The following is a 57,671-nucleotide window of genomic DNA, read 5'->3' on the forward strand; positions in this document are numbered from 1 at the left end:
GAACCAAACAGCCTTGCGACCGTCCCGTCCGCCCCAACCGCGCCTCAGCGCCGCCGGTGAGGGGTCTTCTACGGATAGGCGAGAAGAGTCGCAAGACCTAAATCAAAGAAAATACACCGCAAACGCAGAAAAATCGTAAGTAACTGATTTTAAATATAAATATCCCATCCAAGCCGAGAATGCGCAAAAAACTGATCCACATTCACGGGTTCTTAAGGGGTCTTCCGCCATCTTTAGAGCATCACGTGCAAACACCGTAGTGACTTGCCTACAGAAAGGATTGCGGCCACCTTACGACCAACCAAAGCGACATATTATGAAGATCATCCATACAGCCGATATTCACCTGGATTCTCCTCTGCGGTCTCTGGCTTTCAAAGACCCGCGCCTGAGCGATCTTGTACAGAATGCAACCCGACAAGCTTTAAAGCAGATCGTGGATGTAGCGATTGAGCTAGAAGTAATCGCTCTGCTCATCGCCGGTGACCTCTACGACGGCGCCGAGCGAAGCGCCAAGACCGCAGCATTCCTGCTAAGCCAACTGGGCCGGCTGCAAGAAGCGAATATCCATGTCTTCTATATTAAAGGAAACCATGACGCTGAGAACCCGATCACCGGTGAACTGACGCTCCCGTCAAACGTTCATGTGTTTGATGGGCGGGGTGACAAGGTCCAGATACCCGACACCGATATTTGGATTCACGGCGTTAGCTTTTCCGGCAAACATGCGCCAGACAGTCTTTTGCCCCGTTTCAATCCACCAGTTCCAGGCGCGATCAATATAGGGATGCTGCACACCTCACTTGCAGGGGCCGCAGGGCATGATCCTTATGCGCCCTGCACTGTGGCGGATCTCAGCAATCATGGCTTTGACTATTGGGCACTGGGGCATGTTCACAAGCGGCAGGTGCACAGTTCCCAGCCTTGGATCGTGATGCCCGGAATGCCTCAGGGGCGCGATATCGGCGAGGCCGGAGCAAAAACAGCCAGCTTGCTGACGATCAGCGACGGTGCCATCTCGGTGTCAGAGATCGCGACTTCGCAGGTCATGTTTCAGGATTGCGCACTTCAGGTCGACGATCTTCGGTCAACAGATGAACTACGGATCAAAATGCGCAATGCTCTGAGCGAGACTGCATCTACGATAACGTCAGACCAAGCGATCCTGCGAATGACGATCACGGGCCAGACCGAATTACGGTGGGAATTGTTGCGCGACGCAGATGCATGGCAGGAAACCGCTGTGGCGCTTGCAGAAGACGCGGGCAACCTCTGGATCGAAAAGCTCATCTTTGACCTCAGCCCCCCTTCAGCCAAAACCGATCATTCAGGTGCCTTGGACACCCTTGAAGAAATGATGGGCCAGATCACTTTCGAAGACAGCTTCGCCGCCGAGGCGACCCGCGAGGTTGAGGCCATGATTGCCGATCTTCCCCCCGCCGTGCGTAAAACGTTGGCGCCCGACGAAGACCGCATGAAGAATCTTCTGCAGGACAGTGCGGAAGAAGGCACTGATACAATCCTCGCCATGATGCGGGGGGCAAGCGTATGATGCGGCTGCGCCAGTTGAAACTGGATGTATTCGGTCACTTCAGCGGTCATCAATATGACTTCGGCAACCGATCGGAGTGCGACTTCCACATTCTCTATGGCCCGAATGAGGCTGGCAAAACCACCACGATGGAGGGGTACCTCCGATTGCTCTACGGCTTTCCCCTGCGGGAACGCTACGCATTCCAGCATCAACGCAAGAACCTACAGGTTTCTGGACTTCTAGAGATCGACGGCGAAGTCCGTCAGATCACCCGCCTGCCCTCATCGAACGGCGCCTTGGTTGACGCACATGGCAACCCGCTACCCGAGGCGACATTTTCGGGGCACCTTGGCGGCATGTCGGAACGGGACTACCGCGCCTTGCTATGCCTTGATGACCACACGATCGAACAAGGCGGCGAAGAGATCGCCAGTAGCAAGGGCGACATCGGGCATCTACTATTTTCGGCCGCTGCCGGTGTGGCTGACCTGTCCCAAGTGTTGGACGCCGCGCGATCCAAAGCGGATGAACTCTACAAGAAACGGTCAAGCAAAACCCAGATGGCAGCGCTGAAAAAAGAACTGGGGGACCTGAAGAAAGAAATCGACGCGCTGGATGTGCCTGCCGCTGCATATAAGAAATTGAAACAGGATCGGGACACGGCCACCGCATCCGAACAAGAGGCACGTACAGCGCGACAGGTGATTGCAGCAAGACTTGCGCAAGCCACCGCCCAGGCAGAAGCCTTGCCGATGCTTGCTCAGTTGGATCGGTTGACCACAGACTTTGCACCGATTGCCCACTACCCCAATGATCTTCCGGTCGAGCCCGAGGCGCTACTCGAGCGGATGAGCGCACATGACCGCGCCAGCGCAACCGCAGAGCGCCTAGGCCAAGAGATCACCGCATTAGAGGCGCGACTGGAAGAGTTGAAACGGTCTCCCGAAGATCTGTCACTGGCCGACGTTCTGGAAGCGCTGGATATGAAGCGCACCCGCTTTAGAGGGGCCGAAGCCGATCTGGAACGCAGGCAGACGTCTTTAAGCCATGTGCTTCAAGACATGAAGGGCTTGGCCGCCGATCTGGCAGCATCGACACTTCCGCTTGAGCAATTGGTTCTGTCTGACGGGCAGTTGGGTCAGCTTGAAGCTGCCTTGGATCAGTTGAGCAAAGCGCAGGCTTTGACGACCGAGCGCAAAGCAGCGTTAAGCGAACAAGCCCTACGCTTGACCGAGGCGCAGGCCGCACTGGACGCCGTGCCACTGTTTAACCCGCAACAATCGGCTGTACAAAACATCATCGAACGCGCTGAGGTGGAAACGCTGGGGCCCACATATGCCCGCGCGACTGAAGCGATCCGTCAGGCCGAATTTGCGGCCAATACGGCGATGGATGCGCTAACACATCTCGGGCAAAGCTTTGATACGCTGCCGGCATTGCCAATTACCAGCACCGACGCAGAGCACCTCGCTGAACGCCACGCAGACCTGATGCGCCAGCATGATGAGTTGGAGGCAACACGTGAAGGTTTGGAAACGGACCGGCGCCAGCGGCTGCAAGAAGCTGAAGCCCTTCGGAAAAGCAGCGGCTTGATGGGGGATGAGGCAGCCCAATCCCTGCTAAATGCGCGCAATTCGGCATGGGATGCCCACCGCGCAGCGCTTTCCGGCGAAAGTGCTGACGGCTTTTGGTCCACGCAGCAAACCCTTGACCAAGCCAGCGCCAAACGGCTGCAGCAGGCCCGCGATCTGGCACGCCTGCGCGAAGCCGAAGCGGCCGCTGATGCATTGGCGATCCGTCTTGAAGCTGCACAGCGGACGGATGAAAAATGCCAAGGCAAGTTGCGCGAAGTCGGCGTACAGATCGCAGGACACTGCGATCACGCCGGACTGACCGCGCCCATGGGACCGCGCGCCTTTGCAGGCTGGATTGCCAAACTAGAGGCGGCCCACAGCGCCTCGCACCATTTGCGACGGGTTCGAGAGCAACACGCAGACATTCTGACCAAGGCAAAGATGATCGCTGCAGACCTCGGGGCGGCGATGAAAATCGCGGAAAATGACTTTGAAACGGTCATAACCAAGGCGCGCGCCGTCGCGACCGAGGCGACGCGCATCAAAGCCGCCCATGAAAAAGCTGCGCAAGCCGCGATGATCGCAAAGCAGACCCATCAACAAGCAAAGCTACGGCTGTCAGATGCCGAAGAAGCCGCCCATGGCAGCCAAGAGCGGTGGAATGCGCTGATCGCCGAAATCGCAGGCGGGGCACTTTCGGCTGAAACGCTGATGCACTCGCTCAAGCCCCTGCGCGATTTGCGTGTACATGACAGCAAACGCAAAGACCTGAGCCGTCAAATCGACGCCATGACGGCGGATAAATCCGCCTTTCTGGATGCGATGCAGAAATTGGCACAACAATACGATCTGCCCGAAACATCCCCGCTAGAAATTTTCGCCGGATTGCAGCAGCGGTTGGCACAGGCTGAGAAAACCGAAGAGAACTTCGCCGCAATGACGCAGACTTTGGCCCATGCCAGAGAGGGGCTTGATACGGCGCAAAAAACCCTTGTCCGTCTGAATGAAGAAACCCAGCGCGAAGCCCGCCTATTCAACCTGCAAGAGCCGCCAAATGATCTTGCCAGCCTGCGACAGGCCGCCCTTGCCTGCCAGCAAGCTATCGCCTTGCGCCGCGCAATTACCGACCTTGAGGCAGGCATTCTGAAGCGGCTTGGCTGCGCGGACATCGCGGCGGCACGTCGGGACCTAGCAAGCGCCACCCTGCCCGAACTTGAGGCGCAGGCCGGAACCTTACAACAAGACCTGAACGCAGCAGAGGAACGTTGGCAGGCCGCGCTTTCAGCCCGCACGCTTGCACAAAACGCCCTGAGCTGCGTGTCGGCCGATGGGGACGTGGCCGCCCTGACCGCCCGCCGCGCGGTGATCGAGCTAGAGATCGAGGACTGCGCCCGCCGTTATCTAAAACTGCACATCGGTCACAAACTGGCCGAAGAGGCCCTGCGCCGCTATCGCGATACCCATCGCAGTGGCATGTTGCAGGCGACCGAAACCGCCTTTGCCGCTCTGACCGACGGGGCGTATAGCCAGTTGCGCACTCAGGTCGACGGCGGCACTGAGGTGCTGCTTGCCATCGATGCAAGCGGACGCGCCAAGCGCACCGAAGACATGTCAAAAGGCACGCGATTCCAACTGTATCTGGCTTTGCGCGCTGCGGCCTATGAACAGCTTGCCGCGCAGGGCACTTGCCTGCCCTTCTTCTGCGACGACATCTTTGAGACCTTTGATGAGGCGCGGACCCGCGCCGCCTGCCGGTTGATGCAGCGGATCGGCAAGACGGGTCAGGCAATCTACCTGACCCATCACCGCCATGTCTTGGATATCGCACAGCAAGCCTGCGGCGACGCTGTGCGCATCCATTATATTCAGGGGGCGCCGGACACCGCGTGAGCCGCGATGTCCGAGCCCGCCCGCGCGGCCACTTCGGGACGGACCTGAAGATTGCCCGCCCCGTTAGGGAAAGGAATGGCCGCGGTTAGCTCCAGCATCTGAGGAAGGGCCGATTGATGCTGAAGGCTTTCGCATTTGGCAGGGTTGCCGCTCCAGACGGTCTGCGCCTCAAGGGTCTCGCCCTTCAGGACAAAGGCGTCACTCTGAACCGTCGAGCGGTCTTCAAGGGTGGTGCTGTAATGAACAAAGCTGTTCACACCCAGCGTCACCTCATCCCCGACCTGAATTGGGCCAGACTTGAAACAACCGTCTTCCAGCGAATGCCCCTGCAACGCAGACCCTGCGTTCAGGGTGCAGTAATCCCCGATCCGGACCAGCGGCTTTTCAGAGATCGACACCCCGTCATCGTAAAGGCAGCGCCCGACCGACACCCCTGCGATCCGCCACACCAAGGATTTCAACGGTGTGCCGTTAAATGCTGTCAGCGATGTCGTCACGCTAAGTTTCCAGTACCGTTCATGGCACCAGAAATAGTCTTCATAGATCGAACAGACCCGCTCTTTCATCTCCGGACCATAGCGCACGTAAAGGCGTTCCATCGCCACGCCCCAGAGGGCACCGGCAACGAAAACAACCATCGTGGTCAGCGCCAGTCCACCAGCGGACCATAGCCCGAGATGGAACATCAAATAGTGCGCAATCAGACCCGCAATCGCCAGACGGCTCCAACCGAGGGCCAGATAGTAGGCCATGGACACCAGATTGTAGCGGGTCTTAGCGCGCAGACGCTCGGCCCGAACCTCCGGATCATCGTACTGCGCAAACGCCATGTCCCGTTGCACAGAGCGGGGAATTTCGAACTCGGGCGAGCCGAGCAGCCCCACGCCGGTCCGCTTACGACCGTGGAGCGGGATATGCACCTTGGTCCCCAGCAGCACATCGTCACCAAGGGCCATCTCGGGCGTGGCGAACAGGGCATTCCCCAGAAAACTGTTCTTGCCGAAACGTACAGTGCCCAGTCGGAATTGCCCCGAAGAGTATTCCGCATTCGCCGCCATCAATCCGTCAGAGACCATCGTGCCGCTGCCAAACTCACACAGGAACGGCACGTCGTGCTTTTGCTCCATGCCGAAATTGGTTCCCGTGTTCACCGCATCGGGAAACCGATAGCCGACCGCACGCAGCCACGGCACCGCAAAGTAACTGTCCCCGAACAAACCGCACAGAAATTTTGAGTTCGACCAGACGCGCGTCATGTTCAGCATGTAGTGGCGCAAACCGTAGAGGGGATAGCTGCGCCCCTCTTGCAGAAAGGCAAACGACAGACGCGGGACAACCAGCATCATCACCGCCAACAAGAGAACACCGGCGACGAACAGGACGGCAGAGCCCAACAGGATCTCTTCGATGATGATCAGCGTATTGACGGGAACCACGCTGACCGGCGCCCCTTCAGAGGGCAAACGCGCCTGATCCGGCATGATGTAGTGGTAAAGCAGAACAGGGATCGGACCAAAGATACAGGCCATCGCGACAATACCGCTCAGCGCATGCAAGATACGTCTGGTGGCGCTGATGGGATGATTGGACAGCGTCCGGAAAAAACCCTTGGCCGGTTGCGCGGGAATTCCGTAGTAACTGCGCCCTGCCTCTAGGGACTGGCCCTCGGCCAGACAGGAAGCATGGCCCAGTTCCGCATCGTTGGGCAGGCAGGTGTTGATCTCCAGTACCGAGCCGTCACCGACGAACGCGCGATCCCCCACATGGACCGAACCGATGTGAATATAGCCGTCCCGCGCCACATAGCCCGAGGCCAGCACGTCACGACCGACCACCGCGTCCTTACCCGCATGGAACAGATCGGTCGCAACAGGTGCTGCCGACTGGACCATTGCGGTCCACGCCACATCGGCCCCCAAAAGGCGCAGGTGCAAATTATACAATGGCGTGCCCGGCATCAGCCCGATGGGCGAAGTGCGGATCAGGGATTTCACCAGCCAGAAGCGGCAGTAAGCCCACGACCAAAGCGGAAAGCTTTGCGGTGTCCAGCGCCCGACCAGCAGCCATTTGACCGCAATCGGCAACAGGGAAAACAACAAAAAGCCGCCCAAAGCCACGGTGCAGGCGTGCAGATAGGTGGTCAACACGGTCTCGGCGTTGAAGGTCCAACTGATCCCGTGGATCGTGACCCAACTGCCAAGCCAAAGGTAGGAAAAGACCGCCAATAGCTGGAAAACCCCTGTTCCCCAATATTGCAGCAACGTGGGTTTATGGACCTGTACATCGCGTTTGAGCGGCATCGTCTGGTTGTCCGAATGCGCCAGATGGGCGCACAAATCGCGCAGGTTTGAATGTTGATAGAGATCCTTGATCGCAATGCCCTTTGCCAGCCCCAACTTTCGCAATTGGGCCGCGAAACGGGCCATCAGCAGGGAATTCGCTCCAAGCTCCAAAAAGAAATCCGCCGTGGCCGAGACCCGTTCGACCTTCAAAAGGCCGCCCAGGATTTCAGCCATGTCGGCCTCTTTTCCGGCCAGGGGGGCCTCATATTCCGTGGCCTCCTGCACCAAACGACGGCCCGACGGGGCGGGCAACGCCTTGCGGTCGGCTTTATCGCTGGGAAGCATCGGGATCGCGTCCAGTTTTTCAAAGAATGCCGGCACCATAAAGGGGGGCAACTTGCGGCGCAATTCGCCCGCAAGTTTCTCGGCTGTGATCGTTCCTGTGAAATAGGCTGCCAGTTCGGTTTCTTGTCCTTCGGGAGTGTATGTTGCCACCACCGCTTGGCGGACACCGGCGACCTGCAGCATAACCGTTTCGATCTCGTCCAGTTCGATCCGATAACCACGGATTTTCACCTGCGTGTCGATGCGGCCCATGTAGACGATGCGGCCCTGATCATCGATCCGCCCCAGATCCCCTGACCGGTATACCCGACCCGAGGCGTTCTCTGGCATCCCGAAGATATCCTTGATGAACACTGCCGCCGTCAAATCATCGCGGCCGACATACCCGCGCGAAACGCCAATGCCCGCAATCGCGATCTCTCCGACCTCGCCTTGGGGCAGAACCTCGGCTGTATCCGGTTTCAGGATTGCGACACTATAGGTGGGCAGCGGTGCACCGATGGTGATCGGGGTATCCGGCATCAAACGCGCAATCGTGGCCGTCACCGTAGTTTCGGTAGGACCGTAGGCATTCAGGATCACCCGACCACGCTGATGCCAGCGGGCCGCCAGATCGGCGGGGCAAGCCTCGCCCGAGACGATGATCAGGCGCAAATCCGGCAAGGTCGGCTCGACCGTGGCCAAAAGTGTAGGCACGCAACACAGGGCCGAAATCCGCTTTTCCTGAAGGAAATCATACAGATCCTCGCCCACAAGGCTGGCACCTGACTGGTTCGGCACCAAGGTTGCCCCCGCCAAAAGCGGCACCCAGATTTCCTCGACCGAGAAATCGAAGGCCAGTGTCAGTCCCTGATAGACCCGATCTCCAGGTTGATAGCCGTAGCATTCTTCTGCAACACGGACAAAGTTCACGATCATCGCGTGGTCGATTGCGACCCCTTTCGGCCGACCTGTCGAGCCGGATGTGTAGATGATATAGGCCAGTTCTGACGAGAACGGCACGCCGGACAGCCGCGTCTGCGGCATCTCGGCGATCTCGGCAGCGTCGCGATCCAATGCAATCAGCATTTCTGCCGCCGAGGCACCCAAACAGGCAAACTCGCCCATCGTCAGCACTGCCCGCACGCCCGCATCCTCGCCGATATAGGCGATGCGATCCGCAGGAAAGCCGGGATCCAAGGGAACATAGGCCGCGCCAACCTTCAGCACCGCAAGCATGGCGATATAACTCTCGGCCGAGCGGTCAAATAGCAGCGCCACCACATCACCGGGGATCAACCCGCGGGTCAGCAGATACCGCGCCAACTGGTTCGCACGGGCCTCGATCTGGGCGAATGAGAGCCCACCGCTCAGGGTTTCGACCGCGATGCCATCGGGATTGGCATCACAGGTTGTCTCAAACACATGGTGCAACCGTTCGCCTTCGCGCCAACGGGGGCGGTCATCTGCGTTGGACGTAAGGATATAGGGGCGCGCGCCCGCAAGCGGGGGCGCGGCCAGAACTTGACCGTTCATGAAAGTCCTCTTGAAACAGGATACTTGTTAAAAAATCAGGCTGCGACGTGTCGCGATGGCGTGCTCACGTCCCGAAATGCGTCTTCAAGGCGGGTAAAACCTTCTTCCAGCAAGCGCCGCGAGATCGTCAGAGGCGCGAAGATCTTCATTACCTCGTCAAAGGGTCCGCAGCGTTCGATGATCAAACCCCGCTTGAACGCCGCAGCGCCGACGGCAGCAGCCACATTGGGATCGTGGCAAACCACCCCCTGCATCAGGCCACGCCCCTTCAGCCCCGTCACCATGTCCGGAAACTTGGCGGCCAGACGCTGCAACCGGTTGGTTTGCCAAATGGCATCACGGGCTAAAGCCTTCTGGAACCGGTCGTCGGCCCAGTAGGTCTCGATCATCACGCGGGCGGTGACAAAGGCCAGACAGTTTCCTCGGAAGGTGCCGTTGTGCTGACCCGGCTTCCAAATATCCAGCGCACGAGAGTGCAGAACAATCGAGAGCGGCTGACCGAACCCCGACAGGGACTTCGAAAGAACCACGATATCAGGTACAATGCCCGCCTCTTCAAAGCTGAAAAACCGGCCAGAGCGTCCGCATCCCGCCTGAATATCGTCAATGATCAGCAAAACGCCCCGCGCATGGCAAAGCCGCGCCAAGCCTTGCAGCCATTCGGTACTGGCCACGTTCAAACCGCCTTCACCTTGAATGGTCTCCAGCAGCACCGCGGCAGGCAGATCAACACCCGACGATGGATCGTCAAACAGCCGCTCAATGATGGCCAGCGTATCGATCTCTTCACCGAAATACCCCTCAAAGGGCAGGACCTGCGTGTCGGACAGACCAACACCTGCCCCGCTGCGATGAAAGCTGTTGCCTGTCGCCGCCAGCGCGCCAAGGGTCATCCCGTGGAACCCGTTGGTAAAGCGCCCGATAGTGCTGCGCCCCGTCGCCAGCCGCGCCAGCTTTAGCGCGGCCTCAACCGCATTGGTACCGGTGGGGCCAGTGAACTGAACGGCGTAATCCAGCCCGCGCGGCTCTAGAATGTTCTGGGTAAAAGCATTCAAAAATTGCGCCTTGGCAACGGTCCACAGATCAAGGCTCATGCCGATCCGGTCATCAGAGATATATTCCAGAAGCGCTTGCTTCATCTGCTCTGGATTGTGTCCGTAATTCAACGCACCAGCGCCGGACAGAAAGTCAATCCAGCGGTTTCCTTCCGCGTCCCAAATCTCGGCGCCCTTCGCGTGATCGAACACGCGTGGAAATGAGCGGCAATAGCTCGCAACCGAGGACTCTGCCCCGGTGATCACACTCTCAAACATAGCGAAACCTACAAAAAATGATCCTCAAAACGCGAAAGCCACACCCCAATCTGCGACCCTCGGCTTTCTTAATGTATGATAAAACGAGAAAAATTTGCACAATTTTATTCTAACCGGCGGATCGGTGACGAAGTCTTTACGACGCCGATCAATTTCATCTATGCTATACATAAGCCAAAATGACAGTTTCACTAGCGCATAAAATATCAACTTTAACGAGTAAAATTTGCGTATAAAGAAAGCAAAAAGTTAATGTTTAACAATCTTATCTTCCGCACTGGCGGAATTTTGGCCCTGTGTACGCCGGGGCTGACCATGCTTCCGATTTCCGCAAAAGCTGAAACCGAAATTAGCATCGCTCCCTATACCGTCGTTGTTAACTACGAGCGTCAGAATGACGAAGAAACGGTAAAGACTGTTTCCAAAGAAACGAACGCGGAAATCCGCCATGAGATCGAATTGTCCGACTCGCAGACCCTCAGCGGCTATGCAGGACTGGATATTTACCACGCTGAAAGTGACCCCAGCGGAATCAGTGCTGGCCTATATCTGGGGACCGCCTACGACATCACCACCGGCGGGTTTGATCTAAGCGCGACCTTCGAAATGGGGGGCGATCTTGATCAGGACACCGGCGAGATGCTGGACCCCTACATGGAGGTCTCGGCGGGTGTGGGCTATGATTTTGACGTGGATGAGGCCACGGTCATGACACCTTATATGCAGCTGACGCGGACACTTTATGTGGACGATGATCTGACTGAGACCAGCGCAACCTTCGGCGCATCCATTAGCCATGCGCTGTCAGACAGCACCGACTTCGGGATCGACGTGTCGTTTGGGTTCGATCTGCCCACCCCGATCCAGAACCTGACGACCGAAGTAACCTTTTCGCTGGATCACCGGCTGTCCGAGAACATGGTGCTGTCCGCCACGCTGACCGGAACCCGCTATCAGGAACGGGGCGGCTACGAGAGTGAAAGCATCGACTATTCGCCGGGCCTGACCTTCAGCTACGTCTTTTAACCCTTCGGCTCAAAAATGCCTTTGGCGCGGTCCAGATGTTCTGCCATTTCCTTGACCGCGCCGTCCGCATCGCGGGCCTCAATCAGGTTCACGATACGCTCATGCTCGGCCAAGGTGACGGTCTCTTTGCCGGACCAATGCAGCAGCCCTTTGTGGTATTCGAAAAGCCATCCAAGCATCGCACGCGACACCGCCTCAATAATCGGATTGCCCGAGATTTTCGCGATGCGGCTGTGAAAGACCATATCCTCGGCCACAAAGAGGGCTGGATCGTCCAGATGGCCGCGCTGGCGCTCGACGATGGCACGCAGGTCCGCCACATCTTCCGCTGTCGCTTTTTCCGCTGCCACACGCACCAAGCCCAATTCAAACATCTGACGGGCGGATTTCAGATGCTCCAGATTGCCAGGGGCCGCGCTTAGGACCAGTCGGGCGATCTCGTCCGATTTGGCAAAGACCACATCCGCATCGATCTGGTTCACACGCGAGCGTTCACCGTGGTTAATCGTGATCAAACCGCTGTTGTGCAGATTTTGCAGGGCCTCTCGCACGGCAGGGCGCCCCACACCGAAACGCTCCATCAAGGCCCGTTCAGAGGGCATGTGATCCCCCGGCCGCAACTCGCCCGCGCTGATCATCTCGCGCAGTTTGTCCAGCACCTGATCGGAAAGCTTGCGGCGAACGATTTTGTCACCCTCAGCGCTTTTCTGTACCATGGAGATGTCCTTTGTGGCGGGGATAATCGAAATCGTCCGCGGATTATGATCGTCAGCGGACAGAACCGCAACAGCCCGAATGTGTCCATCATGTTAGCGCATGACATGACGCCGTTGTCTTCGGCGCACAGCTGCTCTAGCCTTTCGGCGATCCGCGTTCCATGAGGCACAAATGCACACCGCCCCTATTTCCGTATCCGGCCCCGAAGATACCAACAGCTTCTGGATCGATGCCCCTGCGCATCGTGATTGGCTGGCCGCGCAGGCGCTGCGCCAGTTCGATTTCTTTCGGGCCAGCGTCAATCCCGATGGCGGCTTTTATGTGCTGGATTATTCGGGCAATCCCCTGCCCTCGCGCCTGCAAGAGCTGCACAGCACAACGCGGATGATCCACTCCTTTGCCCTTGGCCATCTGGCGGGCGTGCCTGATTGCCTTGAGATAATCGACCACGGGATGCGATATCTGGCCTCGCACCATCTGGACCCCGTTCACGGCGGCTATGTCTGGGGCGTGACCGAGGACACTCCTACCGACACCCGCAAACTGGCCTATGGGCATGTGTTCGTGCTGTTGGCCGCATCAAGCGCAAAAATGGCAGGGCATCCTGCCGGCGACGCGTTGATCCGCAGCATTACGGACTTGCTGGAGCAGCACTATTGGGAAGAGGATCACAGCCTTTTTGCGGATGAATGGAACCAGGATTGGACGCCATTTTCCGACTATCGCGGCATGAACGCCAACATGCACGGAACCGAGGCGCTTCTGGCCGCCTATGAGGCCACAGGCGACGGGCGCTATTTGGACAAGGCGGGCCGCATTCTGGACTTTTTCATCCACCGCCAAGCGGCAGAGAACGACTGGCGCATCCCCGAACACTATCGCGCCGATTGGAGCGTCGATCGCGCCTATTCGGGCAATCCCATGTTCCGCCCTGCGGGCACCACCCCCGGCCATTCGCTAGAGTTCGCCCGACTGGCCTTGCAGCATTGGGATCTGGCCGGGCGTAAAGACCAAAGCCTACCCGAAAAGGCCCGTGCGATTGCGGAACGTGCGCTGATGGATGCTTGGGGCCCCAAGGATGGCGGCATCTTCTACACGCTGAATTTCGATGGCACCCCCGCGATCCGTGACCGCTATTGGTGGCCCGTGACCGAAGGGATCGGCGTGCTGGCCAGCCTGATCAAGCTGGACCGCCGCCCCAGCGATGAGGCGTGGTATCGCAAGCTCTGGCAATTTGCGGGCGCACATTTCATGGACGCGGCAAACGGCGGCTGGTTTCCCGAAATTGACGCGGACGGCAGACCCACCGCCCGCCAGTTCGACGGCAAGCCGGATATCTACCACGCGCTTCAGGCCACAGTTTTCCCGCTGGCTTCGGGCCTTAGCCATCAGGCCAAGACCCTGCCAAAGCTGGTCTAAGCGGCCACAGGCTCTAACTTCTGCAAGCGGCGCACGGCGATCCAGCTAAGCGCCGCCATCAGTCCCGCAGTGCCAAGGCACAAGGGCAACCCGCCGATCTGATAACTCAGCCCCGACAGCAGGGTGCCAAGCAGACGCCCCGCCGCATTCGCCATGTAGTAAAAGCCCACATCCATGGTCACCCGCCCTTCGCCCGCGAAGGCAAGGATCAGGTAGGAATGGACTGACGAGTTCACAGCAAAGACAAAGCCGAACAGCAAAAGGCCAAGCACCACCAGCGCCGTCAGCCAGACCGCTCCGGCGCCAGCCACATAGGCTGCGCCTGCCAGCACAAAGGGGATTGGCGTCAGATAAGCCGCCCACCGCATCGCTTGGGTTTCGATCTGCCGAACGGGCTGGTTTTTGCCGCCGACCAGCTTGGGCGCAAAGGCCTGAACCGCGCCATAGGCGATGATCCACAGGGCCATAAAGCCCCCGATCAGAAAGAAGGCCGCGCGGCGGCTATCGGGCGTGCCATCGGACAGCACCGACTGGAAATAGATCGGGATGCCGACCACAAACCACACATCCCGCGCCGCAAAAAGGAACACACGGGCAAGGCTCAGGCGGTTGACCCGCGCATCGCGGCTGATCACTGCCGAGAACTTGGTCCCCTTCTTACCAGCAGGCAGACCGGCGGGCAGAAACAGGACGATCGCCAGCAGGATCACCGCCAGAATAGCCGCCATGCCCCAAAGCGTGCCGGTAAATCCGGCCACCGCCAATAGCGCCGCCCCAAGGAAAAAGCCCGCGCCCTTGACCGCATTTTTCGACCCCGTCAGCAGCGCCACCCATTTGAACAGCGTGCCATCGCCCTTGGGGGCCAGCAGCTTGACCGCCGATTTTGAGGACATCTTAGCCAGATCCTTGGCGACTCCGCTCAGGCCCTGCACCGACATCACATAAATGACCGAGGCCACAACGCCCCAGCTTGGATCAAGCTGCGCCAACGCGATCAACGCTACGATCTGGATGCCAAGCCCCCCGTATAGGGTCGAGGCCAGCCCGAACCGCGCCGCGATCCAGCCCGCGCCCAGATTGGTCACGATCCCCGCGATCTCATACAGCAGGAACAGATACGCCAACTGGACTGGCGAGAAACCAAGCCCGTTGAAATGCAGCAGCACCAGCATCCGCAAGGCACCGTCTGACAGCATAAAGGCCCAATATGCCGCCGTTACAGCGGCATAGGCGCGGGCGCCGTTGGGCTGGCTCATAGGTTGCCTGCGACCAAGCGGGTGATATCAGCCAGACGGCAGGCGTAGCCCCATTCGTTGTCGTACCACGCGTAGACCTTCAACTGGGTGCCGTTGATCACCATGGTCGACTGCGCATCAATGATCGACGAGCGCGGATCATTCACATAATCGCAGGACACCAGCGGGCGGGTCTCATAGCCCAGAATGCCCTTTAACTCGCCCTCAGCTGCGCTTTGGAACAGGGCGTTGACCTCTTCAGCGGTGGTCTCGCGCTCCAGTTCGAACACGCAGTCGGTGATCGAGGCATTCAGCAGCGGCACCCGCACCGCATGGCCATTTAGACGCCCCTTAAGCTCGGGATAAATCAGCGTGATCGCCGTGGCCGAGCCGGTGGTGGTCGGGATCAGGTTCGTCAAAGCCGAGCGCGCGCGGCGCATGTCTTTTGCCGGACGGTCCACGATAGTCTGGGTGTTGGTCACGTCATGGATAGTGGTGATCGAGCCATGCTTGATCCCCAGATTTTCATGCACAACCTTCACCACAGGGGCCAGACAATTGGTGGTGCAACTGGCCGCTGTCACCAGATTGTGCTGCGCGGGATCGTAGTCTGTGTGGTTGATCCCGTAGACCAAATTCAGCGCGCCGCCGTCCTTCACAGGGGCCGAGACCACAACCTTTTTCACCCCAGCCGCATAGTAGGGCGCGATTTTTTCGGCAGTTTTGAAAACGCCTGTGCAGTCGATGACCACATCGATGCCCATCTCTTGCAGGGGCAGATCTTCGATCCGCTTTTCGCAGGTCACGCGGATTTTCTGGCCGTTCAGGGTCAGGCTCTCTGCGTCAAAGCTGGTCTCAACGGGCCAACGACCGTGGACGCTATCAAACTCCAGCAGCAAGGCATGCTGTTCAGGCGTGCCTGCCAGATCGTTGATCAAGACAATCTCGCCGCCAGCGCCATTGTCGATCAGATCGCGCAGAGCCAGTTTGCCCATCCGGCCAAGGCCGTTCAAAGCGATACGAGTCATGTTAAATCCTTTACACTATGTCCAAAGCGATCCGATCGACCGCTGACTGACGTTCAAGAGGGCTAAGATGTTCGAAAGGTAGCGCAGTGAGCGCTTCGATTTTGCGACGCAAGGCGTCGTAGGTCTGTCGGTAGGCGGACACATCGCCCCCAAGCTCGGAGGGCGACGGGATGCTCCAATGGGCGCAGACGGGCTGGCCGGACCATATGCCGATCTCACATCTGGCGGCATTGTCGCAAACGGTCAGCACCAGATCGAAGACCGACGCGGCAAATCCCGATATAGATTTTGGAGCGCGCGTTTGCGCCAAATGCCCCGCCCCTTCAAGAGTTTGCGCGGCAAGGGGATTGACCACATCCGCAGGCATCTGCCCGGCCGAGACCACGCGGAACCGTCCCTGCCCCAGATCATTCAGGATCGCCTCAGCCATGACCGAACGGGACGCGTTACTGGTGCAAACGAACAAGACATCCACAGGCCCGCCTTCCGAAGGCGCAGCGCATAAATCAGGGCGCCCGCGACAACAATCGGCCACCAGATAATCCGAAACCGCACCAAGCCGTTCAATAACAGGCGCGTAGTACAATGACCTGCCCCGTCGCTCTGACCGGATGGCACCGACAGCCTCTAGTTCAGACAGATAATGGGACAGGGTGTTCTGCTTTAGGGACAACTGCGCCGCGATCTCGGTCGGACGGGCACCAAAGGGCGCCATACGCACCAACAAACGCAGCACCCCAAGACGCACGGGGTGCCCGAGGGCGGAAAACAATCTGGCGGCATCATTTATATCCATAATTCCGGAAATATCGAATCCATGCCCCTTGAGCAAATGAAAGTTTTACAACATATCCGGAAAATCTAGGTTCCAGTCCTTGTTGTCGGCGCATCCAAGTCGTAGTTTTGCCTGACATTTTGCAGATCATTTGGCACGAAATTCTTGAGAGGTTCAGGCAGCATGGCGCTACTCGTGATCCATACGGGCGGAACAATCGGCATGATTGAAACAGCCGAAGGTTACGCCACCCAACAGGGTGTGGTGGAGAATGCCGTCAAACGCATGGGTGCGCGGACGTTGCACGACCGGATCGATGTGGTTTGCCTGTCGCCCTTAATTGATAGCGCCCAAGCGACCCCCGAAGACTGGGACAAGATCGCCCAAGCCATCAGTGCGGCCTATGACCTCTATGACAGTTTCGTGGTGACCCATGGGACCGACACGCTGGCCTATACGGCAGCGGCCCTGTGCCTGGCCCTGCCCGGATTGACCAAGCCGGTGATTGTGACCGGCGCGATGCTGCCCCTGACGGTCGAGGGCAACGATGGCGCCCGCAACCTGCAAGAAGCACTGACAACAGCACTGGACGCCCCCGCAGGCGTATGGGTGCAATTCGCTGGCAAACAGATGCACGGTGGCCGTATCCGCAAAGCGCATTCCCATGCCTTTGACGCCTTCACCGCCGAAGCCACCAAGGTACCGCCAACCATCAAAGCCGACACGATCGGGCACGTACCAGTCTCCGCCCATGATGTGGCCGTGATTTCCATCACACCGGGCCTTAGCACCAAGCTTGTGGACTATGCTGCCAACAATAGCAAAGGGATCATCCTGCGCTGCTATGGGTCTGGCACCGCGCCCGACAGCCCTGAATTCCGCGCCGCGCTAGAGGCTGCCGCCGCGCGTCAGATCCCTGTCATCGCCATTTCCCAATGCCCCGAGGGCGGGATGCACATGGGCACCTATGCAACCGACAGCTTTCTTCGGGCGCGGGGCGTGCTGGACGGGCGCGATATGACTTTGGAAATGGCCTATGTGAAGCTGCACTACGCCCTGTCCAACTTCCCCACGCTGGCAGAACAGCAAGCGTATCTGACCACTGACCAATGCGGCGAATACAGCCTGAGCTAAGAAAAAACCCGCGCCAATCAGCGCGGGTTCTTTAGTTTAAGCCACCTTCTTGAGGCGCTGTTTCTGGCCTTCGATCAGGTCATGATGCAGCGCCTTAATGGCAGGCTTCAGGTCTTCGCGCTCAAGTATGAACTGCACGTCCACATTGCGCGGCCCCTGACTGGCCCCAAGACAGGCCATATCCGCCCCCGCCAAGGCCTGAAGGCCCCGCGTCAGCACCGAAAGCCCGCGCAGATCGCGCCCGATGATCGAAGCCATTGCCAAGGGACGTGCCGAAACCTCGGCACCTGAATAGGCTTTGGCCAGATCCTTCTCGACGCGGCGCATGATCTTCAACGAGGCATCAAGATAGTGCGTGATCGTGTTCGCATTCGAGGTTTTCGAGACAATGCGCACATCGTGGCGGGTCAGCACTTCAAGGATCGTCGCATCATAGCCTTTGACGCCAACCATATCCTGCTCGAACACTTCCAGAGCGATGATATCAAGGCCGGTGATCATTTCGACCGCCGCGTATTCAGCGGGACGATCGTCGATCAAAGTACCCGGATCATCGGGATCAAAGCAGTTCACAACGCGCAGCGGCACGTCGGCCTGACGCAAGGTCTTCGCCGCCTTGGGGTGGATCGCCTCCATGCCCATGTTCGACATCTGATCGGCCACATCATAGTTGGTGTGACCCAACTTGCGCGCAACGCCCACCCCCACAAGGTTCGGGTCCGCAGAAGACAGATGGAATTCCTTGTGAATGATCGCCTCGCGGGCACCGATCAGCGCCGCAAGCCGCGAGAATGTCACCTCGGAGTATCCACGGTCGTATTCACGCATCAAGCCTTCGGCGCATTGGGCATATCCGGTGACAATTGGCATTTCCTGCGCGGGATCAACGCCTTCCATCGCGCCCTTGATCCGCTCGGCCAGCGACACTTCCCCTTGATCGCGCCAGCCGGACAGGTCAACGAACCGCGCACTAACGCCCGCACGTTGCAACATCAGCGTGGTCACAAAGGCGGAATGCGCCTCGCCCAGACCGGACAGCAACTCGCGAATTTGCAGCATGTGCTCGGCCAGACGGAAATGGCCATAGCTGCACAGGCGCTGCAAATCGATTAGACAGTTGCGCGCGCCCTCGATCCTTTCAGAGACAAAGGCATCGGCCTGCGCAATATCAGCTGGATGATCCAGCACGACCGCATGGGCCGCCTGCATTTCCGTGGTGACAGTGTTCAGCGCCTCATGCCAGCCGTGATCATTGTCGGCATTGGCAAAGCGGGCATAGACACCGGACTCGCCGGTTTTCTTATGCTCTAGCAGCAAATTGGTGATCCCGCCAAAAGCCGAGACCACAAAGATGCGACCATAAATGTCGCCCGATACTCCGTGCGGAAGAAACAGCGTATCGCGCAGTTCATGGACGCGGGACATGGATGTCCCGCCAATTTTTTCAACAGTAAAAGACATGGGACTGATTAGTCGACCAGCTCTTCTGCGGGGGCGTAGGAACCGTCTTCACGGTGCACCTCTTTGCCCGTCACCGGCGGGTTGAAGCAGCACGCCATGTGCAGTTCTTCCTCGGCACGCAGGATGTGCTTGTCGTGCAGGTTCAAGGCGTACATCACGCCGGGCTTGATCTCATGAGTCTCGCCCGTGGCCAGATCGGTGATCGAGCCCTTACCCTTCATGCAGTACACACTTTCAAAGTGGTGCTTGTAGTGGAACGTATGCTCGGACCCCGTTTCAAGCACGGTGATATGGAACGAAAAGCCCATACTATCATCGGCCAGCAACATACGGGTCGAGGTCCACTGCGCATCGGCAACATGGCGGTCGGTGCCCTGTAGGGCGTTGAAATCACGTACAATCATTCGTCTTACTCCGCTGCCATCTTCTTGCTGTTCAATACAGTGCGGGTCGCTTGTTCCAAGATCGCAAACCCTTCATCGAAGAGTGCTGTCGAGGTGGTCAGAGGCGCAAGGATTTTCACGACCTCATCGCGCGGACCCGAAGTCTCGATAATCAAACCGTTCTGATAAGCCTCCGCACAAATCTCGGCTGCCAACTCACCCGAACCGACATCGACACCGCGCATCAGGCCACGACCTTTCAGGGTCGCACCGGGCACCAAGCGGGCAATTTGCGCCAGCTTGTCTTTGATCAGTGCATCTTTTTCCTGCAACTCGGTCTGAAACGCCTTGTCAGACCAGAACTTTTCAATCGCAACGCGGGCAGTGACGAATGCGTGGGTGTTGCCACGGAAAGTACCGTTGTGCTCGGCGGGACCAAACACGTCATGCTTGGGACGCACCAGCATCAGCGCCATCGGCAGGCCAAAGCCCGAGACCGATTTCGCCATGGTCACGATATCCGGCTTCACGCCCATCTCTTCGAACGAGAAGAATGTGCCAGTACGTCCACAGCCTGCCTGAATGTCATCAATGATCAGAAGCGCGCCATGCTTGTGGGCAACTTCTTGCATCTTGCGAACCCATGCGGCGCTGGCGGGGTTCAGCCCACCTTCGCCCTGCACGGTTTCAAACATGATCGCCGCAGGTGCATCAATGCCGCCCGACGGATCGCTTAGCATCTGGTCCAACAGCGCGGCGCTATCCAGACCCTTCGCATAACCATCAAACGGCACACGGGTCACGCCTGCCTTATCCATACCTGCGCCGCCACGGTGATAGCCGTTCCCCGTCGCCGCCAGTGCACCCATGGTCACCCCATGAAAGCCATTGGTAAAGGCGATGATGTTGGTGCGGCCCGTCACTTTACGCGCCACCTTCATCGCCGCTTCCACAGCGTTGGCGCCTGTGGGGCCAGTGAACATCACGCGGTGATCCATACCGCGCGGGGCAAGGATGTGCTGTGTCAGCGCGGTCAGGAATTGCTCTTTCGCGTTGGTATGCAGGTCCAGACCATGGGCCAAACCGTCGCTTGAGATATGCTCGATCAGCGCGGCCTTCATGTCGGCATCGTTGTGGCCGTAGTTCAGCGACGAACAACCCGCGAGGAAATCGATATAGCGGGTGCCATCCGCCGTGAACAGCTCGGACCCCCGCGCTTCGGTGAAAGAAGCAGGGAATGCGCGGCAGTAGGAACGCGCCCCGCTCTCGCGGCGTTCATAAATGTCATGCTCTTTGGCCATGTCTTTGGGCATGGGAAATTCCTTTATTAATCGAGAGAGGGGGTAGGTTACGCGGCGCGGGCCAGCGAGATTTCCTCGGCAGGCAACGTGATCGACACCATATGTTCGGTGTCATGAGCGCCGTCAAAATGCGCATCTTTCTCATAGTGAGGTTCATCGGTCAGATCGCCACCGATGGTGCAGGCAAAGCTGCGGAACAGCGCCCAGGATGCGTCATTGTCTTTGGTGATGGTCGTCTTCAAAACCGTCGCGTCCGACACATCATCACGCGACAGCAACTCCAGCAACATGCGCTTGCCCAGACCCATGCCACGGGCCTTGGGGCCAACCGCTACCTGCCAGACGAAGAAGGCGTCCTGCTTCGGGATCACATGCCCCGAAATCCAGCCGACGACTTCGCCGTCCAGCTCTGCCAGAACGCAAGTGTCACGGAAGTGATCCGCCTGGATCAAGTTGGCATACATCGAGTTTTCGTCCAGCGGCCGACATGCACGCACCAGCTCCCAGATTGCGGCCCCGTCGGTGGGTGCCGGCTTGCGAAGGGTCACCTTCGCGGTGGTTTGCTTTTGCGGCATCATATCTTTCGGCATTGATCACTCTCAGGTAGTTGCTTCGATGGTCAAACTAATCAAAGGCACGAGAAGTTTCAACCTTCAAAGTATTTTTCCTCACAAGCCCATCAAATCACGTAAAATCATTAATAAATTACTAAGTTAGCCTGAAGTTCTTCTGAGTTTTTCGGTTCGATAGGTGAATGATTTTGGTCACGAGACACAATATTACTTCACGAATTGAAGGAATGTCGCGACTGTGCAATAATGATCAAATTATGACCCAGCTTGACCTTCATCGCCTCGACGACAGCCTGATCGCCCTGCGCCGCATCCTGCGCGCAACCGAGTTGTATTCCCGCGACCTCGCCCAATCAGCAGGACTGACACCGGCACAGCTACGCGTTTTGCAGATCGCAAAAACGAAAGACGGCAGCGTCACCCCGAAAGAACTTGCAACCCAGATGGGCGTCTCCCAAGCCACAGTCACGGCGCTGGTGGATAAGATCGTCTCGCGCGGGTTGGCGGTTCGGGTCCGCTCGGAAACCGACCGCCGCCAGACCAATGTCACACTAACGCAGACAGGCACCGACGCGGTGGCCCAAGCCCCCGACGCCCTGCAACAGCGCTACGTCAAAGCTTTTATGAAGCTTCAGGATTGGGAACAGGCCCAACTGCTGGCATCGCTTGAACGGGTCGCGGCCATGTTGAACGCCGACGACATTGATGCAGCCCCGGTCCTGACCACGGGCGAGCTGAAGGGCACCCCAGAAAGCGCTGCTGAGTAGTCGAAAAAGGGCCGCCTGAAAACAGACAGCCCCGCTTGACTTACTGATCCAGTTCCGGTGCCACCGGCACCACGATACGCCCACGCACTTTTCCCTCCAGAAAATCAGGCGCCGCAGCGATCACATCCTCAAACGCCACTTCACGGGCGATGGCCTCGAACACCTCGGGCTTGACCTCCTCGGCCAGCAAACGCCATGCCTCACGGCGGCGGGCTAGCGGGCACATGACGCTATCAACCCCGCGCAGGCTGACACCACGCAAAATGAACGGCGCCACACTGGTCGGCAGCCCCATCGAGCCTGCCAACCCGCAGGCCGCAACCGACCCACCATAGCTGATCATCGACAGAACATTGGCCAGCACCTCTCCGCCGACAACGTCAACGGCCCCCGCCCAACGCTCTTTGCTCAGGGGCCGCGCCTTTCCTTCCAACTCTGACCGCTCAACGATCGAGGACGCCCCAAGCTGCGTCAGATACTCGGCCTCATTGCTGCGACCAGTGACAGCAGCCACCTGATAGCCGCGCCCTGCCAGCAATGAGACGGCAACACTGCCCACACCGCCCGAGGCACCGGTCACCACAATCTCACCGCTCTCAGGCGTGATCCCGTCATCGGCCAAAGCCATCACACATAACATCGCCGTGTAACCAGCGGTCCCGATCACCATCGCTTGCCGCAAAGAAAGAGCCTCGGGCAGCGGTACCAGCCAGTCGCCTTTGACCTTGGCCTGCCCCGCCAGCCCCCCCCAGTATTTCTCGCCGACGCTCCAGCCATTCAGGACCACCCGATCCCCGACCGCATAGGCCGGATCACGGCTTTCCGCGACGATGCCTGAAAAGTCGATGCCGGGCACCATGGGAAAACTGCGCACCACCGGCGAGGCCCCCGTCAAGGCAAGCGCATCCTTATAGTTCAGGGTTGAATAGGCCACATCCACCAGCACCTCCCCCTCTTCCAGCGCCGGTAAGCTCACCTCCTGAACAAAGACCTCCTGCCCCGCATCCCCTTTATCAATCACGATCGCCTTGGTCATATTCTCTCCCCTTCGATCAAAGCAAAAAAAACGTCTGCAAACAGCTGCAACGGCGCTGCGCTCCGATCCAGCTTGGCACGCAAAACCGCACCCTCCCAACCGGTCCAGAAAAACGCCGCCGCCTGCGCAGGCACCACGCCAACACGCAATTGTCCGGCGTTGACCGCCTCTTCCAGCAAGTCCGCCAAAAGCGCCTGCCAACCCTCCAGCACCCCGCGCAACATATCGCGAAAGGTTTCAGGCAAGGCCCCCATCTCCTGTCCGAGGTTGCCGATCAGGCACCCGCGCGCAAATCCATGACGGGCCATCCCCTCTTCGGCATCGGTCACAAAAGCCCGCAACCGATCCAGAGGCGTCACATCAGACCACCGGAAATGCACCGTCAACTTCGCACGAAAATAGTCATCATAGGCCGCTATAAGTGCCGCCCCGAAGGCCTCCTTGGACCCGAAGTGGTAATAGAAACTCCCCTTCGTCACCCCAGCCGCAACAAGCACATCCTCCAGCCCGACCGAGGAGTAGCCCTTCTCTGTCAAATACCGCAGCCCCACCCGCAGCAGTGCCTGCCGCGTGCCCTGCGCCTCAGGCGCTTTGCGCGGCCGCCCGCGGCGCGCTCTGGAATCAGCACTGTTCTCCATGGATGGATTTTTAGACCGATCAGTCTACAAAAACCAACGCCTGATTTCATCTTGGCAAAAATACCTTGGGGGACGACGCGCGAAAGCGCGTCGGGGGGCAAAGCCCCCATGCGCCCAGCAGCCAAATTCCTACCGGTAAAACCCGATGCGCCGAACAGAGACATCAGCCTCAAAGGCACGCCCGTAGGCCACCACGCCCAAACGCCGCAACCGTGCCGGAGTAAACGGCACCTCGGTCTTGTTCGGCGCAAAGACAGTGAAAGGCAGCTCGATCATGGTCCAAACCGGTCCCGCCCAGAAGGCCGCGCGATAGGACTGCCAGGGCCGCACCAAATCCAAGGTCCGCAATCGAATCTCATAATTCTCGCAATTTCCCTGCACTTCGATTGCCACACCAGCATAGGCCGAAGCATCGAAGACCGCGCCTTCGGCAATATCCGTAGCCATTTGCACAAAGCCCCCGTTGTTCGCCAGCGAGACCCGCCCTTTCAAGCGCGTGCTCCCCTGCCCACCATCTTCGGCGGACAAGACTGTGCCTGCGGAAACGCCTCCCATGACAGTATCAGTGACGCACTCCCAAGTCGGCTGGAATTCGAAATCCATCATAAAACCCCTTTTCAACCTCAAGTTAGGGGGCAAAGGACAAATTCAAATCAAATATCGTGATCGGGCGGGATCAGAACAAATCAATCAACGGATGGGGGGAACAGTCCGCGATCAAGGTCATGCTCCGGCGCGCCGGGTAAGCAACGGACAAGAACTCGATATCCTTATACCGAGGTGCCAGTTCCAGCCGCAGCCGGTTGCGCTCTTTCGTGTCCAGCGTCGCAAAGCCACGGGAGAAACCGGCATAGGCACCGGTCGCCGTATCCCGCACGATCAAAGTGGAATCCCGCAACTCGCATCGGTTATCCAGATAGACCGTCGCCGTGATCTCCTGCCGATGGAACGCCAGCAGGTCGCCCACCTCAAACCGGTAGACATACAGCGTCAAGGCCAAGAGCCCTACCAAGACTGCAAATCCCAGATACCGGCCCACTGCCATGTCTCCACTTTCTTGACTGACTTACATGTCAGCAAACCGCCTCATGACCAAAAGGTAAACGATCCCGAATGGTCATGGGGACCCTACGAACGACTGGGGTGGTCCCAAGCCCCCCTACGCCCCCAACCATCTTGAGAAAAATGTAATGCTTGCGGGAGATATTGATCCGGACGGGCACCTGAAACGTAAGTCCACTAAAAAATAACTCGCAGAATGACAAAAATCACATGTAAGGATCATGTGTTCTAATGCCGATTGCTTTTTAGATAGCTCTTTCACCAATTGTCACCAGCTCCAATTCTACGCACTCCCTTCGCGGTACTTTTTTCAAATGAAGCCAATTCTCGCACTGCTCTTCACCCTTACGGCCACGACAGCCAGCGCCGACTATGTTCTGGAAACCCGAAATACGGATAACGGAGCTGCGCAATACGCCGAACATTGCGCCAGTTGCCACGGCGCAAATCTTGAAGGTCAGGAAAACTGGGAATACCCGTTCGAAGATGGCAGCATGCCCGCCCCGCCCCATGATGAAACCGGTCACACATGGCACCATGCCACCGGCTTTTTGCTAGAGTATGTCCGCGATGGCGGCGCAGCCACGATGGAGGCCACAGGCATCTCGAAGTACAACAGTAAGATGCCCGCGTTCGGCCACACCCTGACCGAAGACGACATTCTGGATATTCTGGGGTTCATCTACCAAAGCTGGCCCGAAGAGGCCCGCCGCGTCCAGCGCGAGCGAAGCCCTTCCCAATAAGCAGGCGTGCGATCAGCCGAACGCACGACCCTGTTCCGCCAGACTGATGCTAGCCGCGTTTACAACCTGCCCTGCCAGCAGACATTTCGCACACCGCACCTGATACAACCATTCAGCCATCCAAAGCCCCGCGCAGCCATCTCGTGCGGACAAGTCTGCCATCTCTTGCGGGGCTATTTTGACCAGCCAGTCAATTTAATCAAACTGACACGGACACGACACCAGACCGTTACATCCCCCACTTACGCAATCGGACGTTCGACGTTGCGCACTCAGGACATGTCCTGCGCCGACGGGAACTCTTGCGGGACAATGACTTGCCCGCAGTCGCCGTCTGGCGCCGCACAACAGCGGCGCAGGCCATGACCGCCCGATGGGCACCAATGAGTGGAGCTTATGATGACCCGCCTCTCTTTTGTATCGACCGCAGCCCTCGTGCTGGCCGCCAACACCGCTTTCGCCGAGACCGAGATCACTTGGTGGCACGCAATGGGCGGCGCCCTTGGCGAGACCGTCAACCAGATCGCAACCGATTTTAACGCCAGCCAGTCTGACTACAAAATCACCCCCGTCTTCAAAGGCACCTACGAAGAGACCCTGACCGCTGGCATCGCCGCCTTCCGCGCGGGCGAGCAGCCCAACATCATGCAGGTCTACGACGCGGGCGCTGCCACCGTGATCGGCGCGAAAGGCGCAACCATTCCCGTTCAGGATCTGCTGACCGAGAACGATGTTGCCTTCGACATCAACAACTACATCTCGGGCGTGCGTTACTTCTACGCGGACGCAGACGGCAAGATGATCGGCATGCCCTTCAACTCGTCCTCGCCCATCATGTATTTCAACACCGACGCGATGGCGAAAGCCGGTGTCGAAGCGCCCAAGACCTGGGAAGAGTTCGAAACCGTAACCGCCCCTGCTCTGATCGACGCAGGCTACATCCCGCTGGCGCAGTCGCACTCGCCCTGGATCTTCGTTGAAAACTTCATGTCGCGCCACAACCTGCCGTTTGCCACCAATGACAACGGCTACACCGGCACTGACACCCAGATTCTGGTCAACAACGACGCGCTGAAAATGCACTGGACCAACGTCAAAGAGTGGCTGGATGACGGCAAATACGCTTGGTACGGCGCAAGCTGGGACGACAACCAGACCCCCTTCGAAGAAGGCAAGGTTGCGATCTGGCTTGGCTCGTCGGGCTCGTTCGGCGGTCTGATGAAGAAAGACCTGCCGTTCGAATTCTCGGCCACCTACCTTCCCTACTGGGAAGAAGTGACTACCGAGCCGACCCAGACCTTCATCGGCGGCGCATCGCTGTTCGCAATGGCCGGTCAGCCCGCAGAAGAGAACAAAGCCACCGCAGCCTTCTTTGAATACCTGACCTCGCCTGAGGTGCAGTACATGTGGCACCGCGAAACCGGCTATGTTCCGATCACCACCGCGGCTTATGAACTGGCGAAAGAAGACGGCCACTATGACCGCTTCCCCGCTGCAGAAGTTGGCATCCAGCAGCTGTCGCTGGCCGCAGGTGAGAACACCAAAGGCTATCGCATGGGCTTTTACCCCCAGATCCGCGACGTGATGAACCGTGAATTCGGCCGCATCCTGTCGAATGAGACCGACGTTGAAGCCGCTTTCACCACCATCGAAGCGGAATCGAACGAGCTGCTCTCGCGCTTTGCGATGACCCAGAACTAATCCGATCCATCGGATATTCCGGCGGCTGTATCCCTCACGGCCGCCGGTTTCCTTTACCCCGACGGAGCATGCATGAAGCGCGCTGGTTTCTCGAACCGTTGGCTGCCGATCCTGTTTCTGATCCCGCAGCTTGCGATCATTTTTATCTTTTTCTACTGGCCCGCAGCCCATGCCATCCGGTCTTCGTTTTACCTGCAAGACCCCTTCGGCTTTGGCGAGACCTTCGTCGGCCTGAAGAACTACACCGCCATGTTCAACTCCGCCGCCTATCTGCGGTCGGCGTGGTTCACGGTGATCTTTACCGTGATCGTCACCTTCCTATCCCTCTCGATTGCGCTGCTGCTGGCGGTCAAAGCGGACAAGGTCATTCGCGGCGCCAAGACCTATCGCACCTTGCTGATGTGGGTCTACGCTGTCGCGCCCCCCGTGGCGGGCGTTATCGGCCTGATACTCTTTGATCAGTCGTGGGGACCGATCAAGGATTTCGTCGCCCTCTTCGGCTGGGATTTCCGCCTTGGGGTCGACTATTTTGACACCGCCTTTGCCATGGTGACCATCTCGGTCTGGAAGCAACTGCCGGTGAACTTCATCTTCTTTCTCTCGGGCCTGCAAGCGATCCCCAAATCCGTGCGCGAGGCTGCGCTGATCGACAATCGCTCCGCCTCGGGGCGGTTCTGGGATGTGACCTTTCCACTGCTGGCGCCCACGGGGTTCTTTCTGCTGATCATCAACATCACCTATTCGCTGTTCGACACCTTCGGCGTTATCGACACCGTGGTGAAGGGCGAACCCGGAAACAACCCGATGACCCTTGTCTACAAGGTCTATGTGGACGGGTTCCGTGGGAATGACCTTGGCGGGTCATCTGCCCAGTCGGTCATCCTGATGATCCTTGTTCTGGCCCTGACCATCTTCCAGTTCCGCATGGTCGAGCGGCGCATCCACTACACCTAAGAGGACCCGCGATGTCTGTTTCCAAACGCTTCCGCTGGTCCGCCGTTCTGGACCATTCGATCCTGATTATCGGGTCGCTGATCATGATCCTGCCTGTGGTGATGCTGCTTCAAATGGCCTCGACCACGGACATCCACACGATGAAGAACGGCCCCGGCCTGATCTTTGGCGACCAACTGCCCGTGAACTTTGAAAAGGCCATGTTCAAGGCTGACGGCTTTACGGGCGCGAATACCGGCGTCCGGATGCTGTACAATTCGATGATCCTTGGCTTTGGCTTTGCCATTGGCAAAATCGTCATCGGGATGATGGCCGCCTATGCCATCGTCTATTTCCGCCTGCGGTTCGCCACGCTGGCCTTCTGGGTCATTTTCACCACGCTCTTGTTGCCGCTTGAGGTACGCATCCTACCCTCATACGAGATCGTCCAGCGCCTCGGGATGCTGAACACCTATCAGGGCCTGATCATCCCTCTGATCGCCTCGGCCACGGCAACGTTCTTCTTCCGGCAGTTCTTCCGATCAATCCCCGAAGAACTGGTCGAGGCCGCACGCATCGACGGTGCCGGTCCCATCAAGTTCTTCGTCGATATTCTGGTGCCCCTGTCGCGCACCATGATCGCGGCGATGTTCATCATCATGTTTGTCTACGGCTGGAACCAGTACCTCTGGCCCACGATGATCACCACAGAAGAGGGCATGTTTACCCTAGTGCGCGGGATCAAGCAGATCACCCAGACGCTAGAGGGCACCAACCTGCCTGAATACGGCCGATCCAACCTGCTGGCGATCATCGCAATCCTGCCCCCCGTTCTAATCGTCATCTTTTTCCAGAGCTGGTTCGTCAAAGGCCTGACGGAATCCGACAAGTAAGGAAGTTTCTCATGGCTCAGGTTTCTCTGAACAACGTCCGCAAAGTCTATCCCAACGGGTTCGAGGCCGTAAAACCCGCCAGCTTCCGTATTGAGGATGGCGAGTTTGTGGTGCTGGTCGGCCCCTCGGGCTGCGGCAAGTCCACCATGCTGCGGATGATCGCGGGGCTCGAAGATATCTCGGACGGAGCGCTGACCATCGGGGATCGTGTTGTGAATGACGTGGACCCCGCCGATCGGGACATCGCGATGGTGTTCCAGAACTACGCTTTGTACCCGCACATGACGGTGGCCAAGAACATCGGCTACGGGTTGAAGAACCGCAAAATCCCTGCCGCTGACATTGCCGCCAAGGTGCAAGAAGCGGCCACCATGCTGAACCTCACCGACTATCTGGACCGCAAGCCCAGCCAGTTGTCGGGGGGGCAGCGCCAGCGCGTGGCTATGGGCCGCGCCATCGTGCGGGACCCTTCGCTGTTCCTATTCGATGAACCCCTGTCGAACCTTGATGCAAAGCTGCGCAACCAGATGCGGATCGAGATCAAGGCCCTTCAGCGACGCCTTGGCGTGACCTCGGTCTATGTGACCCATGATCAGGTTGAGGCGATGACAATGGCGGATCGTATCATCGTCATGAACGCAGGCCGGATCGAACAGATCGGCACCCCTGCCGAGGTCTACCACAGCCCCGCCTCGACATTTGTCGCCAGCTTTATGGGTGCGCCGCCGATGAACCTGCTGACGGGCCGCGCCGAAGCGGGCCGCGTGCGCGTCGGGAACGTGATGCTGCATCAGCACCACGAAGATCGTGATCTGACCGTCGGCATCCGCCCCGAAGATATCATCCCCGACTCCCACGGCCATCTGGAGGTCGAGGTTACCCTGATCGAAGAACTTGGCGCGCACCGTCTGCTGCACGGCCAGATGCAGGGACATCCTCTGACCATTCATGTGGGCAAGGATCATCCCGTTGAGACCGGCCACATCCGCGCTGCGATCAAGCCGAACGCTGTGTCTCTCTTCGATCCCGCCAGCGGGGTCCGCCTGTGACCATCGCCCTGCCAACCTACGGCCCTGTCACCCAGTCCGTTCCCGAACTGACGCCTGTGACCGAAGTGCAAAAAGCCGCGATCCTCAAAGCCCCGCGCACCAGTACCGCCCATCAGGACTTACTGGCTGCGATGCCCTGCATGCATCAGATCCAAATGGGCGGCACGGGCGCTGCTGCGCTGCCTGCCGCCCCACGCATTCTGGCATGGAACCTTGAACGCTGCCTTTTCCCGCAGGCATCCGCCGATCTGGCGCAGGCCCACGGGGCGGATGTGCTGCTGCTGTCCGAGATGGACCTAGGCATGGCTCGTACCGGCCAGCGCAACACCACCGCAGAAATGGCGCAAGCCCTTGGCATGAGCTACGCCTACGGGATCGAGTTCTTTGAGATGGGCCTTGGCAGCCCGACCGAGCTGGAATTTTGCACCGACAAAACCAACAGCCTCGGTTGGCACGGTAACGCGATCCTGTCGAAATCACCCCTGACGCTCGTGGCGATGCTACGACTGGACGATCACGGCCATTGGTTCGCCAGCGATTTCGGGGCAGACCCGATGCAGCCCCGCATCGGCGGACGTATGGCGCTGCTGGCCGAGGTTCCGACCGAAGCTGGTCCGATCTGCGTGGTCTCGACCCATCTGGAAAGCAATTCCGGCCCCGCGCACCGCGCGGCCCAGATGGCGCGCCTTCGCGCGGCGATCGACAGCTTTGCGCCGAACATGCCTGTTGTGATTGGCGGCGATCTGAACACTGGCAACCATTGCCCGCCCGATTTCGACTGGCAGCAAGAAAGCCTGTTCCATGAGACGGAAAATCTTGGCTACAGCTGGCAGGCCACACCTGCGGGGATGACCACGCGCCCTAGCCTGATCACCCGTTTTCCCGATCGCACAATGAAGCTGGACTGGTTCGCCCATCGCGGCCTGAGCCACGCAAACAGCGCCCTGATCCCCGCGCTGGACCCGAAAGGGCAGCCCCTTTCGGATCACGACGCGATTATTGCGCAGTTCTGCCGCGCTTAGCGGCGTTTGGGGGCTACGGGCTGATAACCCTCGCCCACCACGCGGATCATACCGCCGGCCACGTCGATAACCTCGTGGTCGGTCAGTTCTGCCACCATCCGGCTGGCCATTGAGGTCCGGTTGCCCGAGCGGCAGATCAAAGCCAACTTTTGCCCCTCTGCTAGGTGCGGTGTCACCATCGACATGAATGCGTCAGGATGCGCGAAAGGCACAAGCAATGCGCCCTCAACGACACCGGTCGCGGCCCATTCTTCGGGCTGGCGGATATCCACCAGCAGGATATTCGGGTCCGACGCCAGTTCCGCGCCACTTAACGCCTGTGAAGACAGGTTCGCGGGGGCACCAGCCGCCCGCATTCTAAGATTTCCATATAGCCCGGCCATAAGTGCCACAGCAGCCCCCGCAATCCAGTAACGACGTTGCATTCAATTTTTCCTATATGTTTCTCAACATCTAGAATGCAAGTGCCGCCAGCGCAAGAGTGATATGCAAAAAACGATATGTGTCTAGGCGTCGCCCGTATAGCCGATCCGTGCCCTAAAGCGGGCCATCTCAATCTCGGGGGGGCGTTGACCGGTGTAAATCTCGACGTAGTTGGGAAAGCGTTTCAGACGCACGTCCAGCGGCTCTTCCACCCCCATTGAGATATAGCCGATCTGCACCAGATAAATCGTCCGCGCCCGCACATCCGCATCATCAGGCGCATGGCCCCAACGCTCTAACATGGTGCGCAGTGCCTCAAGGCGGGCGGCATCGGCAGCCTGTAGCCGTGCCATCGCTGTGGCGTCCTGCTGAGACCACGCCCGCACGGCAACTTCGAACCCTGCATCAAACTGGCTGTCAGACAGGAACAGACTGATCACGTTCAACATCGCCTCGGTCTCGGTCGCGGCGAATTCCGTTGTGGCGGCAACCAAGTGGCGGGTGGTGGCCTGCTCCCAACGATCCAGCAGACCGGACAGTAGCTCCTGCCGATCCTTGAAAAACCAGTAAAAGCTGGTGCGCGACAGCTTCAGGCGATTGGCCAGCGGCATGATCTTGACCGCATCCACGCCCTTTTCCACTAGCAGCGCTTGCGCCGCATCCAGCCACACCTCGGGCGAGCCGCGCCAGCCGCGCTCTGGAAGATCATCCTGTGTCATAGGGACATTGATACGGCACGCGAGACAAAGACCTCAAGCAGAATCAGCAAACATCGCCGACTTCTGTACAGTCATGTCCAATTACCGAACACCACCAAAACCCTAAATAACTAGGCGCAATCCATTCAACTCACCGAAATATTTACCGCGTTTGGCAGGCCCTTCAGATTCAATCTTGACACAAGTGAACATTTTGAAAATCGTGGACAACAACACAGCCATTCCAAGCACAGGTCCGCCATGTCCAACGATCCCCTTTTGCAGCCCTACCAGTTAAAGCACCTGACCCTGCGCAACAGGATCATGATCACCAGCCATGAGCCTGCCTACCCCGAGGATGGCATGCCCAAAGAACGCTACCGCGCCTATCATGTGGAGCGGGCCAAGGCCGGTGTGGCGCTGACGATGACGGCGGGATCAGCCTCGATCTCGCGGGACAGCCCGCCGGTCTTCAACAACATTCTGGCGTGGAAGGATGAGGTTGTCGGCTGGATGAAGCAGATGGTGGACGAATGCCACGATCACGGCGCTGCTGTCATGATCCAGCTTAGCCACCTTGGCCGACGCACCCGCTGGGACAAGGGCGACTGGCTGCCGGTGATCGCCCCCGGCTATGACCGCGAACCCGCGCACCGCGCCTTCCCCAAACTAATGGAAGAATGGGACCGGACCCGCGTCATTCGCGACTTTGCCGATGCAGCCGAGCGCATGAAGGCTGCAGGTGTTGATGGCATCGAACTTGAGGCCTACGGCCACCTGCTGGAGCAGTTCTGGTCGCCCCTCACCAACGATCTTGAGGACGGCTACAACGGCTCGATCGAGAACCGCCTGCGTTTCACCCTTGAGGTACTGCAAGCCATCCGCGACCGCTGTGGCGAAGATTTCATTGTCGGCCTGCGCTATACGGGCGATCAGGTGATGGAAGGCGGCATGGGCAAGGACGAAGGCCTGAAGGTCAGCCAGATGCTGAAAGCCAGCGGGCTTGTAGACTTTCTGAACGTGGTGCGCGGCCAGATCGCCACCGATCCGGGCCTGACCGACCTGATCCCGATCCAAGGAATGCGCAACGCGCCCCATCTGGATTTCGCGGGTGAAATCCGTGCGGCGACCAACTTCCCCACCTTCCATGCGGCGAAAATCCCAGATGTCGCCACCGCCCGTCACGCCATCGCCAGCGGCAAGCTGGATATGGTGGGTATGACCCGCGCCCATATGGCCGACCCCCATTTGGTGCGCAAAGTGATTGAGGGGCGCGAAGATGACATTCGTCCTTGCGTCGGCGCCAACTACTGTCTGGATCGCATTTATCAGGGCGGCATGGCCCTGTGTCTGCACAACCCATCCACAGGACGGGAGATCGAGCAACCACACGCCATCGCCAAAGCCCCCGCGAAAAAGCAGATCACCATTGTCGGCGCAGGTCCCGCAGGCATGGAGGCCGCCCGCGTTGCCGCCGAACGCGGCCATAACGTCACCGTCTTTGAGGCCGCCGACCAGCCCGGTGGCCAAATCCGCCTGACCGCCCTGCAAGAGCGGCGGCGCGAGATGTCTTCGATCATCGCGTGGCGTTTTGATCAGGCGACCAAGCTGGGGGTCACTTTCAACTTCAACACCTTTGCCGAGGCACAGGACGTGCTGGCCACCAACCCCGATGAGGTGATCATCGCCACCGGCGGCCTGCCCTATACGGACATCCTGCGGGAAGGAAACGATCTGGTGGTCTCCAGCTGGGACATCCTATCGGGCGATGTGAAACCGGGCAGCAATGTGCTGATCTTTGATGATGCGGGCGATCATGCGGGTCTGATGGCGGCGGATGTGATCTCGGCCACGGGCGCGAAGGTAGAAATCGTGACGCCCGACCGCAGCTTTGCCCCCGAAGTGATGGCCATGAACCTTGTGCCCTACATGCGGGCTTTGCAGGGGCGTGACACGACCTTCACCGTCACGTGGCGTCTGATGGATGTGCGCAAAGACGGCAACCAACTGACAGCGGTTCTGGGTTCGGACTATGGCGCCGTGTCCCGCGAACGGCAGGTGGACCAAGTGGTGGTCAACTACGGCACGCGTCCGTTGGATGATCTATATTTTGACCTCAAATCCCAGTCCAGCAACTTGGGCGAGGTGGACTATGACGCCCTCTCGACCGGCACGGGGCAAGAGGTTGTGCGCAACCCCGATGGGGCCTTCCGCCTGTTCCGGATCGGGGATGCTATCTCGGCGCGCAACACCCACGCGGCGATCTATGACGCCCTGCGGATCGTCCGCGATCTATAACGCTACGTCACCCGCTTTGGCCTTGGTGCCTTGGCGGGTGACTTCTCCCCTCTTCCCCGCGCAGACTGAGAACAAGGATGTAGGGGGAAATCATGACCGACGCTCTGTTCGCACGGGTTCAGGACAGTTTCGACAAACAAGGCCTAATGCACCATCTGGGGGCCACCTTGCATGAGGTGCGCGAAGGCTATGTGGCGATCCGCATGGCCTACCGCCCGGAACTGACCCAGCAGCACGGATATTTTCATGCGGGCGGGTTGTCCTCGATCGCGGATAGCGCAGGTGGCTATGCGGGCCTGACCTGCTTTGTGGACGGCATGAATGTGCTGACGGTCGAGTTCAAGATCAACCTCATCAACCCAGCCAAAGGCGACTATCTTGAAGCGACCGGCCAAGTGGTCAAATCCGGGCGCACCCTGACCGTCTGCCAACTCGAGGTCTTTGCCGTCACCGAAGGCACCCGCACCCTAGTCGCAATCGGCCAGCAGACCCTGATTGCAGTTCCCGACCGGACATGAGACAGGACGCCCAAAAGGCGCCCTTACATGACCATTCCCTTCGACAATCTGGCAACCTTTGCCGTTGCGGAATGCTGCTTGGACTTGCGCCAGGGCCAGACAACATCTTTGTCATCACCCTTTCGGCCCTCAATGGACGTCGGGCCGGATTGCAGGTGGTTCTAGGGCTGTGCTCGGGGCTTGTCCTGCATACTCTGGCGGTCGCCTTTGGGGTCGCGGCGCTGATCAAGGCCAGCGCCCTTGCTTTTCTGGCGCTGAAGATATGCGGCGTCGGCTATCTGCTGTATCTGGCGCTCGGAGCCTTTCGCGCAGGGCCGCAGCAGGCAAGCACTGCGCCGCAATCCTCGGGCAAGCGGCTTTACCTGCGCGGCTTGGTGATGAATGTGACCAACCCCAAGGTGCTGATCTTTTTCCTCGCGTTTCTGCCCCAATTCGCCACCCCAGCGAATGGTCCCGTCTTCTGGCAAATCCTGAGCCTTGGCGGGGTATTCATCCTGATCACATTGATCGAGTTCAGCCTGTTCGCCCTTCTGGCAGGCAGCCTTCGAAACGTTCTAACCGGATCACCCCGCGTACAGATCATCATGAACCGCGTTGCGGGACTGGTCTTTGTGGGGCTGGCGGCGAAACTGGCCCTCAGCCAGCGTTTGTGACCCGATATCCCCTGCGGCGCGGCACAAAGCTGTACCGCGTCCCGAAATAGGCGTAGGCAGAAAGCAAACACCCTTCTGACAAGAGTAAGCCCTTGCTGCTACTGACCATCTGGCCCCTTTTCGCGCTGATTTGCCTTGGCTTTGTGCTGTATCGCAAAGGCTTTCCCGATATGGGCTTTTGGTCCGCAGCCGAGCGTTTGAACTATTTCCTGCTGTTTCCGGCTCTTTTGGTCGCCAGCCTTGCCCGAGCGCCTGTCCGCGATCCCGAAGTGCTGCGCCTTGGCCTTGCGGCAGTGGTCACGATCCTGTTGGCCTTCACCGGCTTTGTCATCGCGCGGCGTCTGCGCCCCACGCCTGCCGCACGGTTTGGCCCTGCGGTGCAAGGGGCGGTGCGGTTCAACACCTATCTGGGCCTTGCCATCACCGGCAGTCTTGCCGGCCCCGAGGGGCTTCAGCGCGCCGCTGTCTATCTGGCTGTCTGTGTGCCGGTGGTCAACGTCCTGTCGATCCTTGCCCTGACCGAAAAAGGGCAAGGTCGCGGCGTCCTCAGCCTACTGCGCGCGATCCTGACCAACCCTCTGATTTTAGGATGTCTGGCGGGGCTGGCGCTATCAATCAGTGGCATCGGCCTGCCCTTCGGCACGGACCGGTTTCTGGACCTTCTGGCCAAAAGCAGCCTTCCTCTGGGCCTTTTGTGCGTGGGGGCCGCCCTACGCCCTGCAAGCATGACCAAAGACCTGCCCGTCATCATCGGCAACAGCGCCATCCGTCTGGGTATCATGCCCTTACTGGCGGCCACCGTCGGCTGGTTCTTCGGCCTTCAGGGGCCGGAGGCACTGACTTTGGTGGTTTTCTCGGCAATTCCGACGGCAGCTGCCTCTTACGTACTGACCCAGCAAATGAAAGGCGACGGCACGCTTATGGCAGGCCTTGTAACGGGTCAGACCCTGATTGCCATTGTGACAATTCCTCTAATGCTGCAACTGCTGGGACTGGCCTGAAACCTGCGCTAACGCATCCTTCACGAAACTGGCTACACCCAAAGAAATAAGGCCTTTGACCCAAGACCTCACTGTGTTTGACTGGCCGCGTATTCCGCCGGACAGTGGTGTGTTTTTGTCCGGCCCTTCGTATTTAGCATTATTCATTTCAGGTAATTGCGATGGCCAAGAATATCGTCCTTTTGATGGACGGCACCTCAAACGAAATCCGTTCGAACCGGTCAAACATCCTGCGCCTATACGGGACGCTGACCAAAAGCGCCGACCAACTGGTCTTTTATGACCCCGGCGTCGGCACCTTCGGTTCTGGCAACACATGGTCCCGCCTGCGCAGCAAAACCAGCGAGGTCTGGGGCATGGCGACCGGTTGGGGCATCGATACCAACGTGAAAGAGGCCTACCGCTTTCTGGTCGAGAACTACAGCGTCGACGAAAACGGCGAGCGGGACCGCATCTATTTATTCGGCTTTTCACGGGGGGCCTACACCGCCCGCGTTCTGGCGGGGTTTCTGCATGCTTTCGGCCTGATGGAAGTGCGCAACCTCAATCTGCTGGACTACGCCTACCGCGCTTACAAGCAGATTGATGATGCGGAAAACGATGGCGCAATCGAAGAGTTGCGCCTGCATGAACGGATCATCCAGCCCGACACCCCCACAATCCGGATGCTGGGGCTGTTCGACACGGTGGCCTCGGTGATTGAAAGCGGGCGCTGGGGGCCGCGGCTGCGGCATCACGCGTTCACACGGCAAAATGCCTCGGTCCAGAGCATCCGGCACGCGGTCGCCATCCATGAACGCCGCACGATGTTCCGCCCCCAGCTTTGGCAGCAAGACCAGCAGTTCCAGCCGAACAAGAAAGATGACACAGTCTTGCTCCCGCAGGACCTGAAAGAGGTATGGTTCAACGGCGTTCATGGCGACGTTGGCGGCGGGTATCCCGAAGCCAAATCGGCGCTGGCCAAGCTACCGCTTTACTGGCTGATCGAAGAGGCCGAAGGTCTGGGTCTGTCCTTCGAGACAGACAAGATCAACGACATTGTTCTAGGGCAAGACAGTAACCGCAAATATACCGCACCTGACTGCTTGGCACCGCCGCAGGATTCCATGTCCAGCACGTGGCGCATGCTGGAATATCTGCCCCAACACATGCCGCAACCCACCACGAGCGGCTACAAGCGGCGCTGGATCATTCCGCGCGGGGCAAACCGCACTATCCCCGACGGGGCCAACGTACACTGGTCGGTGTTCCGACAAGGCATCCTGCCCCAGAACTTGCCCAAGACCTATGAGATTGACGAAGGCGGCCAATGCTAGGACCACTTTGAATGTGACCAAAACATAAGGTGTGACGAAACGGGTTGGTATGTTCCATCGGGGCCAATATAATTGGTCACAGCGGGTTCGGATGTCATGATCCCAACCCGACACAACAACGCTTAAGGGACCGCTGCCGTGAAACGAGTGAACCTGATCGGGGCAGGAAAGGTTGGCCAAACGCTGGCGCGGTTGATCGCAGCCTCAACGGGCTACCAACTTGGGGATGTCTTCAGCCGCTCGGTTTCTAGTGCGGAAGATGCGGTTAAAGCCGCAGGGCAAGGCGCCGCTCAAGCCACACTCAGTGACATGGCCCCAGCGGATCTGTGGTTGATCTGCGTGCCGGATGACCAGATCGCCGCGACGGCCCAAACCTTGGCGAAGGCGCATCTACTGCCCTCTGTGGCCTTACATTGCAGCGGCTTTCTGGATGCCAGCGCCCTTGCACCTTTGGCCGACTTTGGCTGGCAAACGGCCAGCTGCCATCCGGTCCTTAGCTTTGCTGATCCCGCGATTGCGGCCAGCCAATTTGCGGGCACTTACTGCGCTGTCGAGGGCTCGGCCGCCCAATGCGCAACCGCGTTGATAACAGCGCTGCACGGCCACCCCTTTCCGGTGAACGCCGCGCAAAAGGCACTGTATCACGCAGCAGCGGTCTTCTCGAACAACTTCGCCACGGTGCTGCAAGCCATCGCGCAAGAGGCTTGGGCGGCGGCGGATGTTCCCCCTGATGTGGCGAAAGCGTTGGGACAAAAGCTGCTGGATGGGACGGCGGCCTCGGTCGCGCGGTTGGGTCCGGCGGCTGCTTTGACTGGCCCCGCTGCCAGAGGCGACGATACCGTCCTAACCCGCCAAGGGGCCGCCGTCGCGGATTGGCACCCCGAAGCGGGCAGCCTTTATCAGACCTTCAGCACCTTGGCGCGACGGCTGAAGGAGACAGGCAGCACCCTGCCCTAAAACCCCAGATCATCTGGGGCCGGTTGCGCCCGCAAGGCACGGACCCGCACCCGCTGCGCACCCTCAACATGTTGGCGCATGGCCGCTTCGGCGGCGACGCCGTCCCGCGCCTTGATCGCCTCTAGCACTGCTTGGTGTTCGGCAACGGCGTTTTCGGCGCGTTCCGGCTGCAACAATGTCGTCGGCCCAAGGATCATCAGCGCCTTTTGCAACCCTTGGGTCGAGCGGCGCAGAAACCTGTTCTTGGCTGCATCCAAAAGGGCCGCGTGGAATTGCCGGTTCAGCACCCATGCCTCTCGGGTCGGCCCCGCCTGCGCCAGCGCCTCATTGATGGCGAACAACTCTTCGATCTCAATGTCCGAGGCGCCACGGGCCGCCAACCGCGCGGCAGTTCCTTCCAGCACGGCGCGCATTTCGTACAGCTCCATCAACTCGGCGTAATCCAAAGTGCGGATTGCCGCGCCCTGACGGGGGACATGGGTGACCAGCCCATCGGCCTCAAGCTGGCGGATCGCCTCGCGCACGGGGGTGCGCGACACACCCAAACGCTCGGCCAGTTCGGTTTCCAACAGGCGCATACCAGGCTGCAAGCGCCCCTCGTGCAGGTCTGTCAGCAAACGGTCATAGACGCTGCCGCCGGGGCGGCCTTCGCTTGGCGCATCAGGTTGGCTCATCGGAACACTCCAGTCTTGTATACATATGGATACAAGAGTATCCAATATCAGGTCAACTCTTGTTCCCGAGTCGCTTCCCGATGACCTTTTTCAACTCGCCCCATGCCCGTCGCGCCTTGACCTTTGGTATCGCTGCCATCGGCACCACCCTGTTCTGGTACCTTGATCTACCGCTGCCATTCCTGTTCGGCCCGATGGGGTTTTGCCTGATCGCCGCGCTGCTACATCTGCCCCTGAAAGGGTTCGGAGAGGTCTCGGTCGGTGCGCGCACCATTTTGGGAGTCGCGGTCGGAGCGGCGATCACGCCAGAGATGGTGTCTCATCTGCCGCGCATGGCCTTGTCAGTCGCTCTGGTCCCTTTTTTCATCGGGCTTATTGCCCTGATCGGGGTGCCGTTCTTCCGGCGGGTCTGGGGTTTTGACGGGCCAACCGCCTATTACGCCGCCATGCCCGGCGGCTTGCAGGACATGGTGATTTTCGGGATTGAGGCGGGCGGCGATCCTCGCGCCCTGTCGCTGATCCACTCAACGCGGGTGCTGATCATCGTGACGCTGGCCCCGTTCCTTCTGACCCATTTCTACGGTGTTGGCCTCACCAATCCAATCGGCGCACCTGCCGCAGACATTCCACTGACAGAGCTTGTCTTGATGGTTGCCGCCGCCCTAATTGGCTGGAAAGGTGGCGAGCGGATCGGCCTGTTCGGAGCGGCCATTCTGGGCCCGCTTATCGTCACGGCAGCCCTGTCTTTGGCGGGTCTGATCCACATCCGCCCGCCGGCCGAGGCCATTCTGGCCGCGCAATTCCTGATCGGCTGCGGGATCGGCGTGCAATTTCTGGGTGTGACCGCATCAGAACTGACCCGCGTTGTCGCCGCTGGTGTCGCCTATGTGGCACTGCTGGCGGCTCTCGCCGCAGGTTTCGCGGGGTTGGTCACCGCCCTAGAACTTGGCCATCCGGTCGAGGCCTTTCTGGCCTTTGCCCCCGGCGGGCAGGCCGAGATGACCGTTTTGTCCATCGTGACCGGCGCGGACCTTGGCTATGTGGTCACTCACCACCTGATGCGCATCATATTGGTTATCATCGGCGCACCGGTGCTGGCGCGGGTGCTACGGCCGCGCTGAACGAAAAAGGCGGGCCCTTTGAAAGGCCCGCCCCGATTTCCAGCTATCAATCCTCTTAAGAAGTCGCAGCCGCCAGACCCTGATCCAGATCGGCGATGATATCCGCCACATCCTCGATCCCGATCGAGATGCGCACCACGTTCGGCGCGGCACCGGCTTTGATCTGCTGTTCCTCTTCCAACTGGCGGTGCGTGGTCGAGGCCGGATGGATGATCAGGCTCCGCGCATCGCCAAGGTTGGCCACATGGCTGAACAGCTTCAGGCTGTTCACCAGTTTGACGCAAGAGCCATAGCCGCCCTTCACCGCCACGGTGAACAGCGCGCCCGCGCCCTTGGGCACAATACGCTGACCCCGATCATAGGACGGTGAGCTTGGCAGGCCCGCATAGGTCACCCCTTCGACACGGGGGTCTTTTTCCAGCCACTCGGCCACGGCCTTGGCGTTCTGAACGTGACGCTCCATCCGCAGGCCAAGGGTCTCGATCCCCATCAGGGTGTAGTGGGCGCCCTGCGGGTTCATGGTCATCCCTAGATCACGCAGTCCAATAGCAATCGAATGGAAGGTAAAGGCCATCGGCCCCAGCGCCCCATGGAAATTCAGCCCGTGATAGGCAGGCTCGGGCTGGGACAGCGACGGGAACTTGTCTGATGCGGACCAGTCGAACTTGCCCGAATCCACCACAACGCCGCCCGTCACAGTGCCATTGCCGGTCATGTATTTGGTGGCCGAATGCACAACCAGCGTCGCGCCATGTTCAATCGGGCGGCACAAGAAGGGCGTTGCGGTCGTGTTATCCACGATCAGCGGAATGCCTGCCTTGTCAGCGATCTTGGCCATGGCATCCAGATCGGTCACATAGCCGCCAGGGTTCGCGATGGTTTCGCAGAACAACGCGCGGGTATTTTCGTCGATGGCAGCCTCGACCGCTGCCAGATCGTCGGTATCCACGAATTTGGCCGACCAGCCAAAGCGGCGGATGGTCTGGCTGAACTGGGTAATCGTGCCACCGTAAAGACGTGACGACGACACAACGTTGCACCCCGGCCCCATCAGCGGGAACAGCGCCATGATCTGCGCCGCATGTCCCGAAGAACAGCAGACTGCCCCTGCGCCGCCTTCCAGCGCCGCCACACGGTTGGCCAGCGCCATGACCGTCGGGTTGGTCAGGCGGGAATAGATAAAGCCCACTTCTTCCAGATTGAACAACCGCGCCGCGTGATCCGCGTCCTTAAAGACGTAGGACGTGGTTTGATAAATCGGCACCTGACGCGCGCCAGTGGCCGGATCCGGCTCGGTTCCTGCGTGTACGGCCAGCGTGCCAAGCCCTAGTTTCTGTTCGGACATAAGCCCCTCCTCTCCCTATTTCACCAGCACCCTAGCGGAGCGCAAACCGCGTTTGCAATCGTCACGCTTCATTTGAGGCAACTTGGTTGGGGCGCTGCCAGCGCAGACGACATTTCGGCATTAGAAAACGGGAAAATCCGGCCTATCGGACGCAGCGCCCTTGCTCCGAAGTTCGATACCGCCCTAGCCTAATGACTAGCTCATAGGACACATGACGGATGAAACTGACCCGCTATTCTGATTACGCCCTGCGCGTCAGCATCTATCTGGCGATGTTTCCGGACCGGCTGGTCTCGATCCCAGAGATTGTGAAAGCCTATGAGATGCCGCACAGCAACATGCTGAAACTGGCAACCGATCTGGTGGGCGCGGGCTTTGTGGTCTCGGTCCGTGGGCGCAGCGGCGGGTTGCGGCTGGCCATGCCGCCCGAGCAGATCACCTTGGGCCAGATCGTGCGTCATACCGAAGGTGTCCAGCCGCTGGTCGATTGTACCGGATGCGTGTTGCTGCCCGACTGCGCATTGATCGGCATCCTGCAAGAGGCCCGCGATGCGATGTTCGCAGTGCTGGACCGACACACGCTGGCGCAGTTCGCGGGCACCGGCCCCAAGGCCCTCCAGCATTTGTTCACGGTCACCGACACCTGATCCGCTGACCTCATTTCTGCATCGCAGAATCGAAACGAAGGCCTTCGGCGCCCACTTTTGCCTCACACGAATGCGTGAGATTTAATCATTCACCCCGCATGAAGGTTAAACTTTGACCGCCTCTTTGCCTGAAGCAGGCATTTGATGCAGTTTTCGCCCGCATTGCCCAAGTTTTCCCTTCGCAGTTGCAACATAGGCGTTAGCGTAAAGGGGTGCTGACAACGGCGTCAGCGCTTTTGTGGCGACAACGACGTTCCCATAACCTGTTGACTTCCCATGCATTCTGCGCGGCGCGCGACTATGCGCGACCCGAATGCAGCAACATTTTATGAGTTTCATGACCGCACAGCCCGCCCTGAGCCAGCTACAAATCACACCCGCCTCTGACACCGACAACCTAAGGGTTGTGGTGATTGGCGGTGGTCCTGTTGGTGCCCGCGCGGCGGGTGCGCTGGCCGATAAAGGCCTGTCGGTCACTCTGCTCTCGACCGAGACCTTCGCCCCCTACAATCGCGTCAAGCTTACGCCACTACTGGCAGGCGACGTACAGTTCGGCCAGATCCTCGCACCCGAAGTCTCGGCCCCACGCGCCAATCTGGACCTGCGCACCGGCCTAAGGGTCACACAAATCCTGCGGGACCAGCATCTGGCGCGCACAGCGGACGGACAACTTTGGCCCTATGACAAGCTGGTAATCGCCACCGGATCGCGCGCGTTTATTCCCGGCATTCAGGGCCGCGATCTGCCCGGCGTCTTTACCTTCCGCTCGGCCGAGGATGCACAGGCTTTGCTGGCCCGATCCATCAGTGCGCGGCGGATCGTGGTGATCGGCGGCGGCCTTCTGGGTCTGGAAGCGGCCCGCGGCATGCAACGCCGCCAAGCCCATGTGACAGTGGTCGAGCATGAAGGCCGCGTCATGCCCCGCCAGCTCGACACCACAGCGGGCGCACTGCTGGGACAGAAAATCACTGATCTGGGCGTCGATCTGCGCACCGGCGTGGCTGTTCGAGCCATCGCAGGCGAAACGCGGGTCGAGGAAGTACATCTGGCCGATGGCACCGTCCTGCCCTGTGACACGGTGATTGTCTGCACCGGCGTGCGGGCAAACACCGGCCTTGCGCGGGATGCCAAACTGCCCTTCAGCCGTGGGATTTTCGTCGACGACACCATGTGCACCGGCGACCCCGACATCTATGCCATCGGCGAATGTGCCGAACACAACGGCGTTGTTCATGGCCTTGTCGGACCGGGTTTTGAGCAAGCCGATATTGCCGTCGACAATATTCTGGGCGGCAACAGCAGCTATCGCGGTTCGCTTCCTGCCACGAAACTGAAGGTGATCGGGGCCGAAGTCTTCTCTATCGGGCCCATCGAGCAGCTGGATGATGATCCCAGCGTTCGTAGTCACGTTTGGGAAAAGAATGGCGTCTATCGCCGCATCTTCCTGCGCACCGGAAAACTGGTTGGCGCGATTGCCGTCGGCGGTTGGAGCCAAAGCAGCCGCGTTCAAAGCGCCATCGCCCAAGGCGCACCCGCCCTGCCTTGGATGGTCTTCCGGTTCCGCCGCGACGGAATGCTCTGGGGCGATGACGCCGAAGACATCAGCGCCATGCCCGATGCGGCCACGGTCTGTAACTGCACGGGCGTATCCTGCGGCCGTCTGCGCGATGCGATGAAAGCGGGCGCGAACAGCGTTGAAACCCTTGGACAAGCCACCGGCGCAGGCAATGTCTGCGGCAGCTGCCTGCCTCTGTTGGAAGAGTTGGTCAGCGCAGGCGGCCCACCCAAACCCGTGCGCCTCTACCGCGCCATTCTGGCCCTCTCGGGGATTGCAGCAATGGCCGCGATGGTGCTGGCGCTGGCCCCGCGCATCCCCTTTCCCCAAAGCTATGATGCCGAAAGCCTACGGGTCTGGCTGTGGCAGGACAATATCACGCGCCAGTGGACCGGCTTTACCTTGCTTGGCCTGACGTTGGCTGCGATGATCATCGGCCTGCGCAAGCGGCTGCGGATCACTGACCGGCTGGGATCTTACGATGGCTGGCGACTGGCCCACATCGCGATTGGCGCCGCAACGGCGGCAGCGCTGATCATCCACACCGGCCTGCGGGCGGGTAGCAACCTGAACCTGATGCTGTTCATGTTCTTTGCCCTCACCCTTGTCATGGGCGCTGTCGCCGGTCTGGCAACGGGCGGCGATCATGCTTTGCGTGCACGTCGCATCGGCTCGGCCCGCAAACCCGCACGGCGGCTGCCCACGTGGCTGCATATACTGGCCGTCTGGCCCCTACCCGTTCTGATCCTTGCCCATGTGCTGGCAAGCTACGCGTTTTGAGGGGGGGCTGGCATGACACGTACACCGCTTCTCTGGGTTGTTTGGGGTCTGATCACGCTGTTTGGCGTGGGCGCTGTGATGGCAAAGCTTTATGTGGGTGGTGACCGCACGGTTCTGCTGCCCGATCAGACCGCAGGCGCACACCACCAGTTGGAAATCTCATGCGAGACCTGCCACACCTCCGATGCCTTTGAGTCTCAGGCGACCGTGCGCAAAGACATCAACAAGACCTGCACCACCTGCCACAAGGACGAGCTTAAAGCCGCAGACGACAGCCATCCCAAGAAGAAATTCACCAACCCGCGCATGGCCCCCTATTGGGAAAAGATCGATGGCCGGTTCTGCACCTCTTGTCATGTCGAGCACCAGCCTGAAATTACCGGCCCCATGATGGTCACCCTACCCGGTGATTTCTGTGTGGCTTGCCATTCGGAAGGCGAGCAAGACATCCGCGTGGACCGCGAAAGCCACGCCGGTTTGACCTTTGACACCTGCGCCTCATCGGGGTGTCACAACTACCACGACAACCGTTCGATCTATGAGGATTTTCTGGTCAAACACGCGGACCAGCCTTGGCTGAACGCGAGCCCCGTGATTGCCGCGGCTGCCCTACCCACAGCGCCGCAGCCCGAAAATACCCAAGCGATCGAAGCCTATCTGGCCAGCGTCACCGTCAAGGACGCCGACCCCGAAATCCTGCATGACTGGGCCAGCACAGCACACGCGGCAGCCGACGTGACCTGCGCCACCTGCCATGCACCGGAAGAGCAGGCATGGACCGATCACCCGACCCAAGAGGTCTGCGCCGATTGCCACAAGCCCGCCGCCAAAACCATGGCCCTTGGTAAACACGGCATGCGCCAGCACCCTGAAATCGCCAAGCCGCGTGATGCGAAGAAGACGCTGAAATCGCTTGGCTGGAAAGATGCGCCCGAGGCTTTGATCACGGCCATGAACACCTATCTGAACGACCCCACGCCACCTGCGCAGATGTCCACAAACGACGCCCTCGTGCCCGTGAAAGAGGACGCTCATGGGCTGGATGTGACCTGCTCCAGCTGTCACAGCCCCCATAAGGAAGAGCCTCAGCACACCGCCGTCACCGCATGCCTCAGCTGTCATGACGATCAGCACAGCACCAGCTATCCGGACAGCCCGCACTTTGCCCTGTGGCAGGCGGAAATGCTTGGGGATGGCGTGCCCGGCAGCGGCGTGACCTGTGCCACCTGCCACATGCCCCAGACCGAAAAGAAGGGTCTGGCGGTCACCAACCACAACCAGAATGACACTCTTCGCCCGAACGAAAAGATGATCCGCGCCGTCTGTCTGGACTGCCACGGATTGGGCTTCGCCATCGATGCGCTGGCCGATCCTGAGCTGATCGCGAACAACTTTTCGGGCCAACCCATTGCCCACATCGAAAGCATCGATTGGGCGATACGCCGCGTGGAGCCCTCCGGACAAGGCGCCAACCAATGAGCGGACAGCCCCACGCATCCAGCCACCTAAAACAAAGCAACAGGATGAGTACGTTATGACCAGCTATGGAACAAAAATCAAAGCCGCACTGCTGTGCGGAGCCATGACCCTTGGTGGCACCTCTGTCGCCCACGCAGATATGGAGTACCAACAGGTCTCGGATCTGCTGCATCTGGTGATGTCGTCGGACCGCACCGTCTACACCCGCATGATTGTGAACCGTCTGGCCAACCAGGAGGGCGTCATCAAAGCCTCTGAACATTTCGAAGACGAAAAAGCGCTGGTTCTGCCCGCTCAGATGTTCCGCTTTGGCGCGGAAATGGTGGCCGAGGAAACCGACGCTTTCTCGTATTCGCTGCTGTCCCTGTGGCCCATCAACAAGCAGAACGCTCCGACCACCGATCTGGAAAAGGAAGGCCTGCAATATCTGGTCGATAACCCGGGCGAAAACTTTTACGGCGAAGAAGAACTTGGCGGCGTGAACTACTACACCGCCTTCTACGCGGACGTCGCCGTCGCCGAGGCCTGCACATCGTGCCACAACGATCACAAGGACTCGCCCAAAACCGACTTTGAAGGCGGCGACGTGATGGGCGGTGTGGTCATTCGCATTCCGATGGAATGATGCCCCGCGCGGTGATGACATGGGTGGTGCTGGCCCTTGTGGCCGCGCCCGCTGCTCAGGCCGAGGTGACCCTTGGGGACGTTCTGTCCCCGACGGGCCTGAAGGGCTTTGTGACCGTAGACCGCCTGCCTGTTCCCGCAGACCCTGTTTTGCAGCAAGGGCGAACGGTCTGGCAGGGCACCTGCATGGGCTGCCACGGAGGGAATAAAGCGACCGGCGCACCCAAAATTACCGCCACCAAGAAATGGCAGCCCCGCATCGAACAGGGACTGCCCGTTTTAATCGATCACGCCACGAATGGATTTCTCGGGAAAACCTACGCCGAGATGCCCGCGCGCGGCGCAAACCCCAATCTCAGCGACGCAGAGGTCGCCGCGGCTGTTGCCTTTATGGTCTGGGCCAGCGGTGGCGAGGATGCGGCTCTGGCCTTCATTCGACAAAAGTAAGGACCTTACATCATGACACCCGAAAAAATCGCTCTGGTACAAGATAGTTTCAAGAAAGTGGTTCCTATCGCCGGCCCCGCCGCCGACATCTTTTACGACCGCCTGTTCGAAATCGCACCCGAAGTGCGTGGCCTTTTCCCGGAGGACATGACCGAGCAGAAGAAAAAGCTGATGCAAATGCTGGCCATCGCCGTGAACGGCCTGACCAAACTGGACGAGATCCTGCCCGCCGTTCAGGATCTGGGCCGTCGCCACAATGGCTATGACGTTACCCCCGCCCACTACGACAAGGTTGGCGAAGCGCTGATTTTCACCCTAGACAAGGGCTTGGGCGAGGCGTTCACCCCCGAAGTCAAAGACGCTTGGGTGGAAACCTATGGCGCATTGGCTGGTGTCATGATCGACGCGCAGGCTAAGGCGGCCTGATCACCGATGACCAGCAGCGGCGCGGGATGGCGCCGCTGCTGGAATTTTCAGGGTCAGCAAACGTGCGGGATCACTGATCCTGCACCACATAGGGGTGGTCGAACCAGTATTCTTGCAGGTTCGGCCCTTCTCCGATCCGGTCCACGACTGCAAACAGCCCCGGTGATTGCAAGGGCGTCAGCACACCGTGCCAAACATTGCGATGATAATTCACCCCTTGGCCCGGCGCGGTGCGAAAGGCCAAAGGCAAGCCCGGCTTGCCGCCTGCATCCGGCGCGACGATAACCAGAAACGGATGTTCGGTCATTGGCAAAAAGGCCTGACTGCCATCGGGATGCCGCTCCATCATATCCAGCGTCAACGGTAGGCTTCGGGTTTCCGCGTTGAAGAGGCTAATCCCAGCCCGCCCTTCATGAAAATCCAAACGCGCGCGATCATGGAACCGGCCACAGAGCCCCTGATTGATGATCTTGTCCGGCGTGCCCGAGACCTCAAGCAGATCACCGAAAGGCGCAAAGGCAGTCGCCGTCATGGGCTGGATCTGGATAGTTTGGCGCATTGATGAGGTCTCCGGACGACGGTGGTGCGGCTAGGGTTACGCATTCCATAGATCTACGCCAGAACCTGCGACGGCAATTATCAAATAATTCCGAAAACTGCCTCAGGCACCGCCCATAGGATTGGCGGCTTTGACGGTACCCGCAATGCGTTCGATGATGTATTCCATGAACAGACGCGTCTTGGGGTCCTGCCGTTTGCGATGGGTGAAAAGACAGGCCATCTGCACCTGCTCGGGCGGAGTTTTGATCGCAACAGGCACCAAACGGCCCGCTTTCAAATGCTCGGCCACCTCAAAGACCGGCTTCAGGATGATGCCGTTGCCCTGAAGCGCCCAATCGGTCAGCACATCGCCATCGTCGCACTCATACCGGCCCGACACGCGGAACCGCTTTGGTCCATCGTCGGTCATCAGGCGCCATTGAAATTCGGTCGCCCCCGGATAGCGCAGGCTGAGGCAATCGTGGCGGTCATTGACCAAGGCCTCTCCATCCGCAGGCATGCCGCGTTTCGCCACATAAGAGGGCGCGGCGCACAGCACCCGCTGCACATCGGCGATCTTGCGAATGCGCAGGTTGCTATCCTCGGGCTGGCCTAGAAAGAACGCCAGATCAAGGCCTTCGCTGGTCAGGTCCACCTTGCGATCGGTCAGGCGCAGGCGCACACTGATATCAGGGTATTGTTCCAGAAACCCCCGCACTTGTGGCGCGATTAGCCGACGACCCAACCCCAAAGGCGCCGCCACAAAAAGAGAGCCGCGCAGGTTCTCGGTCAGGTCCGCAATCTTGGCCTCGGCCTCATCCACGGCTGACAGGATTTGCAAGGCGCTGCGGTAAAAGGATTGCCCCTGCTCGGTCGGATGCAGGTTGCGGGTGGTACGCTGGAACAGGCGCACGCCAAGATGCTCTTCCAGTTGCGCAATCCGCGCCGAGGTCACCGCAGGCGAAATCCGCAAATCACGCCCCGCACCAGACATACTGCCTAGTTCGTAGACACGGACGAAGGTGCGGATGTTGTCGAAGTAGGACATTGTTCGTATTTTTTTGAAACTGCTTGGCGTTGTGACCTAATAGCAGAAGCGCCCCCCCTCGCATAGGGTCGGACAAAACCAAGGAGAGCCTTGCCTATGTATGATCTTGCCATTCTTTGGGATTGGATCGCCTTTTCGGTGCGTTGGCTGCATGTCATCACCGCGATGGCGTGGATCGGGGCATCGTTCTACTTCATCGCGCTGGACTTGATGCTAAAGCCCAACGCGACCCTCCCCAAAGGGGCCTACGGCGAGGAATGGGAGGTCCACGGTGGCGGCTTTTACCACACCGTCAAATACCTTGTGGCCCCTGCCGAACTGCCCGAGCATCTAACCTGGCACAAATGGCAAAGCTACACGACCTGGTTGTCGGGTGCGGCCCTACTGATGATCGTCTACTGGGTGGGGGGAGAGCTGTTCCTGCTGGACCCCACCAAAGCCGAACTGACCCTGTGGCAGGGCATCCTGATCTCGGGCGGGTCGCTGACCATCGGCTGGCTGGCCTATGATCAACTGTGCAAGTCCAAGTTGGGGGAAAGCCCCACGGTTCTGATGCTGATCCTCTTCGCAATCCTTGTGGTGATGTCGTGGGGGTACAACCAGATTTTCACTGGCCGCGCGGCGCTGCTGCATCTGGGGGCCTTCACCGCCAGCATTATGACCGGCAACGTGTTTTTCCAGATCATGCCGAACCAGCGGATCGTGGTGGCCGATCTCAAGGCAGGCCGAACGCCGGACGCGAAATACGGCAAGATCGCCAAGCTGCGCTCGACCCACAACAACTACCTGACCTTGCCCGTGGTCTTCTTGATGCTGTCGAACCACTACCCGCTGTCCTTTGCGACCGATTACGCATGGATCATCGCTTGCCTTGTGTTTCTGACCGGCGTCACCATCCGCCATTACTTCAACACCATGCACAAGACCGGCAAGGGACCGCACTGGACTTGGGCCGTCACAGTTCTGCTGATGCTGATTATCGCGTGGCTATCCACCATTCAAAGCGGCCCGACGCTGGAAGAGGAAGAGGCCCGCGATCTGACCGCATATGAACAGCAATATGCCTCGGCCGCCGGATTTGAGGATGCCTATGACGTAGTGGTCGGCAACTGCTCAATGTGCCACGCGCGTGAGCCTGTCTGGTACAACATGCAATGGGCACCGAAAGGCGTTTACCTTGAGACCCCCGCAGATGTGGCCCGCCACGCCAGCCAGATTTACCTGCACGCGGGCCTTAGCCGCGCGATGCCACCGCCGAATGCGATCCAGATGGATGATGAAGACCGTGCGGTGCTTGTGGCATGGGTGCGCGAAGTTCGCGCAAACTAGGCCTTAGCGGCCCTTCATACGCGCCGAGATACGCGAGATGACAGCGCGGGAAATCTCATCCCTCAGGTCTGCGCGGGCAAGCAACTGGCATTTTTCTTGCGCCCGTTCGGCCATATCGCGGCAGGTCTCATCGTTGGCCTGACACCATGCAAGACGGTCTTCCAGATCGCTGAGATCGGCCTTGAACGGAACGTAATGTTCCCACGGCTTGAAATGGGCCGAGGCGAAACTGTCAAAGTACCCTTCCATCACCAGACCAAGACTGCCGCTGTTCATTGTCCAATAGAAGGACGACGCCACATCAGAGCCGCGCAGGACCAGAAGGTATTTGTAGTTCAACATGTCCTGTTGCGGCAAACGCGGACGCATCAAGCGGGCAAGAAACGGGTATTGTGCGATGTCCATATTCTGGATCGCTCCGGTGAAGCCAAGATCGAAACGGGGATCTTCCTGATAGTCCGAAATCATCTTGTGACGGGGAAAATAAGCAAGCTCGGACAGAACGTCCTGCTCAGACATCTTTCCGGCCTTCAGGCGCTTTAGCAGCGGGCGCAGGCGCAGCCCTTCGCGGCGCACATCCCCGTGCTTGTCGGCGCGGCCCCCGTGAATGCCCCGCCAGACCACGCGGTCCTGTTTTTTCCGCCACGGTACGCGCACCCAATCGTCAGGCCCCAAAAATCCCGGAGAGCCAAGATCGTGATAGGTCGGCAACGGCCATAGCACGCGCGCCGATGCGCCGATCTCTCGGTTGAACGTGAACACCGGCATTGCGGTCCCGTCAGGGGTGACCACATTGCGCAAACGGCGGTCCTGCATATCCACGACAAAATCCCACGAGGCGCCCGCCCCAAGGATTTCGCGCAATGCGCCCTGCCCTTTGTCACGATTGACGAAATGGTTTTCGTTCACCACCCGCGCACGGCGGCCCGCGCCGCCTTTCAAGCTCCAGCCATTTTCGGGATAAGGCTGTTTACCCTGCGCATCCCACACCAGAGCCGAGCCGCTTGACCCCGCAATCGCCTGCGCACGCGCATCATCGCTCTGACTGAGACGGACCCGATCCACATCACCCAATTGCATTACCACAGAGGCCTGAACAAAGTCGGCCTCTGTCTCAATCTGGTTTCGAATGAAGCGATCGTCCTTCACAGGAGTCTCCGTAGCAACCAATCTGGTGCCCGAAGGAACGCCCGCGTGCCGCTATCGGCGGCCCCCAGAACGCTGCAGAAAGACCCATCTGACGATGGCTCCCCCCCTGACACTCAGCTTACATATTAAATCATATCGATGCGATATAAACTGAGTTTTGCAGCTATATTGGGGCTATATTGTGAACTTTCGATATTTAAATGTAACCAGTTGTTTCAATCCCACACAAGCCCTGGCTGCACGCTATCAACCTCGGTGACGCCTTCCAGCACCACATAGCTGGCCCCAAGGTGCAGGCAGACGTGGCCCTCAGGCCCGATATCAATCTGAGGTTTTTTGGGCCATGAAGACAGATCCAGTTGCACCCCGTTGTGCCAGTCGGTGATCCGCGTCACACCACCATAAGCGATCTTGTATCGGGTTCGCCCCGGCCCGCCCGTGATGATATTCTCACCGGTGCCCACAAGGATCAGGTCGTCCCCCTCGGACGAGATTATCCGGTTGCGACCCGGCCCAGTGTCGATCTGCGAATTACCTTCGCCGTCAGAAATCACATCGTTTCCGTGACCCGCATTGATGGTGTTGTTGCCGCCGTTCCCTTCGATGCTGTCATCGCCCGTGCCACCGTCCAGCAGATCGTGCCCCGCACCGCCGATCAGGGTATCATTGCCCGCGCCGCCATAGAACTGGTTCCCGTCCTTGCGCCGCTTGGTCCGAGCGATCAGCAGGTCATCCCCCGCGCCGCCGTGAAACTCGGCCCCACCATATTTCGGGCCGATCATCACGTCGTTGCCAAGCGAGCCCTGAACCTCGATCATCACCCGCTCTGAGGTCTCAAAATCGATGGGGCTGTCGGGGTGGGCAACGATGCGCAGGCGCTTGCCTTCCCGATCACCTTCCTCGACGCCGTTTTCATTGCGTGCAACGACGGTGGCGATACGGACTTTCTCGATGTTGGCGGGGGCGTGCAGGACATAATCATCGGGACCAGCCATGTACCACAGCGTATCAGTGCCGCCGTCCTTCTCTTCAACGATCTTTTCGGCATCTGCGCCATAGGCCCAGTAATCATTGTCACCGCGCCCACCCGCCATGACGACGGTGCCATCCACGGCCATCATCGCATTGACCCCGTCCGCCGGATTTTCAAAGCCGCGCAGGTCCAGCCCCAGATCAAGCGCACCGCGAACCAATTCGTCCCGCAACCTGCCCAGAGGCGCGGTTGCGACCAGATTTTCCGTCTCGCCCGGATCGTTGACCACGTCGTAGACATGCTCTTCGCCGTTGGGATACCGGAAATAGCGGTACTGGCTCAGCTCAGGCACCGAGGGGCGCACGCTGAGGGTGCCAAAGACGCAGGTGATCGGCGATTTACTGGCATCAAAAGCACCAAAGCTGTCATCCACCAACGGCAACAGACTTTGGCCAGAGACCCAATCGGGCCGATAGGGCAGCCCCGCCAGATCCATGATCGTCTTGGGTACGTTGTGCAGCGACACCGGCAACGCCACGTCCTGCCCCTGCTCCATCCGCGCGGACCACATCCCCAAGGGCACGTGGGCAGCGCTGTCCCATTGGCTCATTTTATGGAAGGAATCGTGGTTCCCCAGATTGAAGCCGTTGTCCGACAGCAGGATCACCGTCGTCTTATCGCCGATCCCGGACGCCTCAAGCGCGTCAAGGAAACGGCCAATCTCATGGTCCACATGGCTACAGGCCGCGAAATAGGCGCGGACCACTTGGCGCCAGCCCTCATCCCCTGCCTTTTCCGGCGTCCACTGCCCGTTGACGATATAGGCCAGCTCATAGACTGCCATGCCCGGTTGCGGGCCGTGGTAATCCTCTTCCGAGGCGATCTCGGGCCAGAGAATGCCTTTGACGTCATACATCTGGTAAAAGCGATCCGGCGTCGTGAGATTAAAATGCGGATGCTTGAAGCCTAACTGGATAAGGTGTCGCCGGTTCGGATCGATGGTCTTCAGATGATCAATCGCATTCTGGGCGACCCAATAGTCATAAAAGCGATCATCCTGTGAGCCGTCGTCATTGGGGTGATTCACCCCCGAAACGCCCGGACCTTTGCCGTTCAGATAGTCATGAACCCTCTTGCGACCGCCCTTATCGTTCGCCTCAACGTCGTGATGGAACAGCAGGCGCTTATAGTCCTCGGGCATTGGCTTGTAGTTGCCGTCGGTCTTGCCGGTGGTAAAGGTCTCAAACCCCGCACGGCGCAGATCATATTGCCACGCCGCCGTGGGCGGCAGCACATCGCGCCACAAGCGGTTGAGGTCCACAAGACCAGTGCGAAACGGCGACAGGCCCGTGGCAAGTTCGGCCCGACAGGGCGCACAAAGCGGCACGGTCGCGTAGGCATTGGCAAAACGCACCCCGCGCGACATCAGCCGATCAATGTTGGGTGTCTTGATCTGAATCCCGAAGGCATCGCGCCACGTGAAGATGTCGATCATGTCATCAATCCAGATGACACAGATATTGTCGCCCTGAATGCTATCGCGATCAAATGCCATCGGGGCTGTCCTTCTGCCACATGTGGACCAGTCGGGCGTAGGTTTCGCCCGCAAATACATCTTCATCGGGCCACAGCCAGATGCGCGAAATCAGCGCCGCGCCAAGGGTCTTTTTGATCCCCGCCCGATCACTGCGGCAGCCGATGTAAAGATCATGCACCCCTGCCTGCAATTGCGAGGGCGCAGACCGCCGCTGGGGCAGCCCCCCGTTCACACCAAGCGACAATTGTCCCCCACGGACCGAGGCACAGAGCAGCACCTGCCCCCGTTCCTCACAAGGCACCGCCAAGGGCGCCTCATCATCGCGGAATTTCAGCTCGGCGCTGCCGTTTTCTTCGGTCAGGAACAGATAATCGCGGCCCTCCTTCGGGTTCAGCGTCAGCACAGTCCCCGCCCGCCCCAAAGGGGCAAAGGCAATCGCCATGCTGAACACCGGCACCGATAGGTTCAGCCCCTCAACCACATAGCCACAGTTCACCCCGTCCCGCGTGTGCAAGGAGGTGCGACCATCAAAAACCTCAACCTGCGCGTTGCCCGTGTTCGGCTCAGCGGGGCGGGTATGGTACTGGCCGCTTTGGTCACTCCAGCCAATGATCACGCTGTCCTGAACCGCGATATCGGCCGCATCAAACAGGATACCACCTGGACCGGGCTCCACATGCGCCTCGGGCAGCAGCGCCCCTAAAGGCAGGTCCATATCCAGAAAAATCGTCACCCGTGCACCTCAAGCTCTGCCGGTAGCGCCCAACGGCGCACATCTGGGCTGGCAGCACTGTGCCAACTGTCGCGGATCGCGCCCGCACTGTCCCACGCATAGCGGATGCGCGTGCCATCAGGGATCCGCTGATCCAGTTCCACCAGCAGATCACGCGGCTCTTGCGGATCAACCAACACGCGGGCAACAGGCAACGAGCCATCCGGCCCCATAACCTCAACCCCATACCGCGCCCCAGCGCCGAAGGGATCATCCTGATCCGCCACCAAGGGCAGCACTGCATTAGACGACAGCCGGATCGCCTTTTTGCCCGCCCGCTCTGCCAGCAAAAAGACGGGCGCGTGCCAGCCACGGCCTGCCTCAATCTCAAAGACGGCGGCGGCCTCGGTTCGGGCGCGTTGGCGCATGCCATCATCGGTCAGGCGCTGGCAACTATCATAGGGCAGCGCATAGCTTGGCATCGTGAAAACCGGCCCAAGGTTCGCCCCGTAAACCGCCAGTTGCCACTGGGCCTGCCGCAGTTGATCGGCATTGGTGTCAAACACCATCAGCACCGGCACAGGACGCAAATCCAGCGCCCAGAAATCCTGAGACAGCTTTTCGATCAGCGCGCGCATTTCATGGGTGAAGTCTTGCGGCGGGGTCAGCACGTCTTCTAGCGTGAAATCCACCGCAACCGCCAGAAGCGAGGCCTTTTTGTCCAAACTGGCCGCAAACCCTTGTAGGTTCTGCGCGGCCTGCATCAGGTTCTGATAGGCCAAGCCATCCGCCAATTGCCGCAGCGATGCCGCGCGATCCGTTTCTGTCCGCGCAAGGATCAAAGGCAATCCACGACCGGCCTTCTGGCGCAGATGCAGCACCTCGGCAGCCAACAGCGCATCTTGGGATTGTTCGCGCAGGCCCTCTGCCCGATCGGTCGCAATTGCCGCCTCAAGTCCCGAAACACCAACCGCACCGATATCATCCTCAGGCGCGACGACATGATAAGGGAAATCGCCGCGGCCCGAGATCGCCAAAGCCCGCCGAGCGCCCCCAAGGCTGAGGACACCCAACACCGGCCCTGCGGCCTCTGCCAAGAACGCACCGCCCGATACAGCGCGGCGATAGCCGCGGGCGGAACCGCCACCGGGCAAGTTGCCCTCAAACATCAGCCAATCGCCCTGCTGACGCAGGTTCCACGCATCCACATCCCCCAGCGCATCAAGTTCCACGGCAGGGAACAGGCGCTGGCGCAGATCGGCCACCACGGCATCAGACAGACGCAGGGTCAGGCCCGTTTCGTCGGCGCGGATCACGTCGCCGTTGCGCGCTCGCAGAACCACATGCTCGGCCTCACCGGAACCGGCTAGAATATCACGTTTTTCAGCCATCAATGGCTCCTGTCAGGGGCGAGGATATGCCTTCATGAAAAAGCAAAAACGTCCTCATTGCATGGCCTTTTTCCGAACCTCACGCGCCAGTTCCTGCAGCCGCTCAAGCTCGGCCTTGAAGTCGGCCTTCTCAACAACCAGAGGCGGGTTCTGCTGGAAAGAAACGTCTTGCCAGTCAAAACGCGAGACAAGTTCACTTAGCCTTGCCAGCCGTTTCGGGCGCAACACAGTGTCGGGGTCTTGCGCCAACTCGATCAGCATCTTGATCGTCCGCCCCGGGGCAGTGCCCATGCCGTTGGCCTGCCGCAGAATCTCGCCCTGCGTGTCGGTGATTGAGGGGTTCGCAGCCAGCGGCGCCTCGCCCTTGAAATGGGGCCAACCCATAGCTTTGCAGAACTCTTTCACCACATCCGATCCGGACTGGAACGGAAAATCCGTGACTTTATCGGCTTGAAACACGTCCTTCAACGCAGTGTGCATCTGATCGAAATCCAGCAACGTCTTGCAATAGGGCTGTTGGTAAAAATCGTCAAAAGGCAGCGTTGCCTGCCAGAGGTTGCGTGCGCTATCGCGCTTTGTCACGGGGCCGCCGCGCCGGTTTTGCACCGCTTGCAGATAAAAGCTGCGCATCCATGCAGCCTTGTCGCGCTGGCACAGAACAAGCTCTACCTGATACCCTTTC

Annotated in this window: 51 protein-coding genes (1 of these 51 running past the window's edge); 26 read left to right on the forward strand and 25 right to left on the reverse strand. The window is 59.3% G+C overall.

Features of this window, described 5'->3' with window-relative positions; genetic code table 11:
* The first annotated feature begins 316 nt into the window (after window positions 1–316).
* Both CLV74_RS11220 and CLV74_RS11225 read left to right on the forward strand, forming a co-directional pair.
* On the forward strand, window positions 317–1,552 hold the full coding sequence (locus CLV74_RS11220) for a metallophosphoesterase family protein (RefSeq protein WP_106264701.1): 1,236 nt from the start codon (window positions 317–319) through the stop codon (window positions 1,550–1,552).
* Window positions 1,549–4,998, forward strand: coding sequence for an AAA family ATPase (locus CLV74_RS11225; RefSeq protein WP_106264704.1), 3,450 nt, complete (start codon window positions 1,549–1,551; stop codon window positions 4,996–4,998). Before CLV74_RS11220 ends, CLV74_RS11225 begins: the two co-directional genes overlap by 4 nt.
* On the opposite strand, the gene CLV74_RS11230 is transcribed toward CLV74_RS11225, so the two are convergent.
* Window positions 4,974–9,140: a Pls/PosA family non-ribosomal peptide synthetase gene (locus tag CLV74_RS11230; RefSeq protein ID WP_106264706.1), complete on the reverse strand. Its 4,167-nt coding sequence runs from the start codon at window positions 9,138–9,140 to the stop codon at window positions 4,974–4,976. The genes CLV74_RS11225 and CLV74_RS11230 overlap by 25 nt on opposite strands.
* A 35-nt stretch (window positions 9,141–9,175) precedes the next feature.
* Window positions 9,176–10,453, reverse strand: coding sequence for a diaminobutyrate--2-oxoglutarate transaminase (gene ectB, locus CLV74_RS11235; RefSeq protein WP_106264708.1), 1,278 nt, complete (start codon window positions 10,451–10,453; stop codon window positions 9,176–9,178).
* 252 nt (window positions 10,454–10,705) lie between these two features.
* Here ectB (CLV74_RS11235) and CLV74_RS11240 point away from each other — a divergent pair, with 252 nt between their 5' ends.
* Window positions 10,706–11,479 carry an autotransporter domain-containing protein gene (locus CLV74_RS11240; protein ID WP_106264710.1) on the forward strand — a complete coding sequence of 258 codons (774 nt, stop codon included), beginning with the start codon at window positions 10,706–10,708 and terminating at the stop codon, window positions 11,477–11,479.
* Here CLV74_RS11240 and nanR read toward each other — a convergent pair.
* Window positions 11,476–12,195 (reverse strand): transcriptional regulator NanR, encoded by a 720-nt coding sequence (gene nanR, locus CLV74_RS11245; RefSeq protein ID WP_106264712.1) that lies wholly within the window; start codon window positions 12,193–12,195, stop codon window positions 11,476–11,478. The genes CLV74_RS11240 and nanR overlap by 4 nt on opposite strands.
* A 172-nt stretch (window positions 12,196–12,367) precedes the next feature.
* Between nanR and CLV74_RS11250 the strand changes: the two genes are divergently transcribed.
* Complete coding sequence (locus tag CLV74_RS11250) at window positions 12,368–13,615, forward strand: AGE family epimerase/isomerase (protein ID WP_106264714.1); 1,248 nt, start codon at window positions 12,368–12,370, stop codon at window positions 13,613–13,615.
* Here the strand turns inward: CLV74_RS11250 and arsJ are convergent.
* From arsJ to CLV74_RS11265, 3 genes are read right to left on the reverse strand one after another with little or no spacing between them, the layout of a single operon-like run.
* Window positions 13,612–14,871 carry an organoarsenical effux MFS transporter ArsJ gene (gene arsJ / locus CLV74_RS11255; RefSeq protein ID WP_106264716.1) on the reverse strand — a complete coding sequence of 420 codons (1,260 nt, stop codon included), beginning with the start codon at window positions 14,869–14,871 and terminating at the stop codon, window positions 13,612–13,614. The two genes, CLV74_RS11250 and arsJ, sit on opposite strands and share 4 nt — an antisense overlap.
* Window positions 14,868–15,878 (reverse strand): ArsJ-associated glyceraldehyde-3-phosphate dehydrogenase, encoded by a 1,011-nt coding sequence (locus CLV74_RS11260; protein ID WP_106264718.1) that lies wholly within the window; start codon window positions 15,876–15,878, stop codon window positions 14,868–14,870. The genes arsJ and CLV74_RS11260 overlap by 4 nt, the downstream gene beginning before the upstream one ends.
* 10 nt (window positions 15,879–15,888) lie before the next feature.
* Window positions 15,889–16,650, reverse strand: a complete 762-nt coding sequence (locus CLV74_RS11265) for an arsenate reductase/protein-tyrosine-phosphatase family protein (protein WP_170108030.1) — start codon at window positions 16,648–16,650, stop codon at window positions 15,889–15,891.
* Window positions 16,651–16,836: 186 nt separating this feature from the next.
* On the opposite strand from CLV74_RS11265, the gene CLV74_RS11270 reads away from it, so the two are divergent.
* Window positions 16,837–17,787 (forward strand): asparaginase, encoded by a 951-nt coding sequence (locus CLV74_RS11270; protein ID WP_106264722.1) that lies wholly within the window; start codon window positions 16,837–16,839, stop codon window positions 17,785–17,787.
* A gap of 36 nt (window positions 17,788–17,823) precedes the next feature.
* Here the strand turns inward: CLV74_RS11270 and CLV74_RS11275 are convergent, their stop codons facing one another.
* From CLV74_RS11275 to ectA, 4 genes are read right to left on the reverse strand one after another with little or no spacing between them, the layout of a single operon-like run.
* Entirely contained in the window at window positions 17,824–19,248 is a 1,425-nt protein-coding gene (locus tag CLV74_RS11275) for an aspartate kinase (RefSeq protein WP_106264724.1), read from the reverse strand.
* An 8-nt stretch (window positions 19,249–19,256) separates the two neighbouring features.
* Window positions 19,257–19,652, reverse strand: coding sequence for an ectoine synthase (locus tag CLV74_RS11280; protein WP_106264726.1), 396 nt, complete (start codon window positions 19,650–19,652; stop codon window positions 19,257–19,259).
* Window positions 19,653–19,657: 5 nt separating this feature from the next.
* A complete protein-coding gene (gene ectB, locus CLV74_RS11285) occupies window positions 19,658–20,944 on the reverse strand; it encodes a diaminobutyrate--2-oxoglutarate transaminase (protein ID WP_106264728.1) in 1,287 nt (428 codons plus the stop codon).
* Between the two features lie 35 nt (window positions 20,945–20,979).
* Complete coding sequence (ectA, locus tag CLV74_RS11290) at window positions 20,980–21,522, reverse strand: diaminobutyrate acetyltransferase (RefSeq protein WP_106264731.1); 543 nt, start codon at window positions 21,520–21,522, stop codon at window positions 20,980–20,982.
* A gap of 239 nt (window positions 21,523–21,761) precedes the next feature.
* Between ectA and CLV74_RS11295 the strand changes: the two genes are divergently transcribed.
* A complete protein-coding gene (locus CLV74_RS11295; RefSeq protein ID WP_106264734.1) occupies window positions 21,762–22,271 on the forward strand; it encodes a MarR family winged helix-turn-helix transcriptional regulator in 510 nt (169 codons plus the stop codon).
* A gap of 40 nt (window positions 22,272–22,311) precedes the next feature.
* Here CLV74_RS11295 and acuI read toward each other — a convergent pair whose 3' ends face one another.
* The 4 genes from acuI to CLV74_RS11315 form a co-directional block, all read right to left on the reverse strand.
* Entirely contained in the window at window positions 22,312–23,307 is a 996-nt protein-coding gene (acuI, locus tag CLV74_RS11300; protein WP_106264737.1) for an acrylyl-CoA reductase (NADPH), read from the reverse strand.
* Window positions 23,304–23,945 carry an acrylate utilization transcriptional regulator AcuR gene (gene acuR / locus CLV74_RS11305; RefSeq protein WP_106264739.1) on the reverse strand — a complete coding sequence of 214 codons (642 nt, stop codon included), beginning with the start codon at window positions 23,943–23,945 and terminating at the stop codon, window positions 23,304–23,306. Before acuR ends, acuI begins: the two co-directional genes overlap by 4 nt.
* A gap of 129 nt (window positions 23,946–24,074) precedes the next feature.
* A complete protein-coding gene (locus CLV74_RS11310) occupies window positions 24,075–24,551 on the reverse strand; it encodes a CIA30 family protein (protein ID WP_106264742.1) in 477 nt (158 codons plus the stop codon).
* A gap of 70 nt (window positions 24,552–24,621) precedes the next feature.
* Complete coding sequence (locus CLV74_RS11315) at window positions 24,622–24,990, reverse strand: hypothetical protein (RefSeq protein ID WP_106264745.1); 369 nt, start codon at window positions 24,988–24,990, stop codon at window positions 24,622–24,624.
* Between the two features lie 331 nt (window positions 24,991–25,321).
* Between CLV74_RS11315 and CLV74_RS11320 the strand changes: the two genes are divergently transcribed.
* The 6 genes from CLV74_RS11320 (at window position 25,322) to CLV74_RS11345 (ending at window position 31,348) form a co-directional block, all read left to right on the forward strand.
* Complete coding sequence (locus tag CLV74_RS11320) at window positions 25,322–25,750, forward strand: c-type cytochrome (protein ID WP_106264747.1); 429 nt, start codon at window positions 25,322–25,324, stop codon at window positions 25,748–25,750.
* Between the two features lie 399 nt (window positions 25,751–26,149).
* A complete protein-coding gene (locus CLV74_RS11325; protein ID WP_106265111.1) occupies window positions 26,150–27,451 on the forward strand; it encodes an extracellular solute-binding protein in 1,302 nt (433 codons plus the stop codon).
* A gap of 72 nt (window positions 27,452–27,523) precedes the next feature.
* The gene (locus CLV74_RS11330; RefSeq protein ID WP_106264749.1) at window positions 27,524–28,405 is read left to right on the forward strand and encodes an ABC transporter permease subunit; all 882 of its coding nucleotides are present in this window, start codon (window positions 27,524–27,526) and stop codon (window positions 28,403–28,405) included.
* An 11-nt stretch (window positions 28,406–28,416) separates the two neighbouring features.
* Complete coding sequence (locus CLV74_RS11335; RefSeq protein WP_106264752.1) at window positions 28,417–29,277, forward strand: ABC transporter permease subunit; 861 nt, start codon at window positions 28,417–28,419, stop codon at window positions 29,275–29,277.
* 11 nt (window positions 29,278–29,288) lie between these two features.
* On the forward strand, window positions 29,289–30,326 hold the full coding sequence (locus CLV74_RS11340; RefSeq protein WP_106264754.1) for an ABC transporter ATP-binding protein: 1,038 nt from the start codon (window positions 29,289–29,291) through the stop codon (window positions 30,324–30,326).
* Window positions 30,323–31,348, forward strand: coding sequence for an endonuclease/exonuclease/phosphatase family protein (locus CLV74_RS11345; protein ID WP_245888526.1), 1,026 nt, complete (start codon window positions 30,323–30,325; stop codon window positions 31,346–31,348). The genes CLV74_RS11340 and CLV74_RS11345 overlap by 4 nt, the downstream gene beginning before the upstream one ends.
* Here CLV74_RS11345 and CLV74_RS11350 read toward each other — a convergent pair.
* Together CLV74_RS11350 and CLV74_RS11355 are read right to left on the reverse strand one after the other, a co-directional pair.
* Complete coding sequence (locus CLV74_RS11350; RefSeq protein ID WP_245888527.1) at window positions 31,345–31,773, reverse strand: rhodanese-like domain-containing protein; 429 nt, start codon at window positions 31,771–31,773, stop codon at window positions 31,345–31,347. The genes CLV74_RS11345 and CLV74_RS11350 overlap by 4 nt on opposite strands.
* A gap of 81 nt (window positions 31,774–31,854) precedes the next feature.
* The gene (locus CLV74_RS11355) at window positions 31,855–32,490 is read right to left on the reverse strand and encodes a TetR/AcrR family transcriptional regulator (protein ID WP_106264756.1); all 636 of its coding nucleotides are present in this window, start codon (window positions 32,488–32,490) and stop codon (window positions 31,855–31,857) included.
* Window positions 32,491–32,730: 240 nt separating this feature from the next.
* Here CLV74_RS11355 and CLV74_RS11360 point away from each other — a divergent pair, with 240 nt between their 5' ends.
* The 6 genes from CLV74_RS11360 to CLV74_RS11385 all read left to right on the forward strand — a co-directional run bounded on the left by CLV74_RS11360 (window position 32,731) and on the right by CLV74_RS11385 (window position 39,212).
* Window positions 32,731–34,767, forward strand: coding sequence for an NADH:flavin oxidoreductase (locus CLV74_RS11360; RefSeq protein WP_106264758.1), 2,037 nt, complete (start codon window positions 32,731–32,733; stop codon window positions 34,765–34,767).
* A gap of 92 nt (window positions 34,768–34,859) precedes the next feature.
* Window positions 34,860–35,285: a PaaI family thioesterase gene (locus tag CLV74_RS11365; RefSeq protein WP_106264761.1), complete on the forward strand. Its 426-nt coding sequence runs from the start codon at window positions 34,860–34,862 to the stop codon at window positions 35,283–35,285.
* Between the two features lie 71 nt (window positions 35,286–35,356).
* On the forward strand, window positions 35,357–35,938 hold the full coding sequence (locus CLV74_RS11370) for a LysE family translocator (RefSeq protein ID WP_106264763.1): 582 nt from the start codon (window positions 35,357–35,359) through the stop codon (window positions 35,936–35,938).
* A 92-nt stretch (window positions 35,939–36,030) separates the two neighbouring features.
* Entirely contained in the window at window positions 36,031–36,939 is a 909-nt protein-coding gene (locus CLV74_RS11375; RefSeq protein WP_106264765.1) for an AEC family transporter, read from the forward strand.
* Window positions 36,940–37,100: 161 nt separating this feature from the next.
* Window positions 37,101–38,255 carry a DUF2235 domain-containing protein gene (locus CLV74_RS11380; RefSeq protein ID WP_106264768.1) on the forward strand — a complete coding sequence of 385 codons (1,155 nt, stop codon included), beginning with the start codon at window positions 37,101–37,103 and terminating at the stop codon, window positions 38,253–38,255.
* A gap of 138 nt (window positions 38,256–38,393) precedes the next feature.
* Window positions 38,394–39,212, forward strand: a complete 819-nt coding sequence (locus CLV74_RS11385; RefSeq protein ID WP_106264770.1) for a Rossmann-like and DUF2520 domain-containing protein — start codon at window positions 38,394–38,396, stop codon at window positions 39,210–39,212.
* Here CLV74_RS11385 and CLV74_RS11390 read toward each other — a convergent pair.
* On the reverse strand, window positions 39,209–39,886 hold the full coding sequence (locus CLV74_RS11390; RefSeq protein ID WP_106264772.1) for a GntR family transcriptional regulator: 678 nt from the start codon (window positions 39,884–39,886) through the stop codon (window positions 39,209–39,211). The two genes, CLV74_RS11385 and CLV74_RS11390, sit on opposite strands and share 4 nt — an antisense overlap.
* An 80-nt stretch (window positions 39,887–39,966) precedes the next feature.
* Between CLV74_RS11390 and CLV74_RS11395 the strand changes: the two genes are divergently transcribed.
* A complete protein-coding gene (locus CLV74_RS11395) occupies window positions 39,967–41,007 on the forward strand; it encodes an AbrB family transcriptional regulator (RefSeq protein WP_106264774.1) in 1,041 nt (346 codons plus the stop codon).
* A 55-nt stretch (window positions 41,008–41,062) separates the two neighbouring features.
* Here CLV74_RS11395 and CLV74_RS11400 read toward each other — a convergent pair whose 3' ends face one another.
* Entirely contained in the window at window positions 41,063–42,352 is a 1,290-nt protein-coding gene (locus CLV74_RS11400) for an O-acetylhomoserine aminocarboxypropyltransferase/cysteine synthase family protein (RefSeq protein WP_106264776.1), read from the reverse strand.
* Between the two features lie 218 nt (window positions 42,353–42,570).
* On the opposite strand from CLV74_RS11400, the gene CLV74_RS11405 reads away from it, so the two are divergent.
* From CLV74_RS11405 to CLV74_RS11430, 6 genes are all read left to right on the forward strand, one after another.
* The gene (locus CLV74_RS11405) at window positions 42,571–42,999 is read left to right on the forward strand and encodes an RrF2 family transcriptional regulator (RefSeq protein WP_106264779.1); all 429 of its coding nucleotides are present in this window, start codon (window positions 42,571–42,573) and stop codon (window positions 42,997–42,999) included.
* 328 nt (window positions 43,000–43,327) lie between these two features.
* Window positions 43,328–45,334, forward strand: coding sequence for an FAD-dependent oxidoreductase (locus CLV74_RS11410; RefSeq protein ID WP_170108031.1), 2,007 nt, complete (start codon window positions 43,328–43,330; stop codon window positions 45,332–45,334).
* Window positions 45,335–45,346: 12 nt separating this feature from the next.
* Entirely contained in the window at window positions 45,347–46,813 is a 1,467-nt protein-coding gene (locus CLV74_RS11415) for an ammonia-forming cytochrome c nitrite reductase subunit c552 (RefSeq protein WP_106264783.1), read from the forward strand.
* A 55-nt stretch (window positions 46,814–46,868) separates the two neighbouring features.
* Window positions 46,869–47,438 (forward strand): Tll0287-like domain-containing protein, encoded by a 570-nt coding sequence (locus CLV74_RS11420; protein WP_106264785.1) that lies wholly within the window; start codon window positions 46,869–46,871, stop codon window positions 47,436–47,438.
* On the forward strand, window positions 47,438–47,884 hold the full coding sequence (locus tag CLV74_RS11425; RefSeq protein WP_211299034.1) for a c-type cytochrome: 447 nt from the start codon (window positions 47,438–47,440) through the stop codon (window positions 47,882–47,884). The genes CLV74_RS11420 and CLV74_RS11425 overlap by 1 nt, the downstream gene beginning before the upstream one ends.
* Window positions 47,885–47,896: 12 nt before the next feature.
* Window positions 47,897–48,310 carry a globin family protein gene (locus CLV74_RS11430; protein WP_106264787.1) on the forward strand — a complete coding sequence of 138 codons (414 nt, stop codon included), beginning with the start codon at window positions 47,897–47,899 and terminating at the stop codon, window positions 48,308–48,310.
* A 70-nt stretch (window positions 48,311–48,380) separates the two neighbouring features.
* Here the strand turns inward: CLV74_RS11430 and CLV74_RS11435 are convergent, their stop codons facing one another.
* Complete coding sequence (locus CLV74_RS11435) at window positions 48,381–48,869, reverse strand: ureidoglycolate lyase (RefSeq protein WP_106264789.1); 489 nt, start codon at window positions 48,867–48,869, stop codon at window positions 48,381–48,383.
* Window positions 48,870–48,971: 102 nt separating this feature from the next.
* Window positions 48,972–49,898, reverse strand: coding sequence for a LysR family transcriptional regulator (locus CLV74_RS11440; RefSeq protein WP_106264791.1), 927 nt, complete (start codon window positions 49,896–49,898; stop codon window positions 48,972–48,974).
* Window positions 49,899–49,994: 96 nt separating this feature from the next.
* Here CLV74_RS11440 and CLV74_RS11445 point away from each other — a divergent pair, with 96 nt between their 5' ends.
* The gene (locus CLV74_RS11445) at window positions 49,995–51,227 is read left to right on the forward strand and encodes a urate hydroxylase PuuD (protein WP_106264793.1); all 1,233 of its coding nucleotides are present in this window, start codon (window positions 49,995–49,997) and stop codon (window positions 51,225–51,227) included.
* A gap of 3 nt (window positions 51,228–51,230) precedes the next feature.
* Here CLV74_RS11445 and CLV74_RS11450 read toward each other — a convergent pair whose 3' ends face one another.
* From CLV74_RS11450 to CLV74_RS11470, 5 genes are all read right to left on the reverse strand, one after another.
* Complete coding sequence (locus tag CLV74_RS11450; protein ID WP_106264795.1) at window positions 51,231–52,376, reverse strand: glycosyl transferase family 90; 1,146 nt, start codon at window positions 52,374–52,376, stop codon at window positions 51,231–51,233.
* A gap of 215 nt (window positions 52,377–52,591) precedes the next feature.
* On the reverse strand, window positions 52,592–54,904 hold the full coding sequence (locus CLV74_RS11455; RefSeq protein WP_106264798.1) for a sulfatase-like hydrolase/transferase: 2,313 nt from the start codon (window positions 54,902–54,904) through the stop codon (window positions 52,592–52,594).
* Window positions 54,894–55,619: a hypothetical protein gene (locus CLV74_RS11460; RefSeq protein ID WP_106264800.1), complete on the reverse strand. Its 726-nt coding sequence runs from the start codon at window positions 55,617–55,619 to the stop codon at window positions 54,894–54,896. Before CLV74_RS11460 ends, CLV74_RS11455 begins: the two co-directional genes overlap by 11 nt.
* The gene (locus CLV74_RS11465) at window positions 55,616–56,989 is read right to left on the reverse strand and encodes a hypothetical protein (protein ID WP_106264802.1); all 1,374 of its coding nucleotides are present in this window, start codon (window positions 56,987–56,989) and stop codon (window positions 55,616–55,618) included. The genes CLV74_RS11460 and CLV74_RS11465 overlap by 4 nt, the downstream gene beginning before the upstream one ends.
* A gap of 54 nt (window positions 56,990–57,043) precedes the next feature.
* Window positions 57,044–57,671, reverse strand: partial view of a hypothetical protein gene (locus CLV74_RS11470; RefSeq protein WP_106264804.1) — the 3' end only. It continues 1,082 nt past the right edge of the window; 628 of the gene's 1,710 nt are visible here — the last part of the coding sequence; its start codon lies off the right edge, out of view — the gene reads right to left on this strand; the stop codon is at window positions 57,044–57,046.

It is taken from the genome of Donghicola tyrosinivorans (assembly GCF_003003355.1).
Lineage (GTDB): Bacteria > Pseudomonadota > Alphaproteobacteria > Rhodobacterales > Rhodobacteraceae > Donghicola > Donghicola tyrosinivorans.

Coding starts and splice junctions, on each gene's coding strand:
- CLV74_RS11220 (WP_106264701.1), top strand. CDS start 317: ATGAAGATCATCCATACAGCCGATATTCACCTGGATTCTCCTCTGCGG.
- CLV74_RS11225 (WP_106264704.1), top strand. CDS start 1,549: ATGATGCGGCTGCGCCAGTTGAAACTGGATGTATTCGGTCACTTCAGC.
- CLV74_RS11230 (WP_106264706.1), bottom strand. CDS start 9,140: ATGAACGGTCAAGTTCTGGCCGCGCCCCCGCTTGCGGGCGCGCGCCCC.
- ectB (WP_106264708.1), bottom strand. CDS start 10,453: ATGTTTGAGAGTGTGATCACCGGGGCAGAGTCCTCGGTTGCGAGCTAT.
- CLV74_RS11240 (WP_106264710.1), top strand. CDS start 10,706: ATGTTTAACAATCTTATCTTCCGCACTGGCGGAATTTTGGCCCTGTGT.
- nanR (WP_106264712.1), bottom strand. CDS start 12,195: ATGGTACAGAAAAGCGCTGAGGGTGACAAAATCGTTCGCCGCAAGCTT.
- CLV74_RS11250 (WP_106264714.1), top strand. CDS start 12,368: ATGCACACCGCCCCTATTTCCGTATCCGGCCCCGAAGATACCAACAGC.
- arsJ (WP_106264716.1), bottom strand. CDS start 14,871: ATGAGCCAGCCCAACGGCGCCCGCGCCTATGCCGCTGTAACGGCGGCA.
- CLV74_RS11260 (WP_106264718.1), bottom strand. CDS start 15,878: ATGACTCGTATCGCTTTGAACGGCCTTGGCCGGATGGGCAAACTGGCT.
- CLV74_RS11270 (WP_106264722.1), top strand. CDS start 16,837: ATGGCGCTACTCGTGATCCATACGGGCGGAACAATCGGCATGATTGAA.
- CLV74_RS11275 (WP_106264724.1), bottom strand. CDS start 19,248: ATGTCTTTTACTGTTGAAAAAATTGGCGGGACATCCATGTCCCGCGTC.
- CLV74_RS11280 (WP_106264726.1), bottom strand. CDS start 19,652: ATGATTGTACGTGATTTCAACGCCCTACAGGGCACCGACCGCCATGTT.
- ectB (WP_106264728.1), bottom strand. CDS start 20,944: ATGCCCAAAGACATGGCCAAAGAGCATGACATTTATGAACGCCGCGAG.
- ectA (WP_106264731.1), bottom strand. CDS start 21,522: ATGCCGAAAGATATGATGCCGCAAAAGCAAACCACCGCGAAGGTGACC.
- CLV74_RS11295 (WP_106264734.1), top strand. CDS start 21,762: ATGACCCAGCTTGACCTTCATCGCCTCGACGACAGCCTGATCGCCCTG.
- acuI (WP_106264737.1), bottom strand. CDS start 23,307: ATGACCAAGGCGATCGTGATTGATAAAGGGGATGCGGGGCAGGAGGTC.
- acuR (WP_106264739.1), bottom strand. CDS start 23,945: ATGGAGAACAGTGCTGATTCCAGAGCGCGCCGCGGGCGGCCGCGCAAA.
- CLV74_RS11310 (WP_106264742.1), bottom strand. CDS start 24,551: ATGATGGATTTCGAATTCCAGCCGACTTGGGAGTGCGTCACTGATACT.
- CLV74_RS11315 (WP_106264745.1), bottom strand. CDS start 24,990: ATGGCAGTGGGCCGGTATCTGGGATTTGCAGTCTTGGTAGGGCTCTTG.
- CLV74_RS11320 (WP_106264747.1), top strand. CDS start 25,322: ATGAAGCCAATTCTCGCACTGCTCTTCACCCTTACGGCCACGACAGCC.
- CLV74_RS11325 (WP_106265111.1), top strand. CDS start 26,150: ATGACCCGCCTCTCTTTTGTATCGACCGCAGCCCTCGTGCTGGCCGCC.
- CLV74_RS11330 (WP_106264749.1), top strand. CDS start 27,524: ATGAAGCGCGCTGGTTTCTCGAACCGTTGGCTGCCGATCCTGTTTCTG.
- CLV74_RS11335 (WP_106264752.1), top strand. CDS start 28,417: ATGTCTGTTTCCAAACGCTTCCGCTGGTCCGCCGTTCTGGACCATTCG.
- CLV74_RS11340 (WP_106264754.1), top strand. CDS start 29,289: ATGGCTCAGGTTTCTCTGAACAACGTCCGCAAAGTCTATCCCAACGGG.
- CLV74_RS11350 (WP_245888527.1), bottom strand. CDS start 31,773: ATGCAACGTCGTTACTGGATTGCGGGGGCTGCTGTGGCACTTATGGCC.
- CLV74_RS11355 (WP_106264756.1), bottom strand. CDS start 32,490: ATGACACAGGATGATCTTCCAGAGCGCGGCTGGCGCGGCTCGCCCGAG.
- CLV74_RS11360 (WP_106264758.1), top strand. CDS start 32,731: ATGTCCAACGATCCCCTTTTGCAGCCCTACCAGTTAAAGCACCTGACC.
- CLV74_RS11365 (WP_106264761.1), top strand. CDS start 34,860: ATGACCGACGCTCTGTTCGCACGGGTTCAGGACAGTTTCGACAAACAA.
- CLV74_RS11370 (WP_106264763.1), top strand. CDS start 35,357: ATGCTGCTTGGACTTGCGCCAGGGCCAGACAACATCTTTGTCATCACC.
- CLV74_RS11380 (WP_106264768.1), top strand. CDS start 37,101: ATGGCCAAGAATATCGTCCTTTTGATGGACGGCACCTCAAACGAAATC.
- CLV74_RS11390 (WP_106264772.1), bottom strand. CDS start 39,886: ATGAGCCAACCTGATGCGCCAAGCGAAGGCCGCCCCGGCGGCAGCGTC.
- CLV74_RS11395 (WP_106264774.1), top strand. CDS start 39,967: ATGACCTTTTTCAACTCGCCCCATGCCCGTCGCGCCTTGACCTTTGGT.
- CLV74_RS11400 (WP_106264776.1), bottom strand. CDS start 42,352: ATGTCCGAACAGAAACTAGGGCTTGGCACGCTGGCCGTACACGCAGGA.
- CLV74_RS11405 (WP_106264779.1), top strand. CDS start 42,571: ATGAAACTGACCCGCTATTCTGATTACGCCCTGCGCGTCAGCATCTAT.
- CLV74_RS11410 (WP_170108031.1), top strand. CDS start 43,328: ATGAGTTTCATGACCGCACAGCCCGCCCTGAGCCAGCTACAAATCACA.
- CLV74_RS11415 (WP_106264783.1), top strand. CDS start 45,347: ATGACACGTACACCGCTTCTCTGGGTTGTTTGGGGTCTGATCACGCTG.
- CLV74_RS11420 (WP_106264785.1), top strand. CDS start 46,869: ATGACCAGCTATGGAACAAAAATCAAAGCCGCACTGCTGTGCGGAGCC.
- CLV74_RS11425 (WP_211299034.1), top strand. CDS start 47,438: ATGCCCCGCGCGGTGATGACATGGGTGGTGCTGGCCCTTGTGGCCGCG.
- CLV74_RS11430 (WP_106264787.1), top strand. CDS start 47,897: ATGACACCCGAAAAAATCGCTCTGGTACAAGATAGTTTCAAGAAAGTG.
- CLV74_RS11435 (WP_106264789.1), bottom strand. CDS start 48,869: ATGCGCCAAACTATCCAGATCCAGCCCATGACGGCGACTGCCTTTGCG.
- CLV74_RS11440 (WP_106264791.1), bottom strand. CDS start 49,898: ATGTCCTACTTCGACAACATCCGCACCTTCGTCCGTGTCTACGAACTA.
- CLV74_RS11445 (WP_106264793.1), top strand. CDS start 49,995: ATGTATGATCTTGCCATTCTTTGGGATTGGATCGCCTTTTCGGTGCGT.
- CLV74_RS11455 (WP_106264798.1), bottom strand. CDS start 54,904: ATGGCATTTGATCGCGATAGCATTCAGGGCGACAATATCTGTGTCATC.
- CLV74_RS11465 (WP_106264802.1), bottom strand. CDS start 56,989: ATGGCTGAAAAACGTGATATTCTAGCCGGTTCCGGTGAGGCCGAGCAT.